Raw genomic sequence first — 49,691 nt, forward strand, 5'->3', positions numbered from 1 at the left:
GCGCTACAGGCGAGAGCGGCCCATCTTATCCATGACCGCCTGACGGAAGGCGGGATCACGCTGGTACTCAGGGCGGCCCATGTCCGCTGTGACCTGCGCCCAGGATGCGTAGGTGTCTGCCGGGGCGGAGCCGCGCGCCTGGACCAACTTCGGCTCCGCCGGGTTGGCTCCCTGGAAGCGCGCATAGAGACCCTGCACGGCGAACTTGACTACCGCCATATCGCGGGACTGAACGGCAGCATCGAAGGCTGCCTGCTCGGCCTGGGGGAGGCTCTGGGCGGCCCACTGGAGCATGGCGGTGTACCCGTCCTTGCCTCCGGTGATCCCGACGATCTCCTCCGCCTGGCGCGCCACGAGAGCCTGCTGGCCCTCGATGTACCGCTCCACCATCTGGCGAGGGAAGCCGTCAGCCTCCAGTTTCGCCAGGGTCTCCTCGGAGAGCTTACCGTGCTCCCCGAACTCCGCATCCAGCGCCACCATGTCGATCTTGCCCGCCTTCTGGGCGGCTTCGACTTGCTCCTGCGCCTGAGCGTGCTCCTCCGGGGTCGGAGGGGTCACCTGGGGCGCATCTTCCGCCGTGGCCTGCTCCGGCTGTTCGGGGGCCTGCAAATCGGCTGACGGAGTGGCGTCCTTGGGTGCCCCCAGCTTCGCCTCCAGGGCCTTGTAGGCGGCCACGAGATCATCCTGGGTCTTGAACTTCCCGGCGATCAGCGTGGGCGCTTGGGTCTGGGTGGAGGGATCGGGGTTGGTCGGCGTCAGGCCAGCATCAGCCTTCGCTGCGGCGGCTGCCTGGGCTGCCTGCTGTTCCTCCGGGGTGCTCCCGGGGGGCGGCGTGAAGGTGGCTGTGACTTCGCTCATGCGGTTCCTTGTTGGGGCGCCTGCTGGCGCATCTGCTCGATCTGCTGGGCGCTGGCGCCGCGGACCACCTCAGGGGTGATCTGCTGCATCATCTGCTGCATCTGGGCCTGCTGCTGCTCCTGGGCGATCTGCTCCTCCGTCTTAACCAGGCCGCGAGGCTCGATCTGGAGGGAGGCAGCCACACGGCGGATCATCTCGTCCATGTTGAGGCGGGTGAAGAAGGCATCGCCCAGAGGGGCCATGACTTCGACCAGCGATTGCAGCCGGGTAAGGTCATTGCCTCGCCCCAGCGCCTCGATGCCGCCCACCACGGTTGGCCTGACGTGCTTCTCAGGGAGCCTCGGGAGGCGCTTCTGCTTCGTCATGCGGGTCATGAAGAGCCGCACGAGGGGAAGCTGAAGCTCCGTGGTCAGGAGTGAATAGACGCCACCAAGCGATGCTTCGAGGTCCGCAGCCATCCGCCGGATTTCCTCGGCGGTGACGCGCTCCCCTGCTCGCTGGATGGAGGAGGTGAGGAGGAACGCATACTCCATGCGCTTCTCGATGGCCTGCATGGTCTGCAACGCCACGGAGAAGTCTGCCTGCTTCTGCGCCTGCACCACCGTCACATCCTCGGCGGCGCCACTGCGGATGGCTCCGTTGGGGCTTTCCGCCAGGGTCTTGGGCGAGGTGGTGCCGTTCGGGCGGACCAAGAACAGGATTTTGGAGAGTGCGGCGCTGCCCTCCACGATGGCCTGGGTGAGCCCTTCGAGGGACCGCAGGTCACCAATGTACTCCTCCACGTAGCTCCGTCCGTAGTTCTCACCGTCGATCTGGGTGAACCTCAGGGGGAGCCAGGGGCATTGGTCAGCGGGGTAACTGCCCTCGCTGTCAGGGATCGGAATCTTGTCCACCTGCTGGCGCACCTTCCACCGTGAACCCTCACGGTAAATGTAGGTGTACAGCGGGACGGACTTCTCGGGGCGCTTATGACCGCCCTCAGGGTTCTCCGTGAGGAGCGCCTGGACGCTCTCAGGGAGCATGATGGGCGCCATGTCCTCCTTGACCACAACCTCCAAGACATTCCCTGCGGCGTCCCGTTGGACCACATAGCGATCCAGGCGGTACGTCCGGGTCTTGAGGTCAGGGTCAACATAGAGCAGCACGTTGCCGGAGACCACCAACTGCATCAGCGCCTCGAAGAGCGGGACGCGAACGTGGGTGGCCTCCATTTCGTGCTGCACCGTCCGCTCCATGGAGGACATGGCTTCCTCGAACTTCCCGCGCGCTTCGGCATCCTGGGCAAGTTCTGCCAGGGTGAAGTCATCGAGGGTCAGCCGGAAGCACGGCGTGTTCGGAGGGAGTAGCGTCAGAAGAAGCTTGGATGCGAGGTTACGCACACCCCGCGCCCCGATCCCCTGGTACGGGGTCGGGAGAGAGGAGTTTTCGTTGGCCCCACTCGGGCGCATCAGCGTGGGGATGGTGAGCTTTGCGGCGGCGCGGGCACGGTCGAGGACCGCGGTTCGCTCCGTCTCCAGCATCGCATAGCGGGAGGCGGCGCAGGTCTGCATCAGATATTCAGGCCAGCGCCGCTGGTGCCGGTATTCAGCCCGGCGATGGTCAGGTCCGTACGGAGACCCCGGGTACCCACACGGGACGCATTGGAGGTCCGCCGCTCGCTATCCAGGGTGTCCTCCTCGTCGTTGCTCCGGGTGGGAGATTCCGCCACGGTGCCCGTCACCGGAGTGGTCGTGGTCGTTGTGGAGGAAGAGGACTTCTTGCCGGTCAACCCGCTGACCGCGTTGGCGATGGATGCCACACCACCGAGGATAGTCCCCACGGTGGAGAGGAAGCTGCACATTAGGTTTCCTCGGGAGTATCCCGGCGCTTCTGTAAGTGGCGCAGGAAGTGAACGATGGAGCGTTGCCCCGAGTAGTGCCAGATGCGATCCAAAGGAGTGCCCAGGGTAGGACACTGCTCCGGGAATGCTCGGTCGAGCATCTCTATCAAACTGTCCACATCCTCAGGGAGAGCATAGGGTTCCCCTTGGGTATCCCTATAGGTAATCATAGAAATATCCTCGCGGGGGCGGAGAAGAGGGGGAATTGGAAACTCACCCCTCGGTCACACTTCCCTTGCCTTCGAGAAGGGCGATCTGGAAGTCGATATACCGCCTCGCCTTCCGAAGGTCTTGCAGCCCATCCTTGGCGTCATAGCGGCAGACATACTTGATGATGTTGCCGATGGCGAAAGGGAGGTTGTTCTGCATGATGAAGTTGATCGGCTCGATCTTGAACCGGGCGTAGTGGTGAGGCTTCACCACGGGGTCGGAGACAATGAGGGGCGGCGAGGCGGTCTCCCCCGCCCCCTCGTCGATTGGATCGAAGTCGTTTTCCGGGAGAATGAATTGCTCTCCCGTCCGCTCATTGCGCGCCCAGGGAACAGAAGTGTTCCCTTCGAGAACCACCGCGGTATCCCCCCGCTCATAGTACGAGTGAGCGAAAGGCTGGCTGCGGTTGGCGACGACACGCTGCCATCGTTTGAACTTACTCAATAGAAATCCTCCATCACCGAATGCTTGCCGGTGTGCGGATCGACCACCCACACCTCATCGAACTCGCCCACCTGGGGCGGCTCATAGGAAGCCCGCATGGTCTCGATGACTTCCCACGGGATATGCTTGCCGGTCGCCTCAGCGCGCGCCTGGAGGCGCTGCCGGTGCAGTTCCTCGGGGACCGGGAAGAGGACGCCGATGGTGTGGTATGTCGGAACCAAGTCCTCGCCCATGAACCGCACCACATCGTTAGGGGCGGGGCGAAGGCGCCGAAGGTACTTCTCTCGCGAGGCGCGACGGAGGAGGGTGCGGTCCACCGCTACGGGCTTTGATGAGCGATACGCCCCGCGCGCGCTGATAAGCGAGGCACCTTCCAGGGCCTTCATATCCACCCCGGGGAACACCTCGGAGTAGGTTCGCCCCGTGGCGCGACACTTCGCTTCAATCATGTCATCCGTGGAGACCACGGCGATATCGGGGTGCTGCTCCACCAGCTTGGCGCGGAAGGTACTCTTACCGGCGCCAGGGAGGCCGATGAGGAAATAGGCGGGAAGGATCATGCAGAGGTTCCCTTGTCCATGAGGTGATCGGGGCAGACCAGGGGGACGCCCAGGGTGCCCGGAGGCCAGCATCGGGTGTGCGGGGTGATCCGCATTTGCTCCCAGGGCGCAGGCACGCTGGGAGCCGCAGGGAAGAGCTTGGAGGGCAGGATGAGGCTGGCGGCTACCACCACAGGCAGGAGGGCGTGGAGGGCCGCCAGGAACAACCAGCGGCGCGGAAAACGCATGGTGCTCATGGGTGGGTCATCTCCGGGTGGAAGGCGACACGCATCTCTCCCCAACGCCCCGCCGGGCGGAGGAAGCGCCAGCCCGTGAAGCGGGTCTCCCAGCGGCGAACCCGGCGCGCGCTGCGGGCCAACTGCTTGGGATCATCGGGGCCGCAGTAGGTGGCTGTGCGGGTGCTGATGGCGGCCTCGAAGCCATGCCCCAGGAGAAGCTTTCCGGTGCCCCCGTAGCCCACCCGGCAGAAGTCGAAGTCCACCCGATGGATGACTTCGGAGAGCGGAAGGGGCTCCCGAAGGACGATGATCTGCACCGGCAGGGGGAAGGGCATCAGCGGGGAGTATTCCCACACCTCGGCCACCTCAGCGCGCATGGCGCCACCGCCGTAGCCTTCGAGCACCAACGGGGTCATGCCCTGCCAGGAGCCCAAGAGCGACCGAAGGCCCGCACGGGTGATGAAAATGTCCACGTCCTTCGGCTTCACGCCAGCCGCCAGGTCACGCAGGTAGCCACCCACGATGGCGGCGCTGGGGTCGTGCTGTTGGATGATCTGGAGGAGGCGCTTGGTCTCCTCGGGGATATCGCTCTCGGTGAGCATCACTCGCTCACCTTTTCAACTTCCACGTCCAACTTCTCGCTGTCGCAGAGTTTGAGGGTTAACCAGTGCAGGTCTGCTTCCCAGAAGGCGTCCACTGCATCTTCGGTGTTGTCCGCCTCAACCTCCGCAGACCCGCTCTGGACCTGCTTCACTAAGCGTATGATCGTCACCTTGTACTTCGGCATGTTGATTTCCTTACTTCGAGGGAGGGTTCCACAGACGAACTTGCTTCGCCGTGAAGTCGTAATCCGAGACGCGGCACATGCGCGCCACCCGGGCCTGCACCAGCGCGTCCTCTTCGGTGAGGCCCTTGGCCTCGAAGGCGGCAACCACGGCGGGCCAGTAGTCACCTTCAGCTGCTTCGAGGATCGCGGCGGCTTTCTTCGGGCCGATCCCAGGGCATCCCTTATAGCCATCCGTGGGATCGCCCATGAGCGTCTGGGTCATGTGCCAGAGGTCACCGGCCTCGCGGGTTACCTCAACGATCTCGCCACCACGGCAGACCAGCCCGGGGATTTGCAGGAGGTCTTTGTCGGCGGTGAAGATGATCTTCTCGGTGCCCGGCAGGAGCTTCCGGTTGGTCGCCAGGATGCCCAGTACATCATCCGCCTCCAGCGTTGGGCGGAGCCATGCCTTGCGCTTGTCGAGGAGATAGGCGCGCGCAGTGGGGAGACCGAGGGGCTTCTTGCTGGGGTCTCGATTGGATTTGTATGAGGGCAACACGCCCAGGCGCCAGTTGTTCTCCGAGGCGTCAGAGAGGCACAGCACCATGTCGTCTGCCCAGCACGCCGCTACCGCCTTGTCGATCTCGTGCTCCAACACGGAGATCATCTCGTCCTCGTCCAGATAGACGGAGCCGAAGAGAACCTTCTGACATGAGCACGCGGCGCGGTAGGCGATGCCGTCAGCGTCGATCAGCGCCACACGGGTCAATGTGCGCTCCTCAGGTATTCCTCATCCTGCGGGGCCTGATTGACGGGCTGTGGGAGGCGGTGGAAGAACACCACATCGTGCGGTGTGAAGTCGGGGATGATCGCCAGGAGTTCAGCGGCGGTCGTGTCCGCTGGCGTGTTGAACCAGCCGGAGCCGCCATCAGCGGTCACCACAAGCCAGCCCTGCATCTCGGGGGGCATGGAGCCTCCTTGTCTGGTGGTTGAAGAGAGGCCGCAGCACCCACAGGAGCCGCAGTTCCTCAAACTCGGGGAAGGCACAGAGGCGCCAGGCCACCAGTAGTCCCCCCGGGGAGACCCCGAAGAGGCTCTGGGCGTGCTCCCTGAGGCGCGCGCGGATAGATCGTGTGCTCTGCCCCGCGTAGAGACAGAGGCCCGTCTGGCTGTCCCACAGGGCATAGACCCCAGGGCGCGCCGGGATGGCGTCGAGGAGGAACGCTAGAGGGCCTTGGGTGTCCCAGGGGAGATCAATGGGTATCCGCCCAGTTGGCCCCGTGACTGGCGCCGCCAGTGATTGGGCAGCGGAAGGTGAAGTCCTCACCGGCCTTGGCGAGAGCCGCGATGGCGAGGGCGGAGAACTTCTCAACCAGCGCCGGGCGTACCTCTGCCTGCGCCTCATCATGGACATTGGCAACGAACTCGTAATCTTCCCCAGGGGTCATGCCTTCGGCCTGGAGCATGTCGTCAAGGCAGATGAGGGCCTGCTTCATGATGACGGCGCCTGCCGACTGAAGCAGCGTGTTGAGCGCGGCGTTGGCGGATCGGCACCGAAGGATGCGCCTGTCGATCCCGAAGATATACCCTCGCGTCTTGACGGCGGCCTGCACCTGCTCAATCAGCTTCGCCAGGGCGGGCATATTGCGGAGGAAGCGGGTACGCGCAGATTTCCCTGCGGAGACCATCTGGGCTTCGCTTCCGCGGACGCCTAGGATTTCCCCAAGCTTCGCGTTGCCTGCTCCGTAAATGAAGGCATAGAACCAGACTTTCGCGATATCGCGTCCCGAGAGCTTCTTGCCGTCGATGGCGTAGAGTTTCTTCGGGTCGAGACCAAGAGCCTTGGCGTTCAGCGTGTGCGCGTCGGTCCCCTCTTCCTTCGAGCCTGCGTTGACCGCACGGACGAAGGCGCCCCCATCGAAGGGAGCCATGAAGTGGCCCAAGCACCGGAGTTCCAGCGCGTCAGCGTCGAAGCCCACAAGCTCATAGCCAGGCCCAGCGCAGAAGAGCGCGCGGCATTCCTTACCGAACGGCGCGCGGATGCTGGGCACCTGGGCGAGGTTCGGGCGGCTGTGCGTGCAGCGCCCGGTATGCGCGCCGCCGGTATTCACATCACCATGGATGCGGCCCAGGCGGCAGTGATTGAGCCACGCTTCCTTGCCGGTCGCGATCTGCCCGATGCGCTTCTCCAGCATTAGGTACCGCGCCAGCGCCTTGGCCTCAGGGTAGGGCAGGACGCCAAGCACCTGCTCATCCACCTTCGGCCTGCCGTCAGGCGTGAACTCCTTCGGCTTCCAGCCCCGGAGTTTCATCAGCCGGTCAGCGAAGTCCTGCCGGGATGACGGCTCGAACTCGTGCAGCGTCACCTTGGAGTACGGAGAGCCCGCAGTGTAGGTGACGATGTGCTCCAGGCCGGTGGCCTCGAAGAACGTCTTGCGGCGCATGGTCCGCTTCGGTTCCACCAGGGCCATCTTCGGGGCACCATCAAGCCGCCACCAGGGAGCGAAGATTTTCCGCAGCCCGGCCTCGGCCTCCACCTTCTCGGCCATCAGCTTCGCATGGAGTTCACCCGCAGCCTTCTCGTTGAAGCAGAAGCCGCGGCGTTCCTGGCGCGCGATGATCCAACAGAAGCGGTGTTCAAGGTCCACCGCACGGGGCGAGAGGTTCGCCTTCTGGAGTTCTTGGTAGAGCCGCAGGGTGACCGTGGTATCCTGCTCGCAGTATTCCTGCATCTCAGGAGACCACTCGGCCCAGGCGTCACCCTCCTTGGTGTTGTGAGTGGCGTCGCCGTAGTCACCCTTCAGCACCCCGAGGCGCTGGCCCCACGCCTTCAGCGATTGGCTGCCGGTGAGCTTACCTTCAGGGGCCTTGAAGGGGGACTTCTTGGGGTCTTTGGCGGCGTCCCAGTCGGCCTGGCGGAGCACGTCTCCGGTCATCCAGAGGCGGGCAGCCACGAGGGTATCATAGACGCGACCCCGCCAGGTCCACCCCGGGTAGAGCTTCTGGAGCGCCGGGAGGTCATACTTGATGACGTTGTGCCCGATGATCTCCTCGGCTTCGGAGAGTAGCTTCAGGCCCTCCGTGAGGGATGGCCCGGAGGCGAAACAGGACGCCACGAGAGCGCCCGTGTCGGCGTCCCGCAGGACCAACGAGTGCAGCCGGGAGACGGTCGGCAGCAGCCCGTTGGTCTCGATATCGAAGATCAGGCGCAAGCAGCGTCAGCCTTGACGATGGCGCGACCGATGATCTCCGGGATTAGCGGGACGACTGCGTTCCCGAGGGCGGTAATTCGGTCCACCCGAGAGGGAACCCCATAAGCCACTCTACCCACGTCGGGTTCAGTGGCCCACCCATGTGCTCGCTCAGGGGACGCGAGTTCTGCCGCGAGGCACGACTGCAAGATTTCCAGTCGCGAGCCGTGGGGGTGGGCCAAACCTGCACCGCCTCCGAGAGCGTAGCACGTCCCTCCTCCACTCGCCGGAAGCACTTCTCCGTCGCGGAGGCTGCACCCTTGGGGCCGTCCGTGGCGCGCGGCGTGGGCCACTGGCGCATCTCTTCCCGCAGAACACGGGTCGGAAGGTCGTCGTCGCAACGTGGGCGTCGGTCCAGCGGGTTCGGCCCTTTCGCGTCCGACGCGTATGGTGTGGGCCACGAGCCAGATGCGATCTCGCCTGTGGCGAGCGCCAAGGGCGGAAGCGGGAATACAGTTCCAGAGAGCATCATAGCCGATCTCAGCGAGTGACCGGAGAACTGCGTCCACTCCGCGAGAGCGAAGGGCTGGGGAGTTTTCCGCGACAACCCACGCCGGGCGGCACTCGTTGATGAGGCGGTGGAACTCCCACCAGAGGCCGGAGCGTTCGCCGGAGAGACCGGCTCCCCGTCCAGCGAGGGAGATATCCTGGCAGGGGAAGCCCCCGCAGATGAGGTCAGGGAGGGGAACTCCGTCTTGCCGCAGGCGCACAGCGGAAAGCTCCCGCACGTCCGGGTAGATCGGGACGCCAGGGAAGCGGTGAGCCAGCACGCGCTGCGGGTAGGGGTTGATCTCGCAGAAGGCGGAGGTGCGGATACCTGCACGCTCGAAGCCGAGAGCAAACCCGCCGATCCCTGCGAAAAGATCGAGCGAGTTCAGGGTGTGGCTCAGGGTTCCACCAGGCGCAGCGGCGGGAGCGCACTCCGCGCCTCCTTCAGCCGGGAGACGGTCGGTAGCAGCCCATTGGTCTCGATATCGAAGATCAGCCTCAGGGGTCGATATCCTGAGGCAGACGCAGCGCATAGAAATCTTCGGCGTCGTCGAGGGGACGCAGAAAAGGCGCGCCGCCGAGCTTGGTGTCACCCTCTTCGCAGCGCCACCCAATCTCGTTCGACCACCAAGAACCCCGCTCCTCCAACTTGCATTGGAGGCATATACGCCGGGGGTTCGTGGGGGTGCCGGACGAGTGGTAGCCGCGCCAATGGGCCACCTCAGGGTGCGGACACGCTTCTTGAAGCGCGCGCACCTGCTCCTTGGCTTGGGCAGCGATCCGGCGGAACCGGCGCTCGATCTGGAGAACCGTGGTCATTCGGTCACCAGGCGCAGCGGCGGCAGACTGGAGCGCGCCTCCTTCAGCCGTGCGGTCTGGTTGCAGTATTCCAGCGCCGCCTCAACGCGCTTCTCGTGAGCCATCGTCTCGCGCGCTGAAGCCCAGGTCGCATAGACCGCCTGGGCGCGCGCCATCAGTTGCGCCGGGGTGGCGCCTTCGTGTTTGTCCATGTCGCCCTCTCGTGGAGTGGCTGGGGTTGTGGGGGGGGGGGGGGGGGGGGTTAGGAGGAGGAGGAGGACTGCGCCTTGGTGTGCGCTGCGAGATGAGTGGCGAGGTGAGTGGCGAGTTCACGCGCCAGCATGTCCGCCATGTATTCCCGCGCGCCATCCGGGATCATCTCGGGGGGCATCGTGAGGTGAAACCCCACGCGCTGCATGATGACGCGGTGGGTCTGCACGGAACCCCGAGGCGCGCCCACATCTGCCAGCGGGGAACCCTGGGCGGCCAGGAGGGTCACCGCAGGCTCACCACCCACCAGCATGGTGGCGACCGGCTTGCGGCCATTCTGCTCCCGCCAGAAGATCGCCTCGCGCCGCGCCTCGGCAGCTTCCCGGCGGGCCTTGATCGCGGCGGCGGCCTCCGCGCGATGGAGGCTGCGCCGTGCGTCATAGGCCGCACCATCGACGCCACCCAGGAGACGCAGCAGGTGGGACCGCAGGCGCTTCCCGAGGGTGCGCAGGGGGTACATCACGGGAGCCTCCAGAGGAGCCAGAGGAGCGCGCGGCGCCACGCCGGGAGGCTGTGGTAGAGGAAGGCGTCGTGGCGGCCCCAGACGAGGCCATGCGCCTTCCACCACACACGGTCATAGAGACGCACCAAGTCAGAAATCTTCATTGGATGGTTCCTTCGAGGGAGGGGTTTGGTCGAAAGGAGACGCCTCGCGCAGCGTGTTGCTGTCGGGGTCGTAGCTCAGGGCGATGGTGTGGCCGGTCGCTTGGCCGGTGTAGCGATCCTTCAGGACGCGAAGGGTGGTGGTGTTGCGCTCCACCTCGTCCTCGGCCTGTTGGTTACGCTCCAGGCCCAGCATGAACATGGACCAGAAGCCAATGCTTCGGCTCCCCTTGAAGTGGCGGATGGCGACACGCCCTCCTTCCTCGTGGGGTTTCCCCTCGGGGGTCGCGAGGTGCGACACGAAGCCAAGCCAGATGGGGATTTCCTTCACCAACCCGCCGATCTCAGCCATCGTCTTTTCGAGGATGGTCCGCTCATTCTCAGGGTCGGCAGAGGCGATGGCGGTGAGGTGGTCGAGGTAGTGGATGCGCACCCCTTCGGCTTGGTAGAGATACCGGATGGATGAGCGGATACGCTCCCACTCGATACTGCCGAAGTGATTGTAGAGGTGCAGCTTACCGCCGCCCTTCAGTTTGGTGATGGCATCCCGGACTAACCGTGGGTCTCGCTCAGGATCAGGAACGTGGAGCCGCTGGTTCACCAGTTTGCCTGCCAGGCGCAGTACGGTCTCCTTGGGCTCCTGCTCCAGATAGAACAGGCCCACCGGCTGGTGGAGTTCGTGGAGATCGTAGAGCACCTGTTCGGTGATGAACTCCGTCTTACCCACACCTGTCCCGGCGCCGATGGCGCAGCACTCCCCCCAGCGTCGCCCGTAGGTCAACTGGGTGAGCGTTGGGAGGTACCAGGGGAGCCCAACCTGCACCGGCTGGGCTGCATCCTCGGCCACATCGTCGAGGGTCACCAAGCCATCCGGGCGGTGCTGCTTGGCATTCCAGATGGCGGAGCAAAGCTCCTCCACTCGGCCAGCCAGCAGCATCTCGTTCGCATCCTTCAGAGGGAGCGACACGACAAACGCTTTGCCTGGAGGCAGCATCTCGGCGCAGGCTGCGGCGGTGGTTCGCCCAGGCTCATCCGCATCGAAGCAGAGGATCACCTGCTCGAACGATGAGAGCCATTCGAGTTGCTTGGCGAACTGCTTGGGGGTCTGAGGACCGGCGCCATTCGGCAGGGAGACCACGGGATACTTCCCATCGCCCCATGTCTGGAACACAGTGAGCGCGTCGATCTCGCCTTCGGTGACCACGATGCGCCGCCCGCCGGGCTTCCAGAGGTGCTGACCGAAGAACCAGGGTTGCTTCGTGTCCCCCGTCCAGGGGAACTCCTTGTCACCCGTGCGGAGCTTCTGGGCGACCACCTGACCAGAGGCGGGGTCGCGATACTCTGCGATCTGCACCGGCTTCCCCCGGTGGATACCGCAGCGGTACCCCATGCGACGGCAGGTCTCCGCGGTGATCCCCCGCTTGCTCAGGGGGCGCACCTCGCCGTCAACTAAGTCGTCTGGCACGAAGGGCCTCTTGGTTGTGGGGGAGGGGCGCTCCTGGGCCTCATCGGAGGGCGCGTAGTGACCACACCCGAAGCAGAACCCGTGCCCGTCGCTGTACCGCGCAAGGTTGTCGCGGCTGCCGCAGGAGGGGCATGGTTCCTTGGCGACGAAGGAGCTATCCGTCATTCCTCGGTGGGGTGGTCCTTGACCAGCGCCATAAGCTCCTCCGTGGCGTCCAGCCTGGGGACCAGGGCAGCGTCACTGGAGGCGGCGCCGTAGGGCGACATGGTGAGGAGGAGGTTCCGCCGATGGGCGCGCAGGGCGGCCATGATATCCTGCTTTTGGACCGGAGAGAGGATCGGCGGGATCATCCCAGGCGGTACTCCGTGTACCGGCGCCCCGCATCGTCCCGCTTGTACTCGGCGGTGATCGTGTGACCCTGCTTGCGCAGGTCATAGATGCGGCTGGTGAGCCGTTCGATGCCGTAGTTGCGCGCCACAAGCGGCGTGATGTACCCGCGGCGCTGCAAGTGGGCGAGCACACGTTCGGTCTGGGCCATAAATGGCTCCTCGCAAAAAAGAGCCCCCAGCCTTGCGGCCAGGGGCAGAACGGAGACGGGCGATCAGGCGGCCAGGGTGACCTTGCTCGGACGGGTCTTGTATTCCTTGCCGTCCTCGCCCTTGATGCGGACGTACTCACCCTTGGCGGAGCCATAGACTTCGAGCACGACGCCGATGCGGGCGGGGGCGATGCCGCTGCGACCGAAGGTCTGGAAGGACACGCGGGAGCCGGTGGTGAAAGCGTGGGACATGGGGATGCCTTTCAGGGGATGGGGTTACGCGCAAGCCATTCGCTCACGCTGAAGGAGGGACAGTCCTTGCGGACATTCGGGAAGTCGCGGTGACCGAGGACCGTGGCCTCGGGGTAGCGGGAGCGCAGGTCCACCAGCAGGCGCCGCAGGGCCACCCACTGTTTATCCGTGAAGTTGTCCTGCGCGGTCTTGTTGTCCTCGGCCACGCCGCCCACCAAGCAGATGCCGATGGAGGTGGCGTTGTGACCGGCGACATGGGCGCCGATCTCGCTCTCGGCGCGCCCAGGCTCGATCTCGCCGTTGCGCCGAATGACGAAGTGATAGCCGATCTTGAAGAAGCCCCGCAGGCGGTGCCAGCGGTCGATCTCCTTGACGCCTATGTTCATCTTCGGCGGCGTGGCGGAACAGTGGATGACGATGTGAGTGGTGGCCTGGCGGTTAGCCACGGCGGCACTCATCAAGCCACGCTTGGGGGAGCGGTGCCTTCGCCCAGGGGATACCCAGGCGGTCGCACCAGGCGGCATAGGTGGTGGCTGACTTCTTCCCGATCTTGGTCAGCGGGTTGCTGAAGAGCATTCGGAAGTCGAGCCCCGGGTTGGCCTCCAGGGCGCGCTTGATGCGGCCCCGGTCGTCACTGGGGAAATACCCTTTGGTCTCCACGATCATTGTGGAGCCATCGAGCTTCTGGAGAAGGAAGTCGGGGGTGTAGTAGTGGCTCTGCACATAGGGCAGGCGCAGCGCCTCATAAGAGAACGTCACACCAGCGGCCTTCAGTTGGTCGCTGACCTTCACCTCCAGACCAGACGCGAAACCCTTAGCCCGGGCTAGCGCCGTGGTCGAACGCGGAGCTTTCAGAAGTCGGCGCTCCCGCCGTCCGTGTCGTCATCATCGCTGCCGGTGGTGTCGGTCGAGTGGTCCTCACCCTCACCGTCATAGCCATCTTCAGCACCGAAGCCGTAGCCCGAGGCGTCACGCTGGCCGGGACCGGCAAGCTCGATGATCTGCACCGCTTCGAGACGCAAGCTGACGCCATACTCCGCCTTGGGGTTCGCCCAGGGGTTCAGCGTATAGGCGACCTTCAGCTTGCTTCCGCTCCACACCTCGGCCTTCGTGGGGCGGCCCTTGGCGTTGAAGAGGGGGAGAACGCGGTACTTGATCTCGCCGGTCTTGCGATCCTTCCACGACGCCTTGGTGCCGAACTTCACCAGCACGGTGCCCGTGTCGTTGCCCTCCTCGTCCACCTCGGGGGTGATCGGCAGGGTCGGCTCGGCGGCGACCGTCATGCGCTTCTTCTTCTTCAGCGCCTCGGCCACCACTTCCTGAGCCGCAGCCTTGGCCTCGGGAAGCGCATCCTCAATTTGTCGGCGGATATCCGCCACGTCCTCATCGGACAGGCGGAGCTTCACCGTGTACTCGCCCTCAGCCTTGAACTTGGTATCCGGCTTGTTGACCTTGGGCCACACGCCGGTACCCACGCGGGACTGATGGATTTTCGGGCGAGGTTTACGCTCACTCATACAGAGATGGTTTCCTTGAAGGAGGGATTACCGCGCGTGTTTGGCGGTCAGGGCGCGCGGGTCGTACCCGCAGGAGAGCACCTGGGCGGTCACGTCAGCCGGGACGGTGCGCTCATTCTCGGCGTACCAGATGAACTCCCGGACGCACATCGGGAGATCGAGGTCGGTGCAGAGGGACATGCTCAGGTTTCCTTCGAGAGGTAGTCCGCAACAGCGCGGAACTCGGGGATGTAGCGACCATCGGCCTCGGTCATGGCGGCGCCTGCAACACGCGCAGCGTCCGCCTCGTCGATCCCGTGGGCACGGGCCAGGAGCTTGAAGGCGGCGGCGATGCCAGCCACCACGATCTCCGGGCGGTACTTCTGGAGCGCATCAACCACCTCCATCGCGGCGCGCGCTGTGGCCTCGGTGGAGACCATGTTCAGCTTGTCGCGGTCGAGGCGGATGACCCCGGGGCGGGAGGTGCGTTGGATCACTCCTCGCTCTCCACCATGGGGTCATCATCCAGCGCCGCTTCGAGGGCGAAGAACACTTCGGAGGCGGTCTGGTGCTCCGCCTGGGAGACTTCCAGGGCCATCGCAGGGTGATCCGTCGCGGCCCCCAGGTAGTCCCGGAGGTCACGTGCCTCGGCCAGCGAGAGTTCCAGCGTGATGACGCTCTTGACCTGCATTAGCGAGCCCCCCGCTTGCCCGGCTTGCGGAACAGCCCGGCGACCATGCGGCGCACCGTGTTCCACTCCTCGGTGGTCAGCGAGTTGAGGTTGAGCGTCACGCCCGGGGCGAACAGCCAGCGCCCATTGGCGCCCATCGTGATACGCATGGGTGTCCTCGTGAGGTTTGGGTTGTGCGTAGAAGAGGGGGAATTGCTTCCCCCGTAGTTCAGCGCGACTGGAGCGCCTTGGCGGCGGTGACGGCGGCCTCCAGAGCGGCCACGAGGGGCGCCAGGTAGAGCGCCTGGGGCGCGGCGGGGGCGGCGGTGGTCACCTTGCGGAGATCGCCGGGCGAGACCCATTGAACCTTATTCGCCCACGCGACGGTGCCCTCTCCGAGCACCCGGTAGTCGCCGCGCGTCGGCCCCTCCACCACGGTCGCGGTCGAGCCGATGCGGAGGTAGTGATGCGTGCCGGTTTTCCCGATGATCTCCACGGTATCCCCCACGCGGATCGAGGTGTCCTCCTGCGAGGGAACCTCAGGGGTCGCTTCCATGGGGGCCTCGCTGGCAGGCGGGCGGCTGTCGAGTACGAAACGGTCATCCACAAGGCGCGGATCGCCGCCATCGTCGATGATCTCAAGGCTGCCATCGTCGCAACGAGACGCAGGCCCGTAAACCCTGCCGGGGGTGAGGTCGATATCGCTCTTCACGCAGCGCACCCTGTCCCCCACGCGGAACGTGGTGTCCTCCTGCGAGGGAACCTCCGGGGCCTCCTCCGGGGACTGCACAACACCCGGCAGGCGATCCTCGGCCTTGGCGTCAGGCGTCGGGTACGCCGCCACCAGGGACATGGCGCTCTCCACGATGGACTTCAGGCGCGGCAGGTCGCAGTTGCGGATGAAGATGCGCTCACCGCCTTCCGTAAGGATGGTGAGCTTCGAGATGCCATGCTGGCCCTCCAGGCGCACCTGGGCCTTATCGGAGGAACCCCACCGGCAGACGAAGCTCTCCGCAGCGGAGGTGTCGAAGTCCACCTTCGCGCGCTCCGCCGGGGGCGGCGCAAACATCGACGCCGGAAGGGTCTCCTTGACCGCCGCGATGAAATCCTCGGGCATCGCCTTGTGGAGCGCCTGGATCACTTCGGGCAGCGAGACATGAGCGCCGGGGTGGTGGGCGCGCGCGGGGTGGCGGTCGAAGGTCGAAAGGAACACCTTCCCGGTCTCGGCCACATGGCTTTTCTCCACGGTGAGATCGTAGTTACCGGAACCGCGGATGGTATGGCGTGTCGTCATTGGGTCACCTCTGAATGCACAAAGCCCCACCTGCGGGATGCTGGCGGGGCCGTGCGGTTTTGGTTGTGCGTAGAAGAGGGGGAATTGAACCGGCTCCCTGAGGGAACCCTTCCGATAAGGTAGGGGTCTAGGCAAACATATACTCGGCCTCCTCCAGCACGGAGAGGTCCAGGCTGCCGGGGGCTGGCGGGTCGGTGATGAACGACTGCTTCTTCTCCGGCACCTGGGCGCGCAGGTGATCCCGCAGTTCCCCCAGGCAATCCCGGTACTCATAGAGACCGCGCATGGCGGCGCGCAGGCAGGCCCGCATCATGTCCACATCAGCCGCCAGGGTGCCGAAGCTATCGTGGATCAAGTTGAAGGCTTGGATGCCGTTCAGGGCTGCCAGTCGCACATACTCACGCAACATGGCGGCATCCTGGGAATGCACGAAGTTAGGCGCGATGCCGGTGGCATGAGCGGCTTTGTTGATCCTATCGGTCGGCACCGCCACATGCGTCTGGAGGCGCAGGGTACCAAAGAGCACCGTGTCGATGCGCTTCACGTCATCCTCCCGGTAGTCCTGCTGGATCGGCAGGCCATCCGGGGCGAACCACGTCACCGGCAGGCCCTCTGAAGTAACCACCCGGGCCACCTCGCGGAGCCAATCCATTGCCTGCCGCGCCGCCACCACCACCTCCCCGATGCTCTCCCAGAGGATCGGCGTCAGCCACGCAGCGGCAGCCCAGGTACCGTCGCTCTCCTTCCCCTCGGCGGTGACGCAGGTGAACGGACTGGCAGCCATGCGCGCGCTGCGGTACTCCACGGAGGTACGGTAGGAGTGCCGCGCGCCTGTCTTGGTCTCCAGCCAGGCATCCAGGGCCTTCCGAGTGTACTCCCGGCAGGATTGCTGGGTGCCGCCGTAAGGGAGGACCATCACCTGCCGCTTGGTCAGCTTACGCCCCATCTCCTCCGCCAGAGCCAGCCAGAGGCGCGCCATGCGCTGATGGTCCTCGTTCCCTTCGTTGAGGGAGAGGATACGGCGCAGCTTTCCCGTCAAGACCACCGAGACCTGCCCGTACACATCATTGGGCTTCTCTGCGGGGACGAGGTTCACCGCCGCGCCGCCGATGGGGTCGCGCAGCATGGCCCCGTAGTGCTGGAGGCCATTACATGTGCCGTCCAGCTGAACGAAGGCATGGCTGACGTAGCCCCACCCGTGCTCCACGCAGTTCGCCCACTCCCGGCAGAGAGAGGCGAAGCGGAAGGGGCCATCGGCATCCATCCACCACCGCTCCGCCAGGGGATCGGCAGCCACCGCCAGGATGCGCTCCTCGTTCTGATAGACCCATTCGCAGCGATCCGCGAAGCTCACCTTGTCATAGCCCCACTCATTCGCGAGGGCGACGGCGAGCCACCGCAGTTGCTCCGGGGTCTCGATGGGCTTCCCGCGGCCCGACTGGATGAGCGCCTTGGTCCAGTCGGCGCCCTGCGGCGAGAGCACGGAGAGGTAATTGAAGCGCCCCCGGAAATCCAACTGGGTGCCCAGCCACCACTCAGGGTACTCCTTGAAGCGCCTGGCGAGGCCCAGCACGTCCGCCACGGTGCGCCGGGTGCTGCGCCTCTCGGCCTCCGCTTCGTGCGCCTGGGCCGCCGCGCGCTTCCACTCTTTCTCCTCCTCGCTCCCCTTGGTCAGTCCCTCGGGGCGCAGGGGGATTTCCACGGGGTGCGTGAGGGGCAGCCCCTCCACTTCGATCCCCTGGGCCACGCACGTCTCCAGCAGGTCCAGCGCCCACCGGTCGATGCGGAAGCTACTGGCCTGCACCGCGTTGACCGCTTCATAGACCAGGGAGAGGTCCATGTGCTCCATCTCCTCCAGCAGCCCGGCGGAGCGCGTCTTGATGAGCTTCAGCTTGCGCGGGAGGGTGTAGTAGATGCCGCCCCGGGGGCCGCTCCAGGGCTTCGGGGGGCACACCAGGGGCCAGTACTGAGGGTGCAGCAGGGCGTTCGCCTCGCGCGCCTCCTCGATCCACTTCAGGCATTCCTCGGTGGCAGTCACGATGGTCGAGCGGCGCTCCGCGGAGACCCAGATGGTCTCAATCTGGCACAGGCCGGTGGCCTCGATGAAAAGCTCCAGCAGCTTCTCCCCGACCTTCCCGTGAGTGTCGCGGGACCACTCCTCCCACTCATGCTCCGCCCGGTTAGCCATGAGGTTCATGACCGTGCGCCTGTAGGTGGCGCTGCCGGAGTGAGCGACGTGATCCAGGGTCTTGGAGTAGTGCTCGGGGTCAACCTCGCGCCAGTCGATCATCCGGGCCTCGGTCTCCATCCGCTGGCCGATGGCATGGGTGATCTCTGTGTAGGTGGTCCGCCCTGAGATAGTGGACAGAATGGTGCGGCAGACCACCAGGGCAGCGATATCGGCCCCCGCAGCCGCGATGTATGCATGACTGGCGTGGCGCCGCCCCGCTTTGCCGCTACCGGCCTGCTCCAGCCAGCCCGTCACGCGCTCTGAGGTCGGGAGGACGGTGGCCTTCAGCAGTCGGGCACCATAGGGCTGGTTGTCCTCGGCCCCCTGCTCCTGCGCCCGGAGCGCCCTCACCTTGGACAGTTCCAGGCTGGCTTGCAGCATCTCCTTCTCCAGAGCCTTCTGGGTATCCAGAGGGGACTTAAGGGTATCCATTAGAGGTCTCCTATAGGGAAGCTTTCGGCGGGGGCTTATGCGTAGAAGAGGGGGAATTGACCCTTTGGCCCTCTTCCTCTCCGCAACCCTTACCCTGAGGGAGACATAACGGAAGGCGATCCCTACTACAAGGGAATTATATCCGTCACAAAAGAAAAGCCGCTCCCTCATCGGAAGCGGCCAGCGAAACCTAAGGTACTGTCGGGGTTGATTAGTTTAGCGGTTCCCTCCCATGAGGAAAATAAGATTGGAGGTTTGCTAAACCGTTAGACGGGGATAACCCGTCTCGTGGGTTCGAATCCCATCCCCTCCGCCACCCTCTCCTTCATCCTTTTATTGACTTCCCCGCTGCCCTGGCGGCATGAGCCTGCGGCCCCTTGCCGTCCTGGCGCGCCCGGCCTGGGGTGGCGAAATCCCTATGCGGCGCGCGGGGTCTTCTCCCGGTCATGTTCAGTCTGGTCTTCAGCCGCCGCTATGCGATGGCGCATCGCCTCATCGCGGGGCTGTCGGAAAAATGCGCCATCCCGCATGGGCATAATGAGACCGTCACGGTGACGCTGCGCGCCCGCGCGCCCGCGCCGCTCGATGGCGGTGCCAATATGGTCGAGCCCTTCGAGCGCGCGAAATCCACCTGGCACCGCTGGATCGACGGGCATGTGGACCATTCCCTGCACCTCTCCGCCGATGATCCGCTGCTCGACTGGTTCGCGGCGCGCGAGCCGCACCGGCTGCCGCGCATCCTGGTCACGCCCGGCGACCCGACGACCGAGATCCTGGCCCTCTGCATGATGGCGAAGCTCAACGCCCTGCTGGCGGCGGAGGGCGGGCGCCTGACCTGCGCCGCCATCCGCATCGAGGAGACGCCGACCAACACCGTCCGCTTCGAGGGCGATCCGCTGGCCTTCCTGCCGCGCCCCGCGCCGCGCCGCCCCTGGTGGCAGCGGGCGGATATGAGCATCAACGACCTCGCCCTGGCCGAGGCCGGGCGATGAGCTACGCGGTCAAGGAAATTTTCTACACCCTCCAGGGCGAGGGGGCGCAGGCCGGGCGGCCGGCGGTGTTCTGCCGTTTCGCCGGCTGCAACCTCTGGTCCGGGCGGGAGGAGGATCGCGCCGCCGCCACCTGCCGCTTCTGCGACACGGATTTCGTGGGCCTGGATGGCACGGCGGGCGGGCGCTACCCGGATGCGGCGGCCCTGGCGGACGCCATCGCGGCGCATTGGCCGGGTGGCGGGCAGCCCTTCGTGGTCTGCACCGGCGGCGAGCCGCTGCTGCAGCTGGATGACGCGCTGGTCGCCGCCCTGCAGGCGCGCGGCTTTGCGGTGGCGGTGGAGACCAATGGTACGGTGGCCCCTGCGCCGGCCGGGCTGGACTGGATCTGCGTCAGCCCCAAGGCTGGTGCGCCGCTGCGGCTGCGGGAGGGGCATGAGCTGAAGCTCGTCATCCCCCAGCCCGGGCTGGATCTGGAGGAACTGGAGACGCTGCGTTTCGAGCGTTTCTCGCTCCAGCCGATGGATGGGCCGCAGGCGGCGGAGAATACCCGCCTGGCGCTGGAGACCTGCCTGCGCCGACCGCGCTGGCAGCTCAGCCTGCAGACCCACAAGCTGCTCGGGATCCGCTAGCCCGGCTCAGGGGCGGCCAGGACGTCGGGAGGAGAGCCGGGCAGGGGCCGGGTGCCACGGGCATCCTCCGGCGGGTTGCTGGCGGGCGCGCCGAGCGGCTGGCCCCGCCCCGCCCGCCACGCCTGCAGCGCCCAGTGCACGGAGGGAAAGGCGATCTCGTCCCAGGGGATTTCTTCCCATGTGAAGAGGCGGACCTCCAGGCTCTCCGGCCCGGCGGCATGGCCCGGCTCGGCCAGATGGGCGCGGTAGAGAATCTGCACCTGCCCGATCCGCGCGATGGAATAGACCGCCAGGATGCCCTCCAGCGTGATGCGGGCGCGGGCTTCCTCCCAGGCCTCGCGCTGCGCCGCCTCGGCCACGGTCTCGCCGAGTTCCATGTATCCGGCGGGCAGGGTCCAGAAACCGGCGCGCGGGGCGATGGCCCGGCGGCAGAGCAGCAGCTTCCCCTCCGCCTCCACCACCGCGCCGGCGACGATCTTGGGGTTCTCATAGGCGATGAAGCCACAATCGGCGCAGGTCAGCCGCTCGCGGTCCTCGCCCTGGGGGATGATGCGGTGGAAGCGCTGGGTCATGCCGCCAGGGTGCGGCCGGGGCGGGCGGGCCGCAAGCCTTCCTTCGGCCGTGGCCGCCGCGGCCAGCCCTTACTGCCAGTCCAGCGGCTCCGGGTAGCGCGCCTCGACGAAGGTCAGCCCCTCGGCCGGGGCGGTCTGCCCGGCGAGGCCGCGATCCCGCATCTCCAGCAGGCGGCGCGGCCACTCCACCGCCTGCCGCCCCAGCCCCACCTGCGCCAGCGTGCCCACCATGTTGCGCACCTGGTGGTGCAGGAAGCTGCGGGCATAGGTGTGGATCACCACCTCATCCCCCTGGCGGCTGACATCCAGCCGGGTGAGGGTGCGCAGCGCGCTCTTGGCCTGGCAGGAGGCGGCGCGGAAGGCCGAGAAATCATGCTTGCCGAGCAGGCCCTGCGCCGCCTCATGCATCGCGGCGGCATCGAGGGCGGGGCCGACATGCCAGACCCGCCCGGCCTCCAGCGCCGGGCGGGGCCGCCGGTTGAGGATGCGGTAGCGATAGGCGCGGCCGATGCAGGAAAAACGCGCGGACCACTCCGCCGGCGGCCGCGCCACCCCCAGCACGGCGACGGGGTGCGGCCGGCTGTGGAAGTTCAGCGCCTCGCGCAGCCGCACCGGGTCGAGATCGGCGGTGAGGTCGATCTGCACCACCATGCCCTCGGCATGGACCCCGGAATCGGTGCGGCCGGCGGCCTGGGTGGTGGCGGGCGCCCCGCCATTCAGCGGCGCCGCCGCTTCCTCCAGCACCTGCTGGATGGACAGGCCGGAGGGCTGGCGCTGCCAGCCGACGAAGGGGGCGCCGTCGAACTCGACGCGCAGGGCGTAGCGCGGCATCTCAGCCGAGGCGCGTGCCGGCGGGCAGGGCGTGGCCGCGCAGGAACTCAGCCGCCGGCAGGGCGGCGCGCCCGGCGCGCTGCAGCCGCAGCAGGCGCAGCGCCCCCGTGCTGCTCCCCGTGCTGCTCCCCGTGCCGCAGGCGACCAGCGCCGCATCATCCAGCAGGGTGCCCGGAGGGGCGGCCCGGGAAGCGGCCACCGGCTCGGCCTCCAGCACGCGCAGCACCTCGCCCTGGTGTTCAAAGAAAGTGCCGGGCCAGGGGTTCAGCGCGCGCACGCGGCGGTCCAGCGCGGCGGCGTCCTGCGCCCAGTCCAGCCGGCCATCCGCCTTGCTGAGCTTGGGGGCATAGGTGACGCCCTGCTCCGGCTGCGGCACCGGCGCCGGATTCTCGGCCAGCGCCTGGAGGATCAGCCGCCCGCCCATCTCCGCCAGCGCGTCGTGGATGGCCGGGGTGGCGTCACGCGGGCCGATGGGGATGCGGCTGGCCAGCAGCATCGGGCCGGTATCCAGCCCTTCCTCCATCTGCATGATGGTGATGCCCGTCTCGGCATCGCCCTCCAGGATGGCGGCCTGGATGGGGCCGGCGCCGCGCCAGCGCGGCAGCAGCGAGGCATGGATGTTCAGGCAGCCGCGCCGCGGTGCCGCCAGCATCGCCGCCGGCAGGATCAGCCCATAGGCGGCGACCACCGCCACATCGAGATCCAGCGCGGCGAATTCCGCCTGGGCCTCGGCGTCGCGCCGGAGGCGGGTGGGGTTGCGCACGGGCAGCCCCAGCTCCAGCGCGGCGCGGTGGACGGGGCAGGGGGTTTCCCGGTGCCCGCGCCCGGAGGGGCGCGGCGGCTGGGTATAGACCGCCGCCACCTCATGCCCTGCGGCGTGCAGCGCGCGCAGCGCCGGCACCGCGAAATCCGGGCTGCCCATGAAGGCCAGGCGCAGGCGCTGGGTCATTCGCCGTCCCGCGCCTTGGCCTTCAGCTCCTTGGCCAGCTTGCGCAGCAGCATGTTGCGCTTCAGCGCCGAGAGGTGATCGACGAAGAGCACGCCGTTCAGGTGGTCGATCTCGTGCTGGATGCAGGTGGCCAGCAGGCCATCGGCCTGCATTTCCCGCCGGCTGCCGTCGAGATCCTGCCAGCGCACCTTCACCTCGGCCGGGCGCGTCACCTCGGCATACTGGTTGGGCAGGGAGAGGCATCCCTCCTCCCGCGCCGCCAGCGCGGTGCTGGCCGCCACGATCTCCGGGTTGATCATGACATAGGGCTGCGGCTGGTCCTCCGGCTGGAGGTCGATTACCACGAGGCGCAGCAGCTCGCCGATCTGCGGCGCGGCGAGGCCGATGCCCGGCGCCTTGTACATGGTGGCGAGCATGCGCGGGGCCAGGGCGCGCACCGTCTCGGTATCGCCGGGGCCGACGGGTCGGGCCTTGGCGCGCAGCCGCGCATCGGGCACCAGCAGGATGGGAAGCAGGGCAGGATCGGACATGAGGGGGCCTGCTCTACCGCTTGCCTCCCGCCGCTTCAACCGCCAAGCGGGGCGGAAAGGCGCGCCTCTTGCATTGGGGCCGCCGCTGCACAAACTTGAGGACACAAGGCGGGGTGCTTCGGGCTCTGCCGGCCGCTCGCTCACGCCTGAGGAGTCCTGAAACCATGTCGCGTTCCTCCCTGTTCGGCTCGCCCCTCTTCCTGGGCTTCGACCACCTGGAACAGATGCTCGACCGGGTCGCCAAGAATTCCGATGGCTATCCGCCCTACAATATCGAGCAGACGGCGGAGAACCGGCTGCGCATCACCCTCGCCGTCGCCGGCTTCAGCATGGACGACCTGCAGATCACGCAGGAGGACAACCAGCTGGTGGTGCGCGGCAAGCAGCGCGACGAATCGGAAGGGCGGATCTTCCTCCATCGCGGCATCGCCGCGCGGCAGTTCCAACGCGCCTTCGTGCTGGCCGAGGGGATCGAGGTGGAAGGCGCCTGGCTGGACAATGGCCTGCTCCATATCGACCTGCAGCGCCCGAAGCCGGCGGTGCGGGTGAAGGCCATCCAGATCAGCGCCCGCGGCAGCCAGGCGCCGCGCCCGCTGGTGCAGGGCAGTGCCTTCAGCACCAATGGCGGTGAGGGCTGAGCGGCACCATTATGTGAACCTTCATGCCCCTTGCGCATTGAATCCCAGACCGACGTGACAAGGACGCGGCGCGGGGCGGAGGGGCGAACCCGCGGCGCAGTCGATCTGGCCGCAACACCGGGCCCTTACGGGACGGCAACAGGAGAGTTGTCATGAACAAGGCAGGACCTACGCGCCCCTTCGCCGCCGCCGATGCGCTGCGGCAACTGGCCCCGGCGGACTGGGCCCGCTTCGGGGCGGACCGCATCGCCTATATCCGCCCGGTGCTGGTGGATGGGGTGATGGCCGTGGCGATCCATGCGGCCGATGGCACGCAGATCGGCGCCGCGCCGGATGCCGGCCTGGCCGCCGCCGCGATCCTGCAGCACGAGATGCTGCCGACCCTGGTGCATTAACGCGCGGCTTTCGCTTTCCATGCGGAATGAGACGAGGAAGGTGGTTGCCCTGGCGCTCCAACCCCGCTAGATAGCGCGCCACGACGCCGACGTAGCTCAGCGGTAGAGCAACTGATTCGTAATCAGTAGGTCCCCGGTTCAATCCCGGGCGTCGGCACCATAGAAACTCAAGCACTTAGCCGGCAGTTCCAGGCCCCTCCAAAGCCCGAAACGATCTCTGGGGCTTCACTGGGGCTTCAGCCGCGCCCCGACCTGGGGCGTATCGGGGCGAACAATTCGCATCCCCCCGCCATCCTCTCCGCCCGAGTCCTGGCTGCCGCCTCGTGCTTGAAGGCGGAGAGGCTGGGCGCCTGCGTGTGCCGATTCATGCCGGCTGCCAGGGTTCACTGCGGGTCCTTGCCATTCTCCCCAGCTGGTAAAGTTCTTCTTGATAGGCCGAGCCGGGCCTGCGCTATCGACTCTCCATCGCCTGATGGAGATGGAAGATTCGCCATGGAAAGCGCCAAGCCCTTTCCCACCGATCCGGCGCCCGACCCGCAGCAGCCGATGAGCCGCGAGGCAGCTTTTCACGAAGCCCTCGCCCTGCTGGAAGCGCAGAGGCGCGCCGCCGAGCGTCCAGCCTGGACGCATGAGGAACGGGCAGAAGTCCGGCAGAAGCTGGAACTGGTCGTCTGTGGCTATTGCCCAGGTGTTGAAATGGTGCCCCTCCATGAGAGGAGGGCGCATATCGAGGCCACGATCCGTGCTCTCCGGCGCTGCTGGTTGCCCGAGGAGGCGTTGGAGCGCCTGGAAAAGCTCCCCTACGAGATCATTGAGACGTTTGAACTGGAACCAGACCTTTTTCCTTCGATGGCGCAGGAGCCCGAGAGGGCGGCCGATCAGTTGGAGCGCCATCTTGAAGCTCTCGAGCGGGCGAAGGGCCTGGGCTGGCTTCAGTGCAATCAGGGCAGGCCACCCCCCGGCCGGCCGCAGGATATGAATGTCCGCATGCTGCTGGCCGGGGCCATGGAGATTCACCAAGAGCAGACCGGTCAGCTCCCCAGCAGTTCGCCCAGCAATCGTGCCCGGAGTTTCCTGGAGGCTGTTTGCCAAGCGGCAGGCTGCCCGCCGCGGAGCCTCAGCAACATGATCGCCGATGTCCGGCACGCCCTGCTGAAGGACGAGGTTGAGGGGGAGGAGCGTCGCGCCCGGAGGCGTCGTTCCAAAATCGTAAATTTTGAGGAATGCGGAGCAGTCCGTGAGGAGGCACCACCGCCTGCATAGAGACGGGGGCGTTCACCACAAACCGGAGAATGCCAGTCATGGCACCGCGCGAACGCCCTTCAACCACCCAGCCGCCCCTGGCCTACTCGGTGCACGAGACTTGCCACCTGCTCAGCCTGGGTCGCACCACCGTTTTTGACCTGATGAACCAGGGCCGCCTGCGCCGCATCAAGATCGGCATGCGCACCCTGGTCACGGCAGAGAGCATCAAGCAGTTGCTTGAGGGGGAGGCGCCATAATGGCTCCTGCCCCCAAACCCTTCCGCATCACGCCGCATCTGGCATCGCCCGACTTCAAGGCGATTGCCCGTGCGGCGCTGCCGCATCTGGAAGCCCTCTGCACCCGTTGGCTGCCCCAGGGCCGCCGCGTCGGGCGCGAGTGGATCTGCGGCAACCTGCGCGGCGAACCCGGCCAGTCCTGCCGCGTCAATCTTATCACCGGCCATTGGGCTGACTTTGGCACCGGCGAGGCGGGCGGCGATGCCATCGCCCTGGCTGCTGCCATCCATCGCATCTCTCAGGCTGAAGCCGCGCGGCGGCTGGCCATGATGCTGGGTCTGGAGGGTCCCCTCTGATGGACGGGAGCCACAACCCCTTCGCGCCTCTCCCCCATGGCGAAGTGGCGGTGTCGCCTGCCACTCCGCAGGTGGAGATCGTCATGCCGGCCACGCTGCCTCTGCCGGAGGTGATCCGCCATACCAAGCGCGGCACTCCCGCCAAGGTCTGGCACTACCTGGATCGGGCTGGCAAATTGCTGTTTGCGGTTGCCCGCTTCAACACACCGGCTGGTGGCAAGGAAGTGCTGCCCCTCATCCAGGCCGGCATGGCTTGGCGCTGGGCGGCTCCGCCGGAACCGTGCCCACTCTATGGCCTGGACCGGCTGGCCGCCCGCCCGGATGCGCCTGTCCTGCTGGTGGAAGGGGAGAAGGCTGCCGATGCCGCCGCCAGCCTCTTCCCCGAGCATGTGGCGATGACCTGGCAGGGCGGTTCCAGCGCCACCGGCAAGGCCGATCTCTCGCCCCTGCAAGGCCGCCGTGTGGTGATCTGGCCCGACCCCGGCCGCCAGGCTGCCGCTGCGCTGGTGCCGCTGCTGGAGGATATCGGCGCGGCGGCGGTGGCGGTGGTGAAGGTGCCGGCTGGCTGGCCGGAGAAGTGCGGCCTTGCCGACACCCCGCCCGATGGCGTCACGCCGGAGGTCCTGGCCGGGCTGCTGACCGAAGCCGAGGCACAGGCCACCGAGGCGCGGGAAGAGGCCAGCGAACGCCGCGCCGAGGTGGGGCGGCTGGCGCGGCTGGATGCGGTGGCGCTGGCCTTGGCGCTGCCCCAGGCCGCCGCCAGCCTGGGCCTTCCCCCGGCGGCGCTGCGCGAGGCCGTGAAGGCTGCACAGCGCGAGGCACACCGCGCCGAGCGGGGGCATGGTCCTGCCGGCGGCAATGGGCTGGACCCTGACGCGCGCGGCCGGGCGGACCTCTTCGTCTCCGGCTCCGACCTGCCCGACACGGCGCGCGACCTTGCCGCGCTGCTGGCGGGCACGCCTCATATTTTTGACCGGGGTGGGCCAGTGCGCGTGGTCTTCGATGCCCAGCGCGGCGGCATGGTGGCCGAGCCCCTGACCCTCAACGCCGTTATCTATGAGGCGCACGCCATTGCCCGCCCCTGGCGCTTCCGGCGGGACCGTGACGGTGCACAGATCCCCGAGCTGGTGACGCTGCCGGAGCGCGTGGCCCTGCTCTACCTTGCCATGCGCGGGCGTTGGGGGTTGCGCCCGCTGGATGGCATCGCCTCCGCGCCGCTGCTGGCCGAAGATGGCGGTCTGCGCGTGGTGGAGGGCTATGACCCCGGCACCCGCCTATGGGGTGAGCGCGTGCCCGCCGTGGAAGTGCCCGAGGCGCCGGATATGGAGGATGCGCGGGCCGCCCTGCTGCGGCTGCGGCTGTTCTTCCAGACCTTTGCCTTCGCGGATGCCGTGCGGATCACGCCGCCAGGCGCGGCGGTGCCGGTGGTGGACATCAGCCAGCCGCCCGGCCGCGATGAAAGCGCAGCGCTGGTGGCGCTGATGACTGCGGTATGCCGCCCCTCTCTGCGACTGGCGCCGGGCCTGCTGGTCCGCGCGCCCGCCTATTCGGGGGCAGGCACGGGCAAGGGGCTGCTGTCGCGCATTCTCTGCGCCATTGCCTATGGGCAGGCCCCGCGCGCCATGACGGCAGGGAGTGACGCGGCCGAACTCGAAAAGCGTATCGTGGCGGCGCTGATCGGCGCCGAACAAATGCTGTTCCTGGACAACATGAACGGCACCGCGCTGCGCTCCGACACGCTGGCAAGCGCCATCACGGAGCGCCCGGCCAGTGTGCGGATACTGGGCAGCAGCACGATCATGCTTCTGAACCCTACCGCTTTCATCATCGCGGCAGGAAACGGGTTGGCTCCATCCGAGGACTTGGCGCGACGCTTCCTGACGGTGGAACTGGATGCCGGCATGGAGGACCCCGAGGCCCGTGACTTCAAGGGGGACCTGCTGCGGGATGCGATGGAACGCCGTGCCGATCTGCTGCGCGATGTGCTGACCATCTGGCGATGGGGGCGTCTGGCTCGTGATCTGCCCGTTGGCCGGCCGCTGGGCAGCTTCAATGACTGGGCGCGCTGGTGCCGCGATCCACTCCTGGCGCTGGGCTGCGCCGATCCAGCGGAACGGATTGCCGAGGCCAAGGCGAACGACCCGCGCCGCCGCCAGATAGCCGAACTCTTCGCCGCATGGTGGCAGCACCACCGGGACATGCCGATGAAAGCAACCAGCCTGCATGAGGATGTGCGGGCGCTGGCCGACCCGGCGAACAAGAGCCGGCAATCCCTCGCCGCGATACTGGGCAAGCTGGATGGCACCCGCGCCGCTGGCTTCGTGCTGAAGCGGATCAAGACCGATGCGAATTGGTCTGTGACACTCTACGCATTGCAGCGGGATGCCGAGCCCTCTGCCCCGGAAAAGCATGGGGGTCATAGGGGTCATGAAGAGTTCCGTGGTTTAAGTGACGGAAAAATAAAAGATTTTGAGCCGAAGGATGCCCCCTATGCCCAGGCTCTCCAGAAGACCATAGGGGCCACCATCGGGGCCAGGAAAGAGAATGGCGACAAGAGCTTAGGGACCGGCGCCCCCTATGCCCCCTATGATCCCCATGCCTCTCCCGCCCAGGTTGCCGGAGAGGATGAGGACGACATCATCCTGTGACCGGGGATGAGATCCTGGCCCGGCTGGAAGCCGCCGGTGCCAGCCTGCGTGGGGAGCCTGATGGCTCCCTGCGTCTCCGCCCCACACGCCCCCTCCCGCCCGCCTTGCTGGCCGAGGCCCGCGCGAAGCGGGAGGAACTGGCGGCGGCTCTGGTCGCGCGGGAGCGGCAAGCCCAGGCAGACGCCTTCCGGAAAGCCCAGGCCGAGGCCCTGGAGGCCCTGGCCTGGCCGGACCCCGAACTGGCCTGGGAGCGTGCCGAAATCGCCCGTGCCCAGGCTGAAGAGGGCCGCCCCCTCGACGTCACGCGGCATCGTGCCGTGCTGGAGGGGTTGCTGCGGGCAGCCAGAGGAAGGAGTGGAGCAGGGCAGGAGAATATATAGGTTTTGCCTGTCGGTTATAAATTTTCGATAGGAATATTTTATTTATCTGAAGGATAAGCCCTTTCCGCCCCCGTGCTCCCTCCGCCCGGGCTGGCAGAAAAACGGCTTTTCCCCTGGCTTTTGGGTTCCGAAGGCCCCGCAGCACGGGAAAACACAGCCCTTCCTTGCCTGGAAGGAAGGCTGTCTCTACGGTCCTGCTGCCGCTCTGGCTCCAAGGGTTCAGCCCCCGCTCCGCACCGGCTTCTCGTGGAGAGGGAGGGAAGGAGGCACTCGGGCCGGTCGAGTGGGAGGCGGTTCGGCCCTCCGCCTCCCAGAGCGGCCAAATTTTTCTTCCTGCCCCAGGCGTCTCGGTGATATTGGCACTTGCCGGCGCTTCCTGGCCCTCGGGTGTCCGATCGAAAGGCCCTGAGCGGTATCCCGAAGGAGGCTCGAAACCCGATTCGGTTGACCCAGGAGCGCCGGCCCTCCTCCCAGAACGCAATCGGCCGGCCTCGGACTTTCGGTTGAGTGGGGCGAAGGCGACCGCCAGGGCATGGCTTTTCCTGTGCCGGAGCAACCCAGCCCGCGATGCTTCCCGCACACCCAGGGGGAAGATCATGCTGTTCCCCCGCAGGCTCCTTCCCGCGACCCGTCCCGGTGAAGCCCGGCTTTTTCCTTGAGAGGTCCGCACCCAGGCACCGCGCCACGGGAAATGCACGCCCCATGGCCCGTTTTCCCCGGCCGGCATGGCCTCCGCAGCGGCCATCTTCACTGATATGATACCGCGCCACGCTGCCCCGCCGGGCCAACCGTGACGGAGCCGGCCGCGCCGCGCGACGACTGACCAAGGATTGCCTGACCATGCCCCGTGGACGCCCACGCAAAACCCCCGAGGCCGCCGCAGCCCCCGCCGCGCCGAAGAAAGCCAGGGACAATGGCGCCACCCTCGGCTTCGAGGCCCAGCTTTTCCTCGCCGCCGACAAGTTGCGGAAGAACCTGGAGCCTTCCGACTACAAGCATGTGGCGCTCGGGCTGATCTTCCTGAAGCACATCTCGGTGGCCTTCGAGGCGAAGCACGCGGCGCTGCTGGCCGAGGAGGCCTCACTGGCGGAGGACTCGGACGAGTATCTGGCCGAGAATATCTTCTGGGTGCCGCCCGCGGCGCGCTGGTCCGCGCTCCAGGCCCAGGCCCGGCAGCCGGAGATCGGCAAGCGGATCGACGAGGCCATGGCGGCGCTGGAAGCGGCCAACCCGCAACTGAAGGGCGTGCTGCCGAAGGACTACAGCCGCCCGGCGCTCGACACGGTGATGCTGGGCGAGTTGATCGACCTCATCTCCGGCATTGCCACCGGCGCGCCGGGCGAGGCGGCGAAGGACCTGTTGGGCCGGGTCTATGAGTATTTCCTCGGTGGCTTCGCCGGCTCCGAGGGCAAGCGGGGCGGCGAGTTCTACACCCCGCGCTCCGTGGTGCAGACCATGGTGGAGATGCTGGAGCCCTACCAGGGCCGCGTCTATGACCCCTGCTGCGGCTCCGGCGGCATGTTCGTTCAGTCAGAAAAATTCGTCGAAAGCCATGGCGGGCGGCTTGGCGATATCGCCATCTATGGGCAGGAGAGCAATTACACCACGTGGCGGCTGGCGAAGATGAACCTCGCCGTGCGCGGCATCGACGCCGATATCCGCTGGAACAACGAAGGCTCCTTCCACAAGGACGAGCTGCGCGACCTGCGCTTTGACACCATCCTGGCCAACCCGCCTTTCAACATCTCCGACTGGGGCGGGGAGCGGCTGCGCGAGGATGACCGCTGGGCCTATGGCGCGCCGCCGGTGGGCAATGCCAATTACGCCTGGCTCCAGCACATTGCCTGGCACCTCGCGCCCAGGGGGCGGGCGGGGGTGGTCCTCGCCAATGGCTCCATGTCCTCCGGCCAGAATGGCGAGGATGCCATCCGCCGGGCGATGGTGGAGGCCGATGTGGTGGACTGCATGGTGGCCCTGCCCGGCCAGCTTTTCTACTCGACGCAGATTCCGGCCTGCCTCTGGTTCCTTGCCCGTAACAAGAACCCCGGCGGCGGCCTGCGCGACCGGCGCGGCGAGGTGTTGTTCATCGACGCCCGCAAGCTGGGCGCGCTGGTGGACCGCACGCGGCGGGAGTTTTCGGACGAGGACATTCGCCGGATCGCCGATACTTACCATGCCTGGCGCGGCCAGCCTGAGGCGGGCGCCTATGCCGATGTGCCGGGCTTCTGCAAGGCGGCCTCGCTCGACGAGATCCGGGCGCACAACCACGTTCTGACGCCGGGGCGCTATGTCGGGGCGGCGGATGTGGAGGATGACGAGGTGCCGTTCGAGGAGCGGTTCGCGGCGCTGAAGGCAAGGCTGGACAGCCAGTTCGAAGAATCCGATCAAATGATTGAAGCCATTCAGAAGTCTTTGGCGAGCATCGAACATGCTCGGTGAATGGCCTATTTCTGAATTGAGTAGCCTGATCGAGGCTGGCAAGGGGATTTCGTATGGCATCGTCCAGCCTGGGCATGCCGTTTTGAATGGTGTTCCCATTGTGCGTGTCAGTGATGTGCGCAACGGCCGCATTGATACTTCTGCTCCCCTCACGGTCGCAGCAAGCGTTGAGCAAGGTTACGCACGGACTCGCCTACAGGGCGGCGAACTGCTCATCACTATTGTTGGGACTGTTGGCGAAATGGCTATCGTGCCGCCTTCGCTGGCAGGGTGGAATGTCGCTCGCGCTATTGCGGTCCTCCCCGTTCGTGCTGACGTAGGAGCTTACTGGGTGAAGCTCGCCATTCGCTCGCCCGCAGCCGATGCTATGATCCGCAGCCGCTTGAATACGACTGTTCAAGCGACGCTGAACCTTAGAGACCTCTCGCTTCTTCCCATCCCGATGCCGCCGCGTTCTGTTCGGGAAGGCATCATTTCCATTCTCGGCGCTCTCGACGACAAGATCGACCTGAACCGGCGGATGAACGAGACGCTGGAAGCGATGGCGCGGGCGATCTTCAAGGACTGGTTCGTCGATTTCGGCCCGACCCGCGCGAAGAGGGAGGGCCGCCCGCCCTACCTCGCCCCCGACCTCTGGGCGCTGTTTCCGGATCGGCTCGATGAGGAGGGGAAGCCGGAGGGGTGGGAAGCAAGACCGCTCGATCAAACCGCTCGCTTTCTCAATGGCTTGGCGCTGCAAAAGTTTCCGGCGAATGGGAGCGAAGGTCTGCCTGTTATTAAGATCGCTCAATTACGGGCCGGCATGACCAGCCGCGATGAAATCGCATCGGCCTCGTTGCCTGCCGATTACATTGTGCAGGATGGGGACCTCCTGTTCTCTTGGTCAGGCAGTCTCCTGCATCGAACATGGTCGGGCGGGCCGGGCGCGCTCAACCAGCACCTTTTCAAGGTTATTCCTGACGGCGTGCCGCAATGGTTCGTTCATCAATGGATCGGTGAGCACATGGATGGCTTCCGCGCTATCGCAGCGTCGAAGGCCACCACGATGGGGCATATTCAGCGGCACCATCTGGCAGAAGCCATCACCTATATCGCCAGCCCCGCCATCATGAAGCAGGCTGACAAGCTTATTGGGCCGCAGTTCGCCCGAATGTTGGCAAATGATCTGGAATCCCGCACCCTCGCCGCAACCCGCGACCTCTTGCTTCCCAAGCTGATGTCGGGCGAAATCCGGCTGCGCGAGGCGGAAGCGATGGTGGAGAAGGCCCTGTGAGCATTGCCAGCCCGCCGCGCATCCACAGCCTGCGGGTGCGCAACTACCGGGCGCTGCACGACATCAACCTCGAAAAACTGACGCCGCTGACGGTGCTGCTCGGCCCCAATGGCAGCGGCAAATCCACCGTCTTCGATGTGCTGGCCTTCCTCTCGGAATGCTTCTCGGATGGCATCCGCAAGGCCTGGGACAAGCGCGGCCGCTTCCGCGAACTGCGCAGCCGCGATGCCAGCGGCCCCATCGTCATCGAGATCAAATACCGGGAGCACCCGAAAACCCCGCTCATCACCTATCACCTGGAACTGGATGAGCAGAACAACCGCCCCATCGTGCGGCATGAATATCTCAGCTGGTCGCGCGGGGCGGCGGGCGGCAAGCCCTTCCGTTTCCTGAACTACGAGCAGGGCCAGGGCGAGGTCATCACGGGAGAGGCGCCGGAAGCGGAGGATACGCGCGTGCCGCGCCCGCTCTCCGGGCCGGATGTGCTGGCCGTCAGCACGCTGGGCACGCTGGCCGAGAATCCGCGCGTCATCGCGCTGCGGAACTTCATCACAAGCTGGCACATGTCCTACCTCTCCGCCGATGCCGCGCGCGGCAGCCCGGAGGCAGGGGCGGAGGAACGCCTCTCGGCCACCGGCGACAACCTGCCCAACGTCATCCAATATCTGCGCGAGCAGCACCCGGAGCGGCTGGAGCACATCTTCACCGTGCTGCGCCAGCGCATCCCCAAGATCGAGCGGGTCGAGGCCGAGGTCCTGGCCGATAGCCGCCTGCTGCTGCTCATCAAGGATGCGCCCTTCTCGAAGCCGGTGCTCTCCCGCTTCGTCTCGGATGGCACGCTGAAGCTGCTGGCCTATCTCACCGTGCTGCACGACCCGGCGCCGCCGAAGCTGATCGGCATCGAGGAGCCGGAGAATTTCCTGCACCCCCGCCTGCTGCCGGAACTGGCCGAGGAATGCCGGCAGGCCTCGGAACGTGCGCAACTGCTCATCACCACCCACTCGCCCTTCTTCATCAATCCCCTGCCGGTGGAGGATGTGCGCGTGCTGTATCGGGACAGGAAGGGCTACACCCATGCCCGCCGCGTCGCCGACATGCCGCGCGTCCGCAGCCTGCTGGAGGAAGGCGCCAGGCTGGGCGAGTTGTGGATGGAAGGCCATTTCGAGGTGGGCGACCCGCTCGCGGAGAGGGCGGATTGATGCAGCTTGTGTTCTTCGTCGAGGAACCCTCGGCCGAGGCCGAGCTGAACGCCCTGTTGCCGAAGCTGCTGGCTGGCAGGGCAAGATGGCAGATCATCGATTTCGGCAGCAAATACGGCCTGCTGGGAAAACTGGAACAGCGCCTGCGCGGCTATAAAAAGCAGATCGGCCAGGGCGAGGCCCTGCGCCTCGTCGTCATGCTGGACCGTGACCGGGATGATTGCATCGCCCTCAAGGCGCGGCTGGAAGAGGTGGCGCGGCGGGCGGGGCTGACCACCAAGAGCCGCGCGGCGCCGGATGGGGCTTTCACGGTGCTGAACCGGATCGTCATCGAAGAACTGGAATCGTGGTTCATCGGCGATGCCGATGCCCTGCGCCGCGCCTTCCCGAGCCTGCCGCAGATCAACGCGCGAAAGCCGCCCTTCAACAACCCGGACAATGGCGGAAGCTGGGAAACCCTGCACCGCTTCCTGAAGAAGCACGGCATCTACGGCAACAGCTACCCGAAGATCGAGGCGGCCCGGAAGATCGCCGCCCATCTCACCCCGGCCGCGAACCGCTCCAGGAGTTTCCAGGTGTTCCGCTCCGGGGTGGAAGCCCTGTTGGATCCCGCGCGCCGGTAAGGATGGAAGGCCCGTCATGAGCATTGGCGAAAGCGATGTGGAAGAGGCCGCGCTCACCTGGCTGGCTGAACTCGGCTACGCCACCCTGCACGGCCAGGCCATCGGGCCGGATGCGGCGGCGCCGGAGCGCGTCAGCCATGGCGATGTGGTGCTGCTGGGCCGCCTCGATGCCGCGCTGCGCCGCCTGAACCCGGCCCTGCCGCAGGAGGCGCTGGCCGAGGCGCGCAACCGCGTGCTGCGCAGCGAAACCCAGTCCCTCGTGGAAGAAAACCGCCGCCTGCACCGCTACCTGACCGAGGGCGTGCCGGTGGAGGTGCGGCGGGCGGATGGCAGCATCGGCGGCGAGCATGTCCGCCTGCTCGATCTGCGTGACCCGGCGGTGAATGACTGGCTGGCGGTCAACCAGTTCACCGTGGTGGAGAACAAGGCGAACCGTCGGCCGGATGTGGTGGTGTTCGTCAATGGCCTGCCGCTGGCGGTGCTGGAACTGAAGCATCCCGGCGCCCAGAACGCCACGCTGGATGGGGCCTATCACCAGCTCCAGACCTACAAGGCGCAAATTCCCTCGCTGTTCCGCAGCAATGCCGCGCTGATCATCTCCGATGGCATGGCGGCGCGCATTGGCTCGCTGACGGCGGACCGGGAACGCTTCATGCCGTGGCGCACCGTGACGGGGGAGGAGGTGGCCCCGAAGGGCTCGCCCGAACTGCGCACCGTGCTGCATGGCGTGTTCGAGCCGCGGCGCTTCCTGGACCTGCTGCGCGACTTCATCGCCTTTGGCGAGACGGACCGGGGCCTGAACAAGATCCTGGCCGGCTACCACCAGTTCCACGCCGTGCGCCGCGCGCTGGCCTGCACGGTGGAGGCGACACGGCCGCAGGGCAACCGCAAGGTTGGCGTCATCTGGCACACCCAGGGCTCGGGCAAGAGCCTGTTGATGGCGTTCTATGCGGGCTGCGTGATCCGCCATGCGGCGATGGAGAATCCCACCCTCGTCATTCTGACCGACCGCAACGACCTCGACGACCAGTTGTTCGCCACCTTCGCCATGTGCCGCGACCTGCTGCGCCAGACACCGCAGCAGGCGGAGGACCGCGAGCATTTGCGGCGCCTGCTGGATCGTCCCTCGGGCGGGGTCATTTTCACCACCCTGCAAAAATTCACCCCGGAGCCGGGATCCAGTGAATACCCGGTGCTGACGGACCGGCGGAATGTGGTGGTGATGGCCGATGAGGCGCATCGCAGCCAGTATGGGCTGAAGGCCAAGATCGATAGCCGCGATGGCTCGATCTCCTACGGCTTCGCCAAATACCTGCGGGATGCAGTGCCGAATGCGTCCTTCATCGGCTTCACCGGCACGCCCGTGGAAAGCGGTGACGTCAGCACGCGCGCTGTCTTTGGTGATGATATCGACATCTACGACATCAGCCGCGCCGTCGAGGATGGCGCCACGGTGCCCATCTATTATGAGAGCCGCCTCGCCCGTATCGAACTCGATGAAGACGAGAAGCCCAAGATTGATGCCGAGATTGCCGATCTGGTCGGTGATGAGCCGGAGAGCGAGCAGGACCGGCTTGGTCGCAAATGGGCCAGTGTTGAGGCGCTGGTGGGGGCGGAGAAGCGGATCGCCCTGATCGCAAGAGATATCGTCGATCATTTTGAGGCGCGCCTGGTGGCCTTGGATGGCAAGGCAATGATCGTCTGCATGAGCCGCCGCATCTGCGTTGCCCTCTATGACGCCATCATTGCTTTGCGGCCGGATTGGCATAGCGATGAAGACGATGCGGGCACCATCAAGGTGGTGATGACCGGGGCTGCCTCGGATCCTGCTGAATGGCAGCAGCACATCGGCAAGCGCCCCAAGGTCCGCCGCGAATTGCTTGCCAAGCGGGCGAAGAATCCCAAGGACCCGCTGAAGCTCGTCATCGTGCGCGACATGTGGCTGACGGGCTTCGATGCGCCCTCGATGCACACCATGTATATCGACAAGCCGATGCGCGGCCACGGGCTGATGCAGGCCATTGCCCGCGTCAACCGGGTGTTCCGCGACAAGCCCGCCGGCCTGGTGGTGGACTATATCGGCATCGCCCAGAATCTGAAGGAAGCTCTGGGCCGTTATTCCGCGAGCGACCAGCGTCAGGCCGGCATTGATGAGGCCGAGGCCGTCAGCACGCTGATCGAACGGTATGAAGTCGTCCGCGCCATGTTCCGGCCGGATAAGCCGGGCGGCTTCGATTACAGGCCGGCGCTTTCTGCGAGCACGCCGGCGACGGAACGGCTGACACTGCTGGCCGGTGCTCTTGAATGGGTGCTGGCGCTACACCAGGAGCAGGCAGAAAAGGAAACAACCGAGGAAGGGAAGAAGAAGGCGCATCGTCGCTACCCGGATGCGGTAAAGGCCCTGTCCATGGCGTTTTCCCTGGCCGCGGCCAGCAATGAGGCGCGGGCGATCCGTGATGAGGTCGGCTTTTTCCAGGCTGTGCGCGTGGCTTTGCTGAAAGATGCCCCTAGCGAGCCCGGCCAGCGTAGTGCCGCCGACCGTGAAATGGCGATCCAGCAGATCGTCAGCCGCGCCGTGGTTTCCACCGAGATTGTGGACATCATGCGCGCCGCCGGCATCGCCAGCCCGGATATCTCTATCCTGAGCGATGAGTTCCTCGACGAGATCCGCCAGACCCCGCAGAAGAACCTGGCAATCGAGGCCTTGCGCAAGCTGATCAATGGGGATGTCCGGGCGCAGGCGCGGCGCAACGTCACCCAATCCAAGGCTTTCACGGAACGGCTGGAAGCTGCCATTGCCCGCTACCATTCCAACGCTCTGACGACGGCACAGATCCTGGAAGAACTCCTGGAACTCGCAAAGGACATTCAGGCGGCCCGTTCGCGGGGTGAGGATGTTGGTCTGTCGGACGAGGAGATCGCCTTCTACGATGCGTTGGCCGCCAATGAGAGCGCCCGGACGGCTATGGGCGAACCGGCCCTGCGCCTGATCGCCCTGGAATTGGTGAAAAACATCCGTGCGAATGTGACGGTGGACTGGGTGCACCGTGACGCCGCGCGGGCGCGTATCAGGGTGCTCGTGAAGCGTATTCTGCGTCTCTATGGCTACCCGCCTGATCTTCAGGATGCTGCCGTGCAGACGGTTCTCCAGCAGGCGGAGGTGCTGTCGGCTGCCTGGGCGGCTTGATCTGTCTGGGTGAAGAGGCGGGGGAATGGCCCTCCGCCGGAATTTTTCCGCTCTGCCATTTCGGCGGACCCACCCCCGGCCTCTTTGGGGCACCGGGGGGGGGGTAGGGGGGCGCACAGAATTTTGCCATGCGCCTTCCACCATGGCGACGATGAGGGCGGCGGTGTCTATGCCTGTCGCCCGGTATCCAGGCCACGTCTCTTCTGCCGGCGCCTGTGCGACCTCTCCCGGCCCAATGAGATCCATGCGCGGATCGCAGGCCGAACTTGTGCTGGCAGACAGGCCGAACTACGCTCACGCCCACGACAACCCGAGCGAAGAGGAGGGCCGCAGTGTATCATTGCCATCACAACCGGCGCGGCCCTGTTCCGGCCCTGCAAATGCGTTTGCAGGGCTGATCAGGCGGCGGAGTTTTCAAGCCTCTTTCCCCTGTCAGCCTGTCTTCTGACGGATGTGGTGCGCCTGGGCCTTAGGCCCGGCCAGCACGGGGAAAGCTGTTCTCATGTCCCTGATAAGCCTCGAAGGCCTCGGCATTGCCCTGGGCCAGATTCTGTTTTCCAACCTGGATCTCACGGTCCATCCCGGTGACCGCATCGGCATCGTGGCCCGCAATGGCAGCGGCAAATCCACCCTGCTGCGCCTCCTGGCGGAGCGGGCCGAGCCGATGGCGGGGCATTGCCGCTATGGCCGCAACCTCCGCATGGCGCTGATGCCGCAGGACCCCGAACCGGCCCTGCTGCCCCTGCCGGTGCACGCGGCCATGCGGCAGGCCCTGCCGGCGGAAAGCCAGGAATGGGAAGGCTGGCGCGTCGATGTGGCGCTGGATGCGGTCGGGATGCCCGGCGCGATGCGGGAGCAGCCGCTGGGCACCCTCAGCGGTGGCTGGCAGCGCATGGCCCTGCTCGCCCGAGCCGGCTTGGCCGAGCCTGATATCCTGCTGATGGATGAGCCGACCAATCATCTCGACCTGCAGCGGATCGGCCAGTTGCAGCGCTGGATCGCGGCCTTGCCACCGGAGACCGCGCTGCTGGTCGCCAGCCATGACCGCGCCTTTCTGGATGCCGTCACGCGGCGCACCCTTTTTCTGCGGCGCGAGGCGTCGGTGACGTTCGCAGCCCCCTATTCCGCGGCGCGCACCAGCCTGGCGGAACACGATGCGGCGACGGCACGGCGCCACGAAACCGACCTCCGGCAGGCCACGCGCCTCCGGCAGCAGGCGGCCAGGCTGCACAATATCGGCGTCAACTCCGGCTCCGATCTGCTGAAGGTCAAAACCCAGCAGCTGCGCGCGCGGGCCGAGCGTATCGAGGCCACCGCCCGCCCCGCCCACCGCGAGGGTTCGGCCGGCCAGATCCGGCTGGCCGAGAGCGGCACCCATGCCAGAACGCTGCTGACGCTCGATGGCGTCCGGGTGGCCGCCCCGGATGGCCGGCGGCTGTTCACCACGGGGCGGCTGCGCCTGCATCCGGGCGATCGCGTCGTGCTGCTGGGCGCCAATGGCGCGGGCAAGTCGCGCCTGCTGGGCCTGGTGACGCAGGCCCTGGCGGGGCAGCCACACCCCGGCCTGACCGTCAGCGCGACGGTGGTGGCGGGGATCTGCGACCAGTCTCTCAGCCATCTGCGCCCGGAGCAGACGCTGCACGATGCCATCCGCAGCCGCTTCGCCCTGGGGGATCAGCGGATCCGCACGCTTCTCGCCACGGCGGGCTTCGCGCCGGACCAGCAGCAGCGCGCCATCGGGCAACTGTCCGGCGGCCAGCGGACACGCCTGGCCATGCTGATCCTGCGGCTCCAGGAGCCGAATTTCTATCTGCTCGACGAGCCGACGAACCATCTCGACATCGAGGGCCAGGAGATGCTGGAGGCGGAACTGCTGCGGCAGGACTGCGCCGGCCTGATCGTCTCGCATGACCGGCGCTTCGTCGAGACCATCGCCACGCGGTTCTGGCGCATCGAGCGCGGGGCTCTGCTGGAAACCGAGGAGCCAGGGCGCTTCTTCGAGGCCGCTCTGGCGGAATAGGCCAAGCCTGGGCTCTTTTGTCCTTGGTTCAGCAGAGGATGCCCTGCTGTTCGTATGCGCCCCTGGCGCCGCCCAAAACCAGTTTCTGTCTCGGGGCGGTGAAGGAGGAAGAGCCCTCCACCGCCATTCCTGCCCCGGCCTCTTTGCCGTGCTGGGGAAGCGGGGCAGGCGGGTGCCGTTGAGTGGCGCCACCGGGTGCCCGCCCTGGGGAGAGGCTTGCCTTCCCCAGGGCTGCCCGCCGTTCAGGTCATCCGGACCAGCGGCACCACCTCCGCGCCGCCGGTGGTGATGCCGTCCAGCGCATCGGCCAGGGTTTGCAGCGCCGCGGCAACCGCCGGGCGGTAGCGGCTGCGGTTATAGGTCGCGGCCAGGGCGCTGCGGATGCTCGTATGGTTCAGCGCCGCCTCGATGATGTCCGGCATCACGCCCAGGTCGCCCAGCATGGTGGCGCCGGTGCGGCGCAGGTCATGGCGGGTCCAGTTGGCGGTGTCCGTCTTTTCCTGGAGGCGCTTGGCCTCACGGTCCCAGTTCTGAACCGGGCCGCCTTTGCTGGTGCAGAAGACCAGCGCGCCCGGCTCGGCTGTGCCCTCCGCCGGCAGCCTCGCCTGGAGAAGCGCCACGGCCTGGCGGGACAGGGGCACGACATGCGGCTGCTTGTTTTTCGTCTTGGGCAGGGTCCAGGTGGCGGCGGCCATGTCGATATGCTGCCAGCGGGCGGAGCAGACCTCCTCCCGCCGGGCCAGTGTCAGCAGCATGAAGCGCAAGGCCGCCGCATGCGGCCGGTCGGACGCTTCCAGTGCCGGCAGGATGGCGGCCAGTTCTGAGCGCGTCAGCACACGGTCGCGGCGCTTGGGAGTGGCAGGGCATTGCAGCGCGCCAAGATCGGCCGGGACATAGCCTCGCCCTGGCGCCGCTGCCCAGCGCAGGATCGGGCGCAGATAGCGCACCGCCGCCGAGGCTGACTGCTTGGCCGGGTAGGCATCGGCACGCAGTTGCAGATCGCCGGCGCGCAGATCCGCCAGCACATGGCCGAGGAAGGGCTTGAAGACCGACTCCATGCGGCGCTTCGCCTCTGGCCAGGAGGCGAGGGCGGCGCCTTTCTGCTGCCCATAGAGGTCGATGAGCGCCTGTAGGGTGCCGATGCCTTCACGGGCGGCGATGCCGATGGCCCGCTCGCGCCGACGCTCGGCGACGGGGTCGGCCCCTTCGTTGCGGATCTTCATGCGCAGGGCCATGACGGCTTCGCGCGCCTCGCGCACCGGCATGGCCGGATAGTCGCCGAGCTTGAAGCTGCGCATGCCACCGCGCTGGTCGCGGCAAATCAGGAAGAAGGCTTTTTGCCCGGCGGCGGTGACGCGCAGCCGCAGACCCTGGCAGGCGCTGTCCGTCACCTCGATCCGTTTTCCCTCGCGGCGGGCTTTCTCCACTGCCGCGCTGATCGCCTTCTCGTTCAGGCTCACCATTTTTCGCTGACCTCTCGCTGTTGTCCCGTGGGGCTTCACTGGGGCTTCAGTCACGGCCGGTCTGCGTCGGACGCAGCCGGACATGCCCGCGCGTATTTGGCGAGGGAATCGAAAAAATATCAAATAAAATCAAATATATAGCTGGACGACTGCGAACCTCCCTGAACGCCTGCGGATAGCTCTCGGAAGTGTGTTTTTCTGATTCGTAATCAGTAGGTCCCCGGTTCAATCCCGGGCGTCGGCACCATAGAAATCCCAGCACATAGCCAGCAGTTCCAGGCTCCCCTGAAGCCGAAACGACCTCTGCGGCTTGAGTCACGCCCCGATCTGGGGCGTGTTGCGGCGAACAATTCGCATCTCCCGCCATCCTCTTCGCCCGGTCCTGCGGCCGGCTCGCAGAAGCTGACGCGCCTTCACGAAGCCCTTGCCGCGCTGGTGGCGCGGAGGCGCGCCGTCGGGCACTTGGCCTGGGCGCGTAAGGCGCCGCCAGTGTGGTTGCGGCTCGCGCCGGGTCGGTTCACTGCGGCCCGTATTCTCACCAACGAGGCCGCGATCCAGGTGCCAGACGGGTCTGTGAGCGGCTCTGGCCTGAAGCGCGAAGAATGCCGCCTGCGGGATCACGGCCTCCGCGCCAGCCATGCGACCGGCTTTTGCCACCTGGAGCCCTTCGCCGATCCCGACAACCCGCCAGGCGGCAGCGTTCCCTCCGCCGGCTGGGCGTGCGCCCCCGCCATCCGGGAGGATGGGCTGAGGCCCCAGCGCGGCGGGGCAAGAGGGGGGGCTTAGCGAAGATGCTCCAGCAGGGCCTCCGCGCCCTTGTCGATGCCGGTCCGTGCCGCGGCCAGGGCGCCCATGCTGGCGCCAAGATTGTAGGGGTTGGGGTATTGCTTCGCCACGAAGGCCTCCAGCAGCTGGTTGCTGCTGGCGTCATGGATTTCCACGGCGTAGCTGACGGAGCCGGTCAGCACCCCCTCCCGCCCGCGCACCGCCTGGACGCCGTTGTAGAGCCCGCCTGCGAGATCGAAGCGCGAGAGGGTACCGAGCACCGGCGTGTTCGTCGCCGCGCCGGTCAGTGTCAGGCGGATGCGCAGCGTGCCGGGGGCGGGGAACTGCGCCAGGGTGAAGCGTTCGCCGAGCCGCGCGGCGAAGCGGCGCTGCATCTCCGCCGCCAGGGCCTGCCGGTCGGCCTCGGAGATGTCGCCGAACTGGGCATCCGCGCCGCGATAGATCTGGACGGGCTCCAGGATCACCTGCGCGTAGTTGCGCCAGGAGACGCTGCCGGAATAGCGGAACGGCACATGCGCGGCATCCTCCCCGCGGTTTGGCTGCAGGCGGGGCGCGGAATCCAGCCCCGCATAGGCCACCGGGTCCGGGCTGGTGCAGGCCGCCAGGGAGAGGCCGCCGGCCAGCAGCAGGGCCACAGGCCGCAGGCCCGCGCGGAGAAGGGGAAGGGAAGCCGTCATCCGGCATGATCCTTTCGTGAGAGGGAAGGGGAAGTCGTGGGCGGTGGCGGCGCTTCCACCAGAGTCCCGGCCAGCGCCCCGGCCAGCAGCCCGGCCAGGGCATCGGCCAGTTGCGCCAGCGCCGCGCTGAGCGCCCGCGCCAGCGGCTCGGGGCCGGGGCCATCGGGCGGCATGCGGCGTTCCACCCGCAGCGCGCGCGGCGGACGGGTGGGAGAAGAGGGCCAGAACAGGGTGGCCTCGGCCTCCAGCCAGGCCTGCCCATCCGCCCCGGCCTCGAAGCGGTCGAGGGCGATGTCGATCACCGCCTCCAGCGGCGCGGCCGCCGCCGGCATGGCGGGGGCCTCCGCGTCGCGCAGGACGCAGGCGGGCAGGCGCTGCGCCAGGTCGCGCAGCAGCACGTGGCCGGCCATGCCTTCCAGCGGCGCCGCCCAGCGCTCCCGCCCCGGCAGCATCACGCGGCTGCCGCCGGCGGCGTGCAGCGGCCCCGGCCGGTCCAGCTCCGCCGCCAGCCGCAGGTCGCGCAGCAGGATGATGCAGGGCGGCGTGGCCCGTGGCTGGCCCGGCACCGGCAGCAGGCGGACCCATTCCACGGCGGGCGAGGCACAGCCGGCCAGCAGCGCCGGCAGAACCAGGACAAGGCGCCGCCTCATTCGCCGCGGCCGCTCAGCATCGCCTCGGGGCGGCGTTCCAGCAGGTCGGCCAGCAGGCGCAGGGCGCGGGCGGCCTCGGCCAGCTGCCGCAGCGTGCGCTCCATCTGCCGCGCCGTGGGAGAGTCCGCCCCATAGGCCTGCTCGAAGGAGCGCGCGGCGCCGCCGGCCTGCCGCAGTGACTGCTCCAGCGTCTCGGCCAGTTGCGGCAGGCGGCGCAGCAGGGGCGTCAGGTCGCGGTCCAGCCGCCCGGCCAGCCCGCGCCATTGCGCCAGTGCCCCACTCAGCCCGGTGAGCGCGCCGCGCAGCTCCGGCCCGCCCGCCAGGGACTCCGTGGCGGCGAGCACGGCGTTGAGGTGGGCGCCGGTCTCCTCCAGCGGGAAGCGCTCCAGCCGGGCCATCAGCGCCTCGGCACGGGCGGGCAGGTCGCCGCCGGGCTCCTCCAGCACGGGCAGCACCGGCAGGCCCTCCCTCTGGCCCAGCGTGGCGGGCGGTGCGCCCGGCACCACCTCGAGCGCCAGCACCTGCTGGCCGCTGAACAGGTCGGCACCGCGCAGGCGCAGGCGGTAGCCCTCCGCCACCAGCGTGGCCAGCGCGTCCGGCGGCAGGCCCTCGACCGGCCGCAGCACCAGCCGCACCGGCACGCGGAAGCGCCGCGCCGTGGCATCCCAGGCCAGGCCCACCTGCGTCACACGGCCGGCGGGGCGGCCCTGGATCAGCACGGGCGCGCCCGGCGCCAGCCCGGCGGCCGGGCCGGAGAGGGTGGCCAGCACCAGCTGCCCGCCCGGCGCGGCGGCCTCGGCCAGGGCGGCGCTGTCATGCAGGGGGAAGCCATCGGCGGGCAGGGGGCTTTCCGGCCCCGCGACATCGAGGGCGATGGCGCCGCCGAGCAGGCCGCGCAGGTCGCCCAGCTCCAGGTGGAAGCCCTCGGGGCCAAAGCCCGCGCTCACCCCGCCGGAGCGCCAGAAGCGCGGCCCGGCGCGCAGCAGCGCGTCATACGGCGCGCGCAGGAAAAGGCGCAGCGGGATCTCCTGGCCCGGGCGGACGGGCCCGGCCTCCACCACCTCCCCCACCACCTGGCCGCGATAGGTGACGGCCGAGCCCGGCCGCAGCCCGCCGAGGCGGCTGGCGCGCAGCAGCACCTCCTGCCCCGCCTCGCTGGAGAGGAGGCGCGGCGGCTCCTCCAGCGCGGTGAAGGCGCTGGCGCGGGTGGCGGAGGGCGGGCCTGGGTCGAAGCCGATGAAGACGCCGGAGAGAATGGTCTCCAGCCCCGAGACCCCCTCCGGCGACAGCCGCGGGCGGACGAGCCAGAAGCGGGCCTTGCCCGTCAGCCGTCCGGCCATCTCCGGGCGCACCCGCACCGTGGCCTCGGCGCGCGCCGCCCCCGCGGTCAGGCGCAGCGACTGCACCGTGCCGATGGGGACGGATCGGTAGCGCAGCTGGGTCTGCCCCGGCACGAGGCCCTCGGCCTCCTCGAAGGTGATGGTGATGAGCGGGCCGCGCTCCACCCAGCCGTCATAGGCGAGGTAGCCGGTGGCCAGGGCGGCCAGGCCGGGCAGGGCCCAGATCCAGGACAGGCGCCGCCGCAGCCGCGCGCGTGGCCTGGGGGGGAGGGAGATCATGGAAAATTCTCGAAGGGAGGCAGGTCGAGGGCGGCGCTTTCCTCCTCCAGCGCCAGGAGGAAGCTGGCGGCGGCATGCCCCGCCGCCACGCCGCCCAGCAGCGGCCGGGCCAGGTGCCAGAAGGGTTCCGGGCAGGCGGCGATGAGCAGGGCCAGCAGCGGGATCAGCCAGAGGGCACCGGGGCCGCCGCCATTCATGCCGCGCGCTCCCGCGCCCGGGTGGCGCGGGTGGGGGCATCCCACATCAGGCGCGGGTCGAAGGCATGGGCGGCCAGCATGGTCAGCACCACGACAGCGGCGAAGCAGCCCGCCCCCGGCCCGGCCGTGATCGAGGCCAGGGCGCCGAAGCGCACCATGGCGATGAGCACGGCGACGACGAAGACATCGGTCATCGACCAGCGGCCGAGGGCGCTGATCAGCCGGTGCAGCCGCGCCAGGGCCGGGGTGGGTGGCGCGGGCAGCCCGGCGGCGCGCAGCAGCATGGCGGCGAGGCCGAGGATCTTGACCAGCGGCACCACGATGCTGGCGAGGAAGAGCAGCAGCGCCAGCAGGGGGTAGCCATTCGCGCCCAGTGCCAGCACGCCGCCGAGGATGGTGTGGGTGGCCTCCTGGCCGAAGGTGGTGATGCCCATCACCGGCCAGAGATTGGCGGGCAGGGAGAGCAGCGCCGCCGTGGCCAGCAGCGCCGTGCTGCGCGCCAGGGCGGCCGGCTTGCGCGGGTGCAGCGGCGTGCCGCAGCGGGCACAGCCCCAGCCTGGGGCTCGCGCGGCCAGTGTGGCCAGTGTGGTCGCCGGTGCGGCGGCGGCCAGGCGGTGGCAGCAGGGGCAGGCCAGCCAGGGCCGCGCCCCATGCGGGGCCGTGGCGGTGGCGGCCAGCGCGGAGGGATCGGCCACGGCGCCCCGGGCTTCCAGCGCCTCCCAGGTCGCGAGGGGGTCGAAGGCCTCGTCGGCGGCGAGGGCGACCAGCGCCAGGGCGGCCAGCAGCCAGGCCGCCGGGCCGAGGCGCAGATCGGCCAGCATGGCGAGGCGCACGCAGGCCATCAGCCCGCCCACCAGGAAGATGCCGGGCATGCACCAGGCGGCGAGCGCGCCCTCCCAGCGCAGCGGGTGGAAGAGCCAGCGCGGTGGCCGGCCGGAGGCCAGCCCGGCCAGCACCACCAGCCGCAGCCCCAGCCGCAGCAGGGGCGCCAGCGCCACCGTGGCGAGCAGCAGCAGGCCCAGCAGCCAGAGCCCGTCCTCGGCGAAGGCGCGGGCGCCGGTGCCCAGCGTGCCATCCCGCTCCAGCCCGTGCAGGTGCAGCGAGAGCAGCGGGGCCGGCAGGGCGGCGAGGCCGAGCAGCAGCCCGAGCGCGGCCAGCGGCAGGGCCGCCTGCCGCGGCCCGCCCGGTGTCCGGCGCAGCAGCGCATGGCAGCGGCGGCAATGGCTGGCCGTGCCGGGGCGGGGGGCGGAGAGCCGGTGGGCCAGCCCGCAATGCGGACACGCCTGGAGATGCTGGGAGGGGGCGGCGCTGCCCTGCGTCTGGGAAGAATCCGGGCCGGGCAAGGGAGCCTCCACGCTGCTGGCGGAGGCCACGCTAACAGCGGTGGAGGAAAAATAAAACCGTCTGGTCGGTTTTATTTTTGCGGGCAGCCCGGCCGCGGCGCCGGCCCCTGCTCCAGGGCGGCCCAGCGCGCATCATCGCGCAGCCGGGCGAAGAGGCGCTCCCGCTCCTCCTCCTCCAGCGGGGAGAGGCCCATCAGCGTGGTCAGCACCAGGCCGCGCGCAGCCAGCCAGCGCAGCACGGCGAGGTCGGGGTCCGCCGCCTCGGCGCGGATGGTGGTGAGCAGGGCGCGGCTGCTCTCCTGCACATCGGCCAGCAGCCCCGGCTCCTGCGCCACGGCGCCAAGCAGGGCGAGGCCAAGCGGGTGGGGACGTTCCAGGCTCTCCTGCAGGGTGGCGATCTGCGCGGCCAATTCGGGCTGCGCCTGCCCCGCGCCATGCTCGGCCCGGTAGCTGCGCGAATAATTCTCGAAATAGGCGACCTGATGATCCAGCAGCGCCTTCAGCACGGCTTCCTTGGTCTTGAACTGGTGCATCAGCCCGCCCTTGCTGATGCCGCTCTCCCGCGCGATGGCGTCGAGGGTCAGGCGGCCGGGACCATCGCGGGCGATGATGGCCAGGGCGGCCTCCAGGGCGGCCCGGCGGGTGCGGTCCGACCGTGTGGCGTTGTCCATGCGCAAATCCTGTGTGCTGGTGCGCGCAGGCTAGGCGCCGCCCCACAAACAAACAATACGGACGGTCTTTTTTTAAGGAAACGGAAAGTGACCGCGCGCGGCCGAGTCCCGGCCGGGTGGGGGAGGGCGTTTGTCGCGCGGGTGTGTGTTGTGGCCTGCGCCGTTCTCATTGAGAGTCATTCTCATTGCAACCATCCCTCAATGGCGGCATAAGCCGGCACAGATACAAAAGGGTTCCCGCCACATGCCGCTCCGCCGGATCCTCCCCGCGCTGGCCGTCCTGGCCACGTTGAGCCTGCCCGGCCTGACCCAGGCCCAGCAGGCCCCGCAGGCGCAGAAGCCGGCCGAGGCGCGCATCGGGCTGGAGCTGAACCGCCTGGAGCCCCGGCCCGAGGGCTGCCGCGTCTGGATCCTGCTGCGCAACCCGGGGGAGGAGGCGCTCGACCCGCTGCGGCTCGACCTTCTGGTATTCGGCAAGGAGGGCGTCATCGCCCGCCGGATGGCCCTCGATGTCGGGCCGCTGCCGGCGCAGAAGACCATGGCGCGCATTTTCGACCTGGCCGGCCAGCCCTGCGAGGGCGTCGGCGCCCTGCTGTTGAACGATCTGCTGGCCTGCGGCCCCACGCCTGAGGGGCGCGCCGCCTGCCTGCCGCGTCTCGCGCTCGCCTCGCGCGTCGACGGCGTCACCTTCGAGAAGTGAGGAGGTCGCGATGAACCCGACCGACACCGCCACCACCCTGCCCGACATCGCCGCCGTGGCGCTGCATGGCGGGCCGGACATGTCCATGCTGGGCCTCTTCCTCCAGGCTGACTGGGTGGTGAAAGGCGTGATGATCGCGCTGGCCCTGGCCTCGGTCATCTGCTGGGCGGTGATCGTCGAGAAATCGCTGCTGCTCGGCCGGCTGGGGCGGGAGGTGCGCCAGCTCGTCGCCGCCGCCACGCCGGGCTCCGGCCAGACGCCCGCCGCGCCGCAGGGCGAGGGCCTCGCCGCCCGCGTGCTGCGCGCCGGCACGCGCGAATGGCGCGATGGCCGGGAGCAGGGGGAAAGCCGCTTCGAATACCGGCACCGCATGGAGCACGCCATGCGCCATGCCCTCAGCATCGAGCTGCGCCGCGTCGAGCCGGGGCTGCCCTTCCTCGCCACCACCGGCGCGGTGGCGCCCTTCATCGGCCTGTTCGGCACGGTCTGGGGCATCATGAACAGCTTCGCCGGCATCGCGCAGAGCAATGACACCAGCCTCGCCGTGGTGGCGCCGGGCATCGCCGAGGCGCTCTTCGCCACGGCCATCGGCCTGATCGCGGCGATCCCGGCGGTGATGGCCTATAACCGCCTGCTGGTCCGCCTCGGCCGGCTGCGCCAGGACGGGCAGGCGGCGTCGGCCGAGCTGGCCTCCACCCTCTCGCGCCGCCCGCCCGTGGTGGCCGGCAGCCGCGCCAGCGCCGCGGCCGAGTAAGCCCCGATGGCCTTTTCCGGTCCGAGCCACGGCGGCGGCGATGATGACGGCCCGCTGCCGATGGCCGACATGAACGTGACGCCGCTGGTGGACGTCATGCTGGTGCTGCTGATCGTCTTCATGGTCGCGGCGCCGATGATGGTGGTGGGCGTGCCGGTGAACCTGCCCAAGACCGCCGCCCCGCGCGCCGCCGCGCCACGCCCGCCCGTGGTGCTGACGGTGACGACCGAGGGCAAGGTCTTCCTCCGCCAGGAGGAGATCGCCGCCGCCGACCTCGTCACCCGCCTTGTCGACCTGCACAAGGCCGACCCCGAGGCGCCGGTCTATGTCCGTGGCGACCGCGCCGTGCCCTATGGCGAGGTGCTGCGCGTCATGGGCCGCGTCACCCAGGCCGGCATCACCCGCGTCTCGCTGATCGCCGAGGCCGAGGCCGCCGCACCCGCCACGCGGGCGCGCTGAACGGATTGTCCTGATGAGCACAGCAGTCAGCCTGCAGCCTGCCAGCCTGCGCGTGCCGCGGGCGCTGGGCTGGGGGGCCTCGGTGGTGCTGCATGGCGGCGCGGCGGCCTTCCTGGTGCTGGGCCTGCCCCACCAGCCGCCGCCGCCGCCCGTGGTGCCGCTGGAAGTGGCCGCGCCCCCCGCCATCCCCGACACGCCGCAGGAGCAGCCCGCCCCGGTGAGCGAGGCCGTGCAGGCGGCCGAGCCGCCCCCGATGGCCCAGGCCGCGCCGCCGCCCGAGGCCGTGGCCACCGCCGCCCCGCCCGAGATGGTGACGGCCGAGCCGCCGCCGCCCATCGACCAGCCGCCACCCGAGCCGCTGCGCGCGGCCGAGCCGGAATTGCTGCAGAACGCCCCGCCCGAGCCGCAGCAGGCGGTGGAGCCGGATGTGGTGCCGCTGGAGCAGGCGGATGTTCCCCCGCCGCCGCCCCCGCCGCCGCCCGTGCCGGTGCGCGCCCGCCCGCCGGA

The 49,691-nt window shown here is 67.8% G+C and carries 57 protein-coding genes, 2 tRNA genes and 1 pseudogene; 21 read left to right on the forward strand and 39 right to left on the reverse strand.

From position 1 onward, the window contains the following. Window positions 1-3: 3 nt before the first annotated feature. The 28 genes from NON00_RS02325 to NON00_RS02460 form a co-directional block, all read right to left on the reverse strand. Window positions 4-858: a capsid assembly protein gene (locus NON00_RS02325; protein WP_256017272.1), complete on the reverse strand. Its 855-nt coding sequence runs from the start codon at window positions 856-858 to the stop codon at window positions 4-6. Further along, the gene (locus NON00_RS02330; protein ID WP_256017274.1) at window positions 855-2,408 is read right to left on the reverse strand and encodes a portal protein; all 1,554 of its coding nucleotides are present in this window, start codon (window positions 2,406-2,408) and stop codon (window positions 855-857) included. The genes NON00_RS02325 and NON00_RS02330 overlap by 4 nt, the downstream gene beginning before the upstream one ends. Next, the gene (locus NON00_RS02335; RefSeq protein WP_256017276.1) at window positions 2,408-2,698 is read right to left on the reverse strand and encodes a hypothetical protein; all 291 of its coding nucleotides are present in this window, start codon (window positions 2,696-2,698) and stop codon (window positions 2,408-2,410) included. Before NON00_RS02335 ends, NON00_RS02330 begins: the two co-directional genes overlap by 1 nt. 252 nt (window positions 2,699-2,950) lie before the next feature. Next, window positions 2,951-3,391, reverse strand: a complete 441-nt coding sequence (locus NON00_RS02340) for a DUF3310 domain-containing protein (RefSeq protein ID WP_256017279.1) — start codon at window positions 3,389-3,391, stop codon at window positions 2,951-2,953. Next, the gene (locus NON00_RS02345; protein ID WP_256017281.1) at window positions 3,388-3,951 is read right to left on the reverse strand and encodes an ATP-binding protein; all 564 of its coding nucleotides are present in this window, start codon (window positions 3,949-3,951) and stop codon (window positions 3,388-3,390) included. Before NON00_RS02345 ends, NON00_RS02340 begins: the two co-directional genes overlap by 4 nt. Before the next feature lie 232 nt (window positions 3,952-4,183). Further along, complete coding sequence (locus NON00_RS02350) at window positions 4,184-4,771, reverse strand: hypothetical protein (protein WP_256017283.1); 588 nt, start codon at window positions 4,769-4,771, stop codon at window positions 4,184-4,186. Then, window positions 4,771-4,956, reverse strand: coding sequence for a hypothetical protein (locus tag NON00_RS02355; RefSeq protein ID WP_256017286.1), 186 nt, complete (start codon window positions 4,954-4,956; stop codon window positions 4,771-4,773). The genes NON00_RS02350 and NON00_RS02355 overlap by 1 nt, the downstream gene beginning before the upstream one ends. Before the next feature lie 10 nt (window positions 4,957-4,966). After that, entirely contained in the window at window positions 4,967-5,695 is a 729-nt protein-coding gene (locus NON00_RS02360) for a hypothetical protein (RefSeq protein WP_256017288.1), read from the reverse strand. A gap of 5 nt (window positions 5,696-5,700) precedes the next feature. After that, on the reverse strand, window positions 5,701-5,904 hold the full coding sequence (locus tag NON00_RS02365; RefSeq protein WP_256017290.1) for a hypothetical protein: 204 nt from the start codon (window positions 5,902-5,904) through the stop codon (window positions 5,701-5,703). A gap of 284 nt (window positions 5,905-6,188) precedes the next feature. Further along, window positions 6,189-8,147: a DNA polymerase gene (locus tag NON00_RS02370; protein ID WP_256017291.1), complete on the reverse strand. Its 1,959-nt coding sequence runs from the start codon at window positions 8,145-8,147 to the stop codon at window positions 6,189-6,191. Continuing rightward, window positions 8,138-9,208: a DNA cytosine methyltransferase gene (locus tag NON00_RS02375; RefSeq protein ID WP_256017292.1), complete on the reverse strand. Its 1,071-nt coding sequence runs from the start codon at window positions 9,206-9,208 to the stop codon at window positions 8,138-8,140. The genes NON00_RS02370 and NON00_RS02375 overlap by 10 nt, the downstream gene beginning before the upstream one ends. Continuing rightward, on the reverse strand, window positions 9,174-9,494 hold the full coding sequence (locus NON00_RS02380) for a hypothetical protein (protein ID WP_256017293.1): 321 nt from the start codon (window positions 9,492-9,494) through the stop codon (window positions 9,174-9,176). Before NON00_RS02380 ends, NON00_RS02375 begins: the two co-directional genes overlap by 35 nt. Next, a complete protein-coding gene (locus NON00_RS02385; protein WP_256017294.1) occupies window positions 9,491-9,685 on the reverse strand; it encodes a hypothetical protein in 195 nt (64 codons plus the stop codon). The genes NON00_RS02380 and NON00_RS02385 overlap by 4 nt, the downstream gene beginning before the upstream one ends. A gap of 50 nt (window positions 9,686-9,735) precedes the next feature. Then, a complete protein-coding gene (locus NON00_RS02390) occupies window positions 9,736-10,206 on the reverse strand; it encodes a hypothetical protein (RefSeq protein WP_256017295.1) in 471 nt (156 codons plus the stop codon). Further along, entirely contained in the window at window positions 10,203-10,349 is a 147-nt protein-coding gene (locus NON00_RS02395) for a hypothetical protein (protein ID WP_256017296.1), read from the reverse strand. The genes NON00_RS02390 and NON00_RS02395 overlap by 4 nt, the downstream gene beginning before the upstream one ends. Then, the gene (locus NON00_RS02400; protein ID WP_370688655.1) at window positions 10,336-11,976 is read right to left on the reverse strand and encodes a toprim domain-containing protein; all 1,641 of its coding nucleotides are present in this window, start codon (window positions 11,974-11,976) and stop codon (window positions 10,336-10,338) included. Before NON00_RS02400 ends, NON00_RS02395 begins: the two co-directional genes overlap by 14 nt. Then, the gene (locus NON00_RS02405) at window positions 11,973-12,161 is read right to left on the reverse strand and encodes a hypothetical protein (protein ID WP_256017300.1); all 189 of its coding nucleotides are present in this window, start codon (window positions 12,159-12,161) and stop codon (window positions 11,973-11,975) included. The genes NON00_RS02400 and NON00_RS02405 overlap by 4 nt, the downstream gene beginning before the upstream one ends. After that, window positions 12,158-12,349 carry a helix-turn-helix domain-containing protein gene (locus NON00_RS02410; RefSeq protein WP_256017301.1) on the reverse strand — a complete coding sequence of 64 codons (192 nt, stop codon included), beginning with the start codon at window positions 12,347-12,349 and terminating at the stop codon, window positions 12,158-12,160. Before NON00_RS02410 ends, NON00_RS02405 begins: the two co-directional genes overlap by 4 nt. 63 nt (window positions 12,350-12,412) lie before the next feature. After that, window positions 12,413-12,601, reverse strand: coding sequence for a hypothetical protein (locus NON00_RS02415; protein ID WP_256017304.1), 189 nt, complete (start codon window positions 12,599-12,601; stop codon window positions 12,413-12,415). An 11-nt stretch (window positions 12,602-12,612) separates the two neighbouring features. Continuing rightward, window positions 12,613-13,059: an N-acetylmuramoyl-L-alanine amidase gene (locus NON00_RS02420; protein ID WP_256017306.1), complete on the reverse strand. Its 447-nt coding sequence runs from the start codon at window positions 13,057-13,059 to the stop codon at window positions 12,613-12,615. Continuing rightward, entirely contained in the window at window positions 13,040-13,393 is a 354-nt protein-coding gene (locus NON00_RS02425) for a hypothetical protein (protein WP_256017309.1), read from the reverse strand. The genes NON00_RS02420 and NON00_RS02425 overlap by 20 nt, the downstream gene beginning before the upstream one ends. A 59-nt stretch (window positions 13,394-13,452) precedes the next feature. Beyond that, entirely contained in the window at window positions 13,453-14,118 is a 666-nt protein-coding gene (locus NON00_RS02430; RefSeq protein WP_256017311.1) for a hypothetical protein, read from the reverse strand. Between the two features lie 27 nt (window positions 14,119-14,145). Then, window positions 14,146-14,298, reverse strand: coding sequence for a hypothetical protein (locus NON00_RS02435; protein ID WP_256017314.1), 153 nt, complete (start codon window positions 14,296-14,298; stop codon window positions 14,146-14,148). Between the two features lie 2 nt (window positions 14,299-14,300). Further along, window positions 14,301-14,594 carry a hypothetical protein gene (locus tag NON00_RS02440; protein ID WP_256017316.1) on the reverse strand — a complete coding sequence of 98 codons (294 nt, stop codon included), beginning with the start codon at window positions 14,592-14,594 and terminating at the stop codon, window positions 14,301-14,303. Beyond that, window positions 14,591-14,788, reverse strand: coding sequence for a hypothetical protein (locus NON00_RS02445; protein ID WP_256017319.1), 198 nt, complete (start codon window positions 14,786-14,788; stop codon window positions 14,591-14,593). Before NON00_RS02445 ends, NON00_RS02440 begins: the two co-directional genes overlap by 4 nt. Next, complete coding sequence (locus tag NON00_RS02450) at window positions 14,788-14,937, reverse strand: hypothetical protein (RefSeq protein WP_256017321.1); 150 nt, start codon at window positions 14,935-14,937, stop codon at window positions 14,788-14,790. The genes NON00_RS02445 and NON00_RS02450 overlap by 1 nt, the downstream gene beginning before the upstream one ends. A gap of 59 nt (window positions 14,938-14,996) precedes the next feature. Continuing rightward, window positions 14,997-16,061 carry a hypothetical protein gene (locus tag NON00_RS02455; protein ID WP_256017323.1) on the reverse strand — a complete coding sequence of 355 codons (1,065 nt, stop codon included), beginning with the start codon at window positions 16,059-16,061 and terminating at the stop codon, window positions 14,997-14,999. A 127-nt stretch (window positions 16,062-16,188) separates the two neighbouring features. After that, window positions 16,189-18,894, reverse strand: a complete 2,706-nt coding sequence (locus tag NON00_RS02460; protein ID WP_370688656.1) for a DNA-directed RNA polymerase — start codon at window positions 18,892-18,894, stop codon at window positions 16,189-16,191. A gap of 275 nt (window positions 18,895-19,169) precedes the next feature. On the opposite strand from NON00_RS02460, the gene NON00_RS02465 reads away from it, so the two are divergent. Beyond that, window positions 19,170-19,715, forward strand: a complete 546-nt coding sequence (locus tag NON00_RS02465) for a 6-carboxytetrahydropterin synthase (RefSeq protein WP_256017327.1) — start codon at window positions 19,170-19,172, stop codon at window positions 19,713-19,715. Then, entirely contained in the window at window positions 19,712-20,344 is a 633-nt protein-coding gene (gene queE / locus NON00_RS02470; RefSeq protein ID WP_256017330.1) for a 7-carboxy-7-deazaguanine synthase, read from the forward strand. The genes NON00_RS02465 and queE overlap by 4 nt, the downstream gene beginning before the upstream one ends. On the opposite strand, the gene NON00_RS02475 is transcribed toward queE, so the two are convergent. The 4 genes from NON00_RS02475 to def form a co-directional block, all read right to left on the reverse strand. After that, a complete protein-coding gene (locus NON00_RS02475) occupies window positions 20,341-20,916 on the reverse strand; it encodes an NUDIX domain-containing protein (RefSeq protein WP_256017332.1) in 576 nt (191 codons plus the stop codon). The genes queE and NON00_RS02475 overlap by 4 nt on opposite strands. A gap of 69 nt (window positions 20,917-20,985) precedes the next feature. After that, window positions 20,986-21,747 carry a tRNA pseudouridine(38-40) synthase TruA gene (gene truA, locus NON00_RS02480; protein ID WP_256017335.1) on the reverse strand — a complete coding sequence of 254 codons (762 nt, stop codon included), beginning with the start codon at window positions 21,745-21,747 and terminating at the stop codon, window positions 20,986-20,988. Window position 21,748: 1 nt separating this feature from the next. After that, window positions 21,749-22,684: a methionyl-tRNA formyltransferase gene (gene fmt, locus NON00_RS02485; protein WP_256017394.1), complete on the reverse strand. Its 936-nt coding sequence runs from the start codon at window positions 22,682-22,684 to the stop codon at window positions 21,749-21,751. 8 nt (window positions 22,685-22,692) lie between these two features. Next, complete coding sequence (gene def, locus NON00_RS02490; protein WP_256017337.1) at window positions 22,693-23,226, reverse strand: peptide deformylase; 534 nt, start codon at window positions 23,224-23,226, stop codon at window positions 22,693-22,695. A 164-nt stretch (window positions 23,227-23,390) separates the two neighbouring features. Here def and NON00_RS02495 point away from each other — a divergent pair, with 164 nt between their 5' ends. The 14 genes from NON00_RS02495 (at window position 23,391) to NON00_RS02560 (ending at window position 39,865) form a co-directional block, all read left to right on the forward strand. Continuing rightward, window positions 23,391-23,864, forward strand: coding sequence for an Hsp20 family protein (locus NON00_RS02495; RefSeq protein ID WP_256017340.1), 474 nt, complete (start codon window positions 23,391-23,393; stop codon window positions 23,862-23,864). Window positions 23,865-24,016: 152 nt separating this feature from the next. Beyond that, on the forward strand, window positions 24,017-24,259 hold the full coding sequence (locus NON00_RS02500; protein WP_256017343.1) for a DUF1150 domain-containing protein: 243 nt from the start codon (window positions 24,017-24,019) through the stop codon (window positions 24,257-24,259). 85 nt (window positions 24,260-24,344) lie between these two features. Beyond that, window positions 24,345-24,419: transfer RNA gene (locus tag NON00_RS02505), tRNA-Thr, on the forward strand. Between the two features lie 332 nt (window positions 24,420-24,751). Then, window positions 24,752-25,522 (forward strand): hypothetical protein, encoded by a 771-nt coding sequence (locus NON00_RS02510; RefSeq protein ID WP_256017346.1) that lies wholly within the window; start codon window positions 24,752-24,754, stop codon window positions 25,520-25,522. Window positions 25,523-25,560: 38 nt separating this feature from the next. Then, window positions 25,561-25,761 (forward strand): helix-turn-helix domain-containing protein, encoded by a 201-nt coding sequence (locus tag NON00_RS02515; RefSeq protein ID WP_256017349.1) that lies wholly within the window; start codon window positions 25,561-25,563, stop codon window positions 25,759-25,761. Beyond that, on the forward strand, window positions 25,761-26,096 hold the full coding sequence (locus NON00_RS02520; RefSeq protein WP_256017351.1) for a hypothetical protein: 336 nt from the start codon (window positions 25,761-25,763) through the stop codon (window positions 26,094-26,096). Before NON00_RS02515 ends, NON00_RS02520 begins: the two co-directional genes overlap by 1 nt. A 50-nt stretch (window positions 26,097-26,146) precedes the next feature. Further along, complete coding sequence (locus NON00_RS02525; protein ID WP_256017352.1) at window positions 26,147-28,744, forward strand: DUF6371 domain-containing protein; 2,598 nt, start codon at window positions 26,147-26,149, stop codon at window positions 28,742-28,744. Further along, window positions 28,741-29,124: a hypothetical protein gene (locus NON00_RS02530; RefSeq protein WP_256017353.1), complete on the forward strand. Its 384-nt coding sequence runs from the start codon at window positions 28,741-28,743 to the stop codon at window positions 29,122-29,124. The genes NON00_RS02525 and NON00_RS02530 overlap by 4 nt, the downstream gene beginning before the upstream one ends. Window positions 29,125-29,964: 840 nt before the next feature. Then, the gene (locus tag NON00_RS02535; protein WP_256017354.1) at window positions 29,965-31,563 is read left to right on the forward strand and encodes a class I SAM-dependent DNA methyltransferase; all 1,599 of its coding nucleotides are present in this window, start codon (window positions 29,965-29,967) and stop codon (window positions 31,561-31,563) included. Further along, complete coding sequence (locus tag NON00_RS02540; protein WP_256017357.1) at window positions 31,553-32,836, forward strand: restriction endonuclease subunit S; 1,284 nt, start codon at window positions 31,553-31,555, stop codon at window positions 32,834-32,836. The genes NON00_RS02535 and NON00_RS02540 overlap by 11 nt, the downstream gene beginning before the upstream one ends. Further along, entirely contained in the window at window positions 32,833-34,035 is a 1,203-nt protein-coding gene (locus NON00_RS02545; protein ID WP_256017363.1) for an AAA family ATPase, read from the forward strand. Before NON00_RS02540 ends, NON00_RS02545 begins: the two co-directional genes overlap by 4 nt. Next, window positions 34,035-34,658 (forward strand): DUF4276 family protein, encoded by a 624-nt coding sequence (locus NON00_RS02550; protein WP_256017364.1) that lies wholly within the window; start codon window positions 34,035-34,037, stop codon window positions 34,656-34,658. The genes NON00_RS02545 and NON00_RS02550 overlap by 1 nt, the downstream gene beginning before the upstream one ends. A gap of 16 nt (window positions 34,659-34,674) precedes the next feature. Next, entirely contained in the window at window positions 34,675-37,845 is a 3,171-nt protein-coding gene (locus NON00_RS02555; protein WP_256017365.1) for a type I restriction endonuclease subunit R, read from the forward strand. Between the two features lie 502 nt (window positions 37,846-38,347). Then, window positions 38,348-39,865: an ABC-F family ATP-binding cassette domain-containing protein gene (locus tag NON00_RS02560; RefSeq protein ID WP_256017366.1), complete on the forward strand. Its 1,518-nt coding sequence runs from the start codon at window positions 38,348-38,350 to the stop codon at window positions 39,863-39,865. A gap of 242 nt (window positions 39,866-40,107) precedes the next feature. Here the strand turns inward: NON00_RS02560 and NON00_RS02565 are convergent, their stop codons facing one another. Then, a complete protein-coding gene (locus tag NON00_RS02565) occupies window positions 40,108-41,328 on the reverse strand; it encodes a site-specific integrase (protein WP_256017367.1) in 1,221 nt (406 codons plus the stop codon). A 167-nt stretch (window positions 41,329-41,495) separates the two neighbouring features. Between NON00_RS02565 and NON00_RS02570 the strand changes: the two genes are divergently transcribed. After that, window positions 41,496-41,575: transfer RNA gene (locus tag NON00_RS02570), tRNA-Thr, on the forward strand. 535 nt (window positions 41,576-42,110) lie between these two features. On the opposite strand, the gene NON00_RS02575 is transcribed toward NON00_RS02570, so the two are convergent. From NON00_RS02575 to NON00_RS02600, 6 genes are all read right to left on the reverse strand, one after another. Then, the gene (locus NON00_RS02575; RefSeq protein WP_256017368.1) at window positions 42,111-42,791 is read right to left on the reverse strand and encodes a DUF3313 domain-containing protein; all 681 of its coding nucleotides are present in this window, start codon (window positions 42,789-42,791) and stop codon (window positions 42,111-42,113) included. Continuing rightward, window positions 42,788-43,441: an ABC-type transport auxiliary lipoprotein family protein gene (locus NON00_RS02580; RefSeq protein WP_256017369.1), complete on the reverse strand. Its 654-nt coding sequence runs from the start codon at window positions 43,439-43,441 to the stop codon at window positions 42,788-42,790. Before NON00_RS02580 ends, NON00_RS02575 begins: the two co-directional genes overlap by 4 nt. Continuing rightward, window positions 43,438-45,060, reverse strand: a complete 1,623-nt coding sequence (locus NON00_RS02585; RefSeq protein ID WP_256017370.1) for an intermembrane transport protein PqiB — start codon at window positions 45,058-45,060, stop codon at window positions 43,438-43,440. The genes NON00_RS02580 and NON00_RS02585 overlap by 4 nt, the downstream gene beginning before the upstream one ends. Beyond that, window positions 45,057-45,257, reverse strand: a complete 201-nt coding sequence (locus tag NON00_RS02590; RefSeq protein WP_256017372.1) for a hypothetical protein — start codon at window positions 45,255-45,257, stop codon at window positions 45,057-45,059. The genes NON00_RS02585 and NON00_RS02590 overlap by 4 nt, the downstream gene beginning before the upstream one ends. Beyond that, window positions 45,254-46,600: a paraquat-inducible protein A gene (locus NON00_RS02595; protein WP_256017374.1), complete on the reverse strand. Its 1,347-nt coding sequence runs from the start codon at window positions 46,598-46,600 to the stop codon at window positions 45,254-45,256. The genes NON00_RS02590 and NON00_RS02595 overlap by 4 nt, the downstream gene beginning before the upstream one ends. Window positions 46,601-46,671: 71 nt before the next feature. Continuing rightward, complete coding sequence (locus NON00_RS02600; RefSeq protein ID WP_256017381.1) at window positions 46,672-47,271, reverse strand: TetR/AcrR family transcriptional regulator; 600 nt, start codon at window positions 47,269-47,271, stop codon at window positions 46,672-46,674. Window positions 47,272-47,515: 244 nt separating this feature from the next. On the opposite strand from NON00_RS02600, the gene NON00_RS02605 reads away from it, so the two are divergent. From NON00_RS02605 to NON00_RS02620, 4 genes and pseudogenes are all read left to right on the forward strand, one after another. Further along, the gene (locus NON00_RS02605) at window positions 47,516-47,971 is read left to right on the forward strand and encodes a Tat pathway signal protein (protein ID WP_256017383.1); all 456 of its coding nucleotides are present in this window, start codon (window positions 47,516-47,518) and stop codon (window positions 47,969-47,971) included. A gap of 10 nt (window positions 47,972-47,981) precedes the next feature. Next, window positions 47,982-48,725 (forward strand): MotA/TolQ/ExbB proton channel family protein, encoded by a 744-nt coding sequence (locus NON00_RS02610; RefSeq protein ID WP_256017386.1) that lies wholly within the window; start codon window positions 47,982-47,984, stop codon window positions 48,723-48,725. A 6-nt stretch (window positions 48,726-48,731) separates the two neighbouring features. Then, window positions 48,732-49,184 carry an ExbD/TolR family protein gene (locus NON00_RS02615; RefSeq protein ID WP_256017388.1) on the forward strand — a complete coding sequence of 151 codons (453 nt, stop codon included), beginning with the start codon at window positions 48,732-48,734 and terminating at the stop codon, window positions 49,182-49,184. Between the two features lie 13 nt (window positions 49,185-49,197). After that, window positions 49,198-49,691, forward strand: a pseudogene (locus NON00_RS02620) (hypothetical protein); the annotation flags it as partial.

This window comes from Roseomonas sp. GC11, assembly GCF_024437745.1.
Taxonomy (GTDB): domain Bacteria; phylum Pseudomonadota; class Alphaproteobacteria; order Acetobacterales; family Acetobacteraceae; genus Pseudoroseomonas.

What these genes read in the sequence shown, in the direction of transcription:
- NON00_RS02325 (WP_256017272.1), bottom strand. Translation starts at nt 858, where the DNA reads ATGAGCGAAGTCACAGCCACCTTCACGCCGCCCCCCGGGAGCACCCCG.
- NON00_RS02330 (WP_256017274.1), bottom strand. Translation starts at nt 2,408, where the DNA reads ATGCAGACCTGCGCCGCCTCCCGCTATGCGATGCTGGAGACGGAGCGA.
- NON00_RS02335 (WP_256017276.1), bottom strand. Translation starts at nt 2,698, where the DNA reads ATGTGCAGCTTCCTCTCCACCGTGGGGACTATCCTCGGTGGTGTGGCA.
- NON00_RS02345 (WP_256017281.1), bottom strand. Translation starts at nt 3,951, where the DNA reads ATGATCCTTCCCGCCTATTTCCTCATCGGCCTCCCTGGCGCCGGTAAG.
- NON00_RS02350 (WP_256017283.1), bottom strand. Translation starts at nt 4,771, where the DNA reads ATGCTCACCGAGAGCGATATCCCCGAGGAGACCAAGCGCCTCCTCCAG.
- NON00_RS02355 (WP_256017286.1), bottom strand. Translation starts at nt 4,956, where the DNA reads ATGCCGAAGTACAAGGTGACGATCATACGCTTAGTGAAGCAGGTCCAG.
- NON00_RS02365 (WP_256017290.1), bottom strand. Translation starts at nt 5,904, where the DNA reads ATGCCCCCCGAGATGCAGGGCTGGCTTGTGGTGACCGCTGATGGCGGC.
- NON00_RS02375 (WP_256017292.1), bottom strand. Translation starts at nt 9,208, where the DNA reads ATGCGCTGCGTCTGCCTCAGGATATCGACCCCTGAGGCTGATCTTCGA.
- NON00_RS02380 (WP_256017293.1), bottom strand. Translation starts at nt 9,494, where the DNA reads ATGACCACGGTTCTCCAGATCGAGCGCCGGTTCCGCCGGATCGCTGCC.
- NON00_RS02385 (WP_256017294.1), bottom strand. Translation starts at nt 9,685, where the DNA reads ATGGACAAACACGAAGGCGCCACCCCGGCGCAACTGATGGCGCGCGCC.
- NON00_RS02395 (WP_256017296.1), bottom strand. Translation starts at nt 10,349, where the DNA reads ATGAAGATTTCTGACTTGGTGCGTCTCTATGACCGTGTGTGGTGGAAG.
- NON00_RS02400 (WP_370688655.1), bottom strand. Translation starts at nt 11,976, where the DNA reads ATGACGGATAGCTCCTTCGTCGCCAAGGAACCATGCCCCTCCTGCGGC.
- NON00_RS02405 (WP_256017300.1), bottom strand. Translation starts at nt 12,161, where the DNA reads ATGATCCCGCCGATCCTCTCTCCGGTCCAAAAGCAGGATATCATGGCC.
- NON00_RS02410 (WP_256017301.1), bottom strand. Translation starts at nt 12,349, where the DNA reads ATGGCCCAGACCGAACGTGTGCTCGCCCACTTGCAGCGCCGCGGGTAC.
- NON00_RS02415 (WP_256017304.1), bottom strand. Translation starts at nt 12,601, where the DNA reads ATGTCCCACGCTTTCACCACCGGCTCCCGCGTGTCCTTCCAGACCTTC.
- NON00_RS02420 (WP_256017306.1), bottom strand. Translation starts at nt 13,059, where the DNA reads ATGAGTGCCGCCGTGGCTAACCGCCAGGCCACCACTCACATCGTCATC.
- NON00_RS02430 (WP_256017311.1), bottom strand. Translation starts at nt 14,118, where the DNA reads ATGAGTGAGCGTAAACCTCGCCCGAAAATCCATCAGTCCCGCGTGGGT.
- NON00_RS02435 (WP_256017314.1), bottom strand. Translation starts at nt 14,298, where the DNA reads ATGTCCCTCTGCACCGACCTCGATCTCCCGATGTGCGTCCGGGAGTTC.
- NON00_RS02445 (WP_256017319.1), bottom strand. Translation starts at nt 14,788, where the DNA reads ATGCAGGTCAAGAGCGTCATCACGCTGGAACTCTCGCTGGCCGAGGCA.
- NON00_RS02450 (WP_256017321.1), bottom strand. Translation starts at nt 14,937, where the DNA reads ATGCGTATCACGATGGGCGCCAATGGGCGCTGGCTGTTCGCCCCGGGC.
- NON00_RS02455 (WP_256017323.1), bottom strand. Translation starts at nt 16,061, where the DNA reads ATGACGACACGCCATACCATCCGCGGTTCCGGTAACTACGATCTCACC.
- NON00_RS02460 (WP_370688656.1), bottom strand. Translation starts at nt 18,894, where the DNA reads ATGAGGGAGCGGCTTTTCTTTTGTGACGGATATAATTCCCTTGTAGTA.
- NON00_RS02465 (WP_256017327.1), top strand. Translation starts at nt 19,170, where the DNA reads ATGTTCAGTCTGGTCTTCAGCCGCCGCTATGCGATGGCGCATCGCCTC.
- queE (WP_256017330.1), top strand. Translation starts at nt 19,712, where the DNA reads ATGAGCTACGCGGTCAAGGAAATTTTCTACACCCTCCAGGGCGAGGGG.
- NON00_RS02475 (WP_256017332.1), bottom strand. Translation starts at nt 20,916, where the DNA reads ATGACCCAGCGCTTCCACCGCATCATCCCCCAGGGCGAGGACCGCGAG.
- truA (WP_256017335.1), bottom strand. Translation starts at nt 21,747, where the DNA reads ATGCCGCGCTACGCCCTGCGCGTCGAGTTCGACGGCGCCCCCTTCGTC.
- def (WP_256017337.1), bottom strand. Translation starts at nt 23,226, where the DNA reads ATGTCCGATCCTGCCCTGCTTCCCATCCTGCTGGTGCCCGATGCGCGG.
- NON00_RS02495 (WP_256017340.1), top strand. Translation starts at nt 23,391, where the DNA reads ATGTCGCGTTCCTCCCTGTTCGGCTCGCCCCTCTTCCTGGGCTTCGAC.
- NON00_RS02500 (WP_256017343.1), top strand. Translation starts at nt 24,017, where the DNA reads ATGAACAAGGCAGGACCTACGCGCCCCTTCGCCGCCGCCGATGCGCTG.
- NON00_RS02510 (WP_256017346.1), top strand. Translation starts at nt 24,752, where the DNA reads ATGGAAAGCGCCAAGCCCTTTCCCACCGATCCGGCGCCCGACCCGCAG.
- NON00_RS02515 (WP_256017349.1), top strand. Translation starts at nt 25,561, where the DNA reads ATGGCACCGCGCGAACGCCCTTCAACCACCCAGCCGCCCCTGGCCTAC.
- NON00_RS02520 (WP_256017351.1), top strand. Translation starts at nt 25,761, where the DNA reads ATGGCTCCTGCCCCCAAACCCTTCCGCATCACGCCGCATCTGGCATCG.
- NON00_RS02535 (WP_256017354.1), top strand. Translation starts at nt 29,965, where the DNA reads ATGCCCCGTGGACGCCCACGCAAAACCCCCGAGGCCGCCGCAGCCCCC.
- NON00_RS02540 (WP_256017357.1), top strand. Translation starts at nt 31,553, where the DNA reads ATGCTCGGTGAATGGCCTATTTCTGAATTGAGTAGCCTGATCGAGGCT.
- NON00_RS02550 (WP_256017364.1), top strand. Translation starts at nt 34,035, where the DNA reads ATGCAGCTTGTGTTCTTCGTCGAGGAACCCTCGGCCGAGGCCGAGCTG.
- NON00_RS02555 (WP_256017365.1), top strand. Translation starts at nt 34,675, where the DNA reads ATGAGCATTGGCGAAAGCGATGTGGAAGAGGCCGCGCTCACCTGGCTG.
- NON00_RS02560 (WP_256017366.1), top strand. Translation starts at nt 38,348, where the DNA reads ATGTCCCTGATAAGCCTCGAAGGCCTCGGCATTGCCCTGGGCCAGATT.
- NON00_RS02565 (WP_256017367.1), bottom strand. Translation starts at nt 41,328, where the DNA reads ATGGTGAGCCTGAACGAGAAGGCGATCAGCGCGGCAGTGGAGAAAGCC.
- NON00_RS02575 (WP_256017368.1), bottom strand. Translation starts at nt 42,791, where the DNA reads ATGACGGCTTCCCTTCCCCTTCTCCGCGCGGGCCTGCGGCCTGTGGCC.
- NON00_RS02580 (WP_256017369.1), bottom strand. Translation starts at nt 43,441, where the DNA reads ATGAGGCGGCGCCTTGTCCTGGTTCTGCCGGCGCTGCTGGCCGGCTGT.
- NON00_RS02585 (WP_256017370.1), bottom strand. Translation starts at nt 45,060, where the DNA reads ATGATCTCCCTCCCCCCCAGGCCACGCGCGCGGCTGCGGCGGCGCCTG.
- NON00_RS02590 (WP_256017372.1), bottom strand. Translation starts at nt 45,257, where the DNA reads ATGAATGGCGGCGGCCCCGGTGCCCTCTGGCTGATCCCGCTGCTGGCC.
- NON00_RS02600 (WP_256017381.1), bottom strand. Translation starts at nt 47,271, where the DNA reads ATGGACAACGCCACACGGTCGGACCGCACCCGCCGGGCCGCCCTGGAG.
- NON00_RS02605 (WP_256017383.1), top strand. Translation starts at nt 47,516, where the DNA reads ATGCCGCTCCGCCGGATCCTCCCCGCGCTGGCCGTCCTGGCCACGTTG.
- NON00_RS02610 (WP_256017386.1), top strand. Translation starts at nt 47,982, where the DNA reads ATGAACCCGACCGACACCGCCACCACCCTGCCCGACATCGCCGCCGTG.
- NON00_RS02615 (WP_256017388.1), top strand. Translation starts at nt 48,732, where the DNA reads ATGGCCTTTTCCGGTCCGAGCCACGGCGGCGGCGATGATGACGGCCCG.